The sequence below is a fragment of the Leclercia sp. LTM14 genome (assembly GCF_023736175.1).
Classification (GTDB): Bacteria; Pseudomonadota; Gammaproteobacteria; order Enterobacterales; family Enterobacteriaceae; genus Enterobacter; species Enterobacter barmai.
Window position 1 is genome coordinate 115343 of sequence record NZ_JAIKTT010000010.1, and the last position, 57671, is coordinate 173013.

The 57671-nt window shown below is 57.2% G+C and carries 40 protein-coding genes and 1 pseudogene (1 of these 41 cut by a window edge); 36 read left to right on the forward strand and 5 right to left on the reverse strand.

Features of this window, described 5'->3' with window-relative positions; genetic code table 11:
* Positions 1 to 621: 621 nt before the first annotated feature.
* Positions 622 to 1221: a lysozyme inhibitor LprI family protein gene (locus K5I40_RS18645; protein WP_251931030.1), complete on the reverse strand. Its 600-nt coding sequence runs from the start codon at positions 1219 to 1221 to the stop codon at positions 622 to 624.
* 522 nt (positions 1222 to 1743) lie between these two features.
* On the opposite strand from K5I40_RS18645, the gene K5I40_RS18650 reads away from it, so the two are divergent.
* From K5I40_RS18650 to K5I40_RS18680, 7 genes are all read left to right on the forward strand, one after another.
* Positions 1744 to 16449: an Ig-like domain-containing protein gene (locus tag K5I40_RS18650; RefSeq protein WP_251931031.1), complete on the forward strand. Its 14706-nt coding sequence runs from the start codon at positions 1744 to 1746 to the stop codon at positions 16447 to 16449.
* A gap of 20 nt (positions 16450 to 16469) precedes the next feature.
* Positions 16470 to 18380, forward strand: a complete 1911-nt coding sequence (locus K5I40_RS18655) for a TolC family protein (RefSeq protein WP_223075209.1) — start codon at positions 16470 to 16472, stop codon at positions 18378 to 18380.
* A gap of 20 nt (positions 18381 to 18400) precedes the next feature.
* The gene (locus K5I40_RS18660; RefSeq protein WP_251929770.1) at positions 18401 to 19180 is read left to right on the forward strand and encodes an efflux RND transporter periplasmic adaptor subunit; all 780 of its coding nucleotides are present in this window, start codon (positions 18401 to 18403) and stop codon (positions 19178 to 19180) included.
* Positions 19180 to 20529, forward strand: coding sequence for an efflux RND transporter periplasmic adaptor subunit (locus K5I40_RS18665; RefSeq protein WP_223075211.1), 1350 nt, complete (start codon positions 19180 to 19182; stop codon positions 20527 to 20529). The genes K5I40_RS18660 and K5I40_RS18665 overlap by 1 nt, the downstream gene beginning before the upstream one ends.
* Positions 20529 to 21665 (forward strand): site-2 protease family protein, encoded by a 1137-nt coding sequence (locus K5I40_RS18670; protein WP_251931032.1) that lies wholly within the window; start codon positions 20529 to 20531, stop codon positions 21663 to 21665. Before K5I40_RS18665 ends, K5I40_RS18670 begins: the two co-directional genes overlap by 1 nt.
* A 29-nt stretch (positions 21666 to 21694) precedes the next feature.
* Positions 21695 to 22633 (forward strand): efflux RND transporter periplasmic adaptor subunit, encoded by a 939-nt coding sequence (locus K5I40_RS18675; RefSeq protein WP_251931033.1) that lies wholly within the window; start codon positions 21695 to 21697, stop codon positions 22631 to 22633.
* Positions 22634 to 22855: 222 nt separating this feature from the next.
* Positions 22856 to 24337 carry an APC family permease gene (locus K5I40_RS18680; RefSeq protein WP_223075213.1) on the forward strand — a complete coding sequence of 494 codons (1482 nt, stop codon included), beginning with the start codon at positions 22856 to 22858 and terminating at the stop codon, positions 24335 to 24337.
* Positions 24338 to 24358: 21 nt separating this feature from the next.
* Here K5I40_RS18680 and K5I40_RS18685 read toward each other — a convergent pair whose 3' ends face one another.
* Positions 24359 to 25057, reverse strand: coding sequence for a cache domain-containing protein (locus K5I40_RS18685; protein ID WP_223075214.1), 699 nt, complete (start codon positions 25055 to 25057; stop codon positions 24359 to 24361).
* A gap of 7 nt (positions 25058 to 25064) precedes the next feature.
* Positions 25065 to 25796, reverse strand: coding sequence for a FadR/GntR family transcriptional regulator (locus tag K5I40_RS18690; protein ID WP_223075291.1), 732 nt, complete (start codon positions 25794 to 25796; stop codon positions 25065 to 25067).
* A 311-nt stretch (positions 25797 to 26107) separates the two neighbouring features.
* Between K5I40_RS18690 and K5I40_RS18695 the strand changes: the two genes are divergently transcribed.
* The 12 genes from K5I40_RS18695 to K5I40_RS18750 all read left to right on the forward strand — a co-directional run bounded on the left by K5I40_RS18695 (position 26108) and on the right by K5I40_RS18750 (position 37475).
* Positions 26108 to 27535 (forward strand): gamma-aminobutyraldehyde dehydrogenase, encoded by a 1428-nt coding sequence (locus K5I40_RS18695; protein ID WP_223075215.1) that lies wholly within the window; start codon positions 26108 to 26110, stop codon positions 27533 to 27535.
* A gap of 12 nt (positions 27536 to 27547) precedes the next feature.
* A complete protein-coding gene (locus tag K5I40_RS18700; RefSeq protein WP_223075216.1) occupies positions 27548 to 28024 on the forward strand; it encodes an ester cyclase in 477 nt (158 codons plus the stop codon).
* Between the two features lie 79 nt (positions 28025 to 28103).
* Positions 28104 to 29996 (forward strand): FAD/NAD(P)-binding protein, encoded by a 1893-nt coding sequence (locus K5I40_RS18705; protein WP_223075217.1) that lies wholly within the window; start codon positions 28104 to 28106, stop codon positions 29994 to 29996.
* A 3-nt stretch (positions 29997 to 29999) separates the two neighbouring features.
* Positions 30000 to 31196, forward strand: coding sequence for a cytochrome c (locus K5I40_RS18710; protein WP_223075218.1), 1197 nt, complete (start codon positions 30000 to 30002; stop codon positions 31194 to 31196).
* A 29-nt stretch (positions 31197 to 31225) separates the two neighbouring features.
* A complete protein-coding gene (ccmA, locus tag K5I40_RS18715) occupies positions 31226 to 31852 on the forward strand; it encodes a cytochrome c biogenesis heme-transporting ATPase CcmA (protein ID WP_223075219.1) in 627 nt (208 codons plus the stop codon).
* A complete protein-coding gene (ccmB, locus tag K5I40_RS18720; protein ID WP_223075220.1) occupies positions 31849 to 32511 on the forward strand; it encodes a heme exporter protein CcmB in 663 nt (220 codons plus the stop codon). The genes ccmA and ccmB overlap by 4 nt, the downstream gene beginning before the upstream one ends.
* 32 nt (positions 32512 to 32543) lie before the next feature.
* A complete protein-coding gene (locus tag K5I40_RS18725; protein ID WP_223075221.1) occupies positions 32544 to 33281 on the forward strand; it encodes a heme ABC transporter permease in 738 nt (245 codons plus the stop codon).
* A complete protein-coding gene (gene ccmD / locus K5I40_RS18730) occupies positions 33278 to 33490 on the forward strand; it encodes a heme exporter protein CcmD (protein WP_223075222.1) in 213 nt (70 codons plus the stop codon). The genes K5I40_RS18725 and ccmD overlap by 4 nt, the downstream gene beginning before the upstream one ends.
* On the forward strand, positions 33487 to 33957 hold the full coding sequence (gene ccmE / locus K5I40_RS18735) for a cytochrome c maturation protein CcmE (RefSeq protein ID WP_223075223.1): 471 nt from the start codon (positions 33487 to 33489) through the stop codon (positions 33955 to 33957). Before ccmD ends, ccmE begins: the two co-directional genes overlap by 4 nt.
* Positions 33947 to 35875: a heme lyase CcmF/NrfE family subunit gene (locus K5I40_RS18740; RefSeq protein ID WP_223075224.1), complete on the forward strand. Its 1929-nt coding sequence runs from the start codon at positions 33947 to 33949 to the stop codon at positions 35873 to 35875. Before ccmE ends, K5I40_RS18740 begins: the two co-directional genes overlap by 11 nt.
* The gene (locus K5I40_RS18745; protein ID WP_223075225.1) at positions 35872 to 36429 is read left to right on the forward strand and encodes a DsbE family thiol:disulfide interchange protein; all 558 of its coding nucleotides are present in this window, start codon (positions 35872 to 35874) and stop codon (positions 36427 to 36429) included. Before K5I40_RS18740 ends, K5I40_RS18745 begins: the two co-directional genes overlap by 4 nt.
* The gene (locus K5I40_RS18750) at positions 36426 to 37475 is read left to right on the forward strand and encodes a cytochrome c-type biogenesis protein CcmH (protein ID WP_251929766.1); all 1050 of its coding nucleotides are present in this window, start codon (positions 36426 to 36428) and stop codon (positions 37473 to 37475) included. The genes K5I40_RS18745 and K5I40_RS18750 overlap by 4 nt, the downstream gene beginning before the upstream one ends.
* Here the strand turns inward: K5I40_RS18750 and K5I40_RS18755 are convergent.
* Positions 37472 to 38946, reverse strand: a pseudogene (locus K5I40_RS18755) (PLP-dependent aminotransferase family protein). The gene K5I40_RS18750 and the pseudogene K5I40_RS18755 sit on opposite strands and share 4 nt — an antisense overlap.
* A 107-nt stretch (positions 38947 to 39053) precedes the next feature.
* On the opposite strand from K5I40_RS18755, the gene puuE reads away from it, so the two are divergent.
* Positions 39054 to 40319 carry a 4-aminobutyrate transaminase gene (gene puuE, locus K5I40_RS18760; RefSeq protein ID WP_223075227.1) on the forward strand — a complete coding sequence of 422 codons (1266 nt, stop codon included), beginning with the start codon at positions 39054 to 39056 and terminating at the stop codon, positions 40317 to 40319.
* A gap of 139 nt (positions 40320 to 40458) precedes the next feature.
* Positions 40459 to 41730, forward strand: coding sequence for a Glu/Leu/Phe/Val dehydrogenase (locus tag K5I40_RS18765; RefSeq protein ID WP_223075228.1), 1272 nt, complete (start codon positions 40459 to 40461; stop codon positions 41728 to 41730).
* Between the two features lie 113 nt (positions 41731 to 41843).
* Here K5I40_RS18765 and K5I40_RS24040 read toward each other — a convergent pair whose 3' ends face one another.
* The gene (locus tag K5I40_RS24040) at positions 41844 to 42872 is read right to left on the reverse strand and encodes a helix-turn-helix transcriptional regulator (RefSeq protein WP_223075229.1); all 1029 of its coding nucleotides are present in this window, start codon (positions 42870 to 42872) and stop codon (positions 41844 to 41846) included.
* Positions 42873 to 43127: 255 nt separating this feature from the next.
* Here K5I40_RS24040 and K5I40_RS18775 point away from each other — a divergent pair, with 255 nt between their 5' ends.
* The 15 genes from K5I40_RS18775 to K5I40_RS18845 form a co-directional block, all read left to right on the forward strand.
* A complete protein-coding gene (locus tag K5I40_RS18775; protein ID WP_223075230.1) occupies positions 43128 to 45533 on the forward strand; it encodes a glycoside hydrolase family 3 protein in 2406 nt (801 codons plus the stop codon).
* 48 nt (positions 45534 to 45581) lie between these two features.
* Positions 45582 to 46376, forward strand: coding sequence for a type II secretion system protein GspC (gspC, locus tag K5I40_RS18780; protein WP_223075231.1), 795 nt, complete (start codon positions 45582 to 45584; stop codon positions 46374 to 46376).
* Positions 46377 to 46437: 61 nt separating this feature from the next.
* On the forward strand, positions 46438 to 48333 hold the full coding sequence (gspD, locus tag K5I40_RS18785) for a type II secretion system secretin GspD (protein ID WP_286011610.1): 1896 nt from the start codon (positions 46438 to 46440) through the stop codon (positions 48331 to 48333).
* Positions 48326 to 49807 carry a type II secretion system ATPase GspE gene (gene gspE, locus K5I40_RS18790; RefSeq protein ID WP_223075233.1) on the forward strand — a complete coding sequence of 494 codons (1482 nt, stop codon included), beginning with the start codon at positions 48326 to 48328 and terminating at the stop codon, positions 49805 to 49807. The genes gspD and gspE overlap by 8 nt, the downstream gene beginning before the upstream one ends.
* Positions 49807 to 51024 (forward strand): type II secretion system inner membrane protein GspF, encoded by a 1218-nt coding sequence (gspF, locus tag K5I40_RS18795; RefSeq protein WP_223075292.1) that lies wholly within the window; start codon positions 49807 to 49809, stop codon positions 51022 to 51024. Before gspE ends, gspF begins: the two co-directional genes overlap by 1 nt.
* Positions 51025 to 51036: 12 nt before the next feature.
* Complete coding sequence (gene gspG / locus K5I40_RS18800; RefSeq protein ID WP_223075234.1) at positions 51037 to 51471, forward strand: type II secretion system major pseudopilin GspG; 435 nt, start codon at positions 51037 to 51039, stop codon at positions 51469 to 51471.
* Positions 51468 to 51968 carry a type II secretion system minor pseudopilin GspH gene (gspH, locus tag K5I40_RS18805; protein ID WP_223075235.1) on the forward strand — a complete coding sequence of 167 codons (501 nt, stop codon included), beginning with the start codon at positions 51468 to 51470 and terminating at the stop codon, positions 51966 to 51968. Before gspG ends, gspH begins: the two co-directional genes overlap by 4 nt.
* A complete protein-coding gene (gene gspI, locus K5I40_RS18810; protein ID WP_223075236.1) occupies positions 51965 to 52327 on the forward strand; it encodes a type II secretion system minor pseudopilin GspI in 363 nt (120 codons plus the stop codon). The genes gspH and gspI overlap by 4 nt, the downstream gene beginning before the upstream one ends.
* Before the next feature lie 5 nt (positions 52328 to 52332).
* Positions 52333 to 52929, forward strand: a complete 597-nt coding sequence (gene gspJ, locus K5I40_RS18815) for a type II secretion system minor pseudopilin GspJ (protein ID WP_223075237.1) — start codon at positions 52333 to 52335, stop codon at positions 52927 to 52929.
* Between the two features lie 100 nt (positions 52930 to 53029).
* On the forward strand, positions 53030 to 53899 hold the full coding sequence (gspK, locus tag K5I40_RS18820) for a type II secretion system minor pseudopilin GspK (protein WP_251929762.1): 870 nt from the start codon (positions 53030 to 53032) through the stop codon (positions 53897 to 53899).
* Positions 53900 to 53901: 2 nt separating this feature from the next.
* Positions 53902 to 55302: a type II secretion system protein GspL gene (gene gspL, locus K5I40_RS18825; protein ID WP_223075239.1), complete on the forward strand. Its 1401-nt coding sequence runs from the start codon at positions 53902 to 53904 to the stop codon at positions 55300 to 55302.
* Positions 55299 to 56042, forward strand: coding sequence for a type II secretion system protein N (locus K5I40_RS18830; RefSeq protein WP_223075240.1), 744 nt, complete (start codon positions 55299 to 55301; stop codon positions 56040 to 56042). Before gspL ends, K5I40_RS18830 begins: the two co-directional genes overlap by 4 nt.
* A 24-nt stretch (positions 56043 to 56066) precedes the next feature.
* Complete coding sequence (locus K5I40_RS18835; RefSeq protein ID WP_251929760.1) at positions 56067 to 56882, forward strand: ExeA family protein; 816 nt, start codon at positions 56067 to 56069, stop codon at positions 56880 to 56882.
* On the forward strand, positions 56783 to 57640 hold the full coding sequence (locus K5I40_RS18840; RefSeq protein ID WP_251929758.1) for a peptidoglycan-binding domain-containing protein: 858 nt from the start codon (positions 56783 to 56785) through the stop codon (positions 57638 to 57640). The genes K5I40_RS18835 and K5I40_RS18840 overlap by 100 nt, the downstream gene beginning before the upstream one ends.
* On the forward strand, positions 57637 to 57671 hold the beginning of the coding sequence (locus K5I40_RS18845) for a general secretion pathway protein GspB (RefSeq protein ID WP_223075242.1). 517 nt of this gene lie beyond the right edge of the window; the window shows 35 of its 552 coding nt (coding positions 1–35); its start codon is at positions 57637 to 57639; its stop codon lies off the right edge, out of view. The genes K5I40_RS18840 and K5I40_RS18845 overlap by 4 nt, the downstream gene beginning before the upstream one ends.

Here is a 57671-nt window from a genome sequence, read left to right on the forward strand (position 1 = left end):
ACATCAGAATTCTAATAATAACCATGGTGATTATCTAATATGTGATGTGAAATTTTCACACATCATGTTACATTTACAAATAAAGAATAACCACAAAAATAATAATGATTTTTCGGTATTCTGCAATCCATTCATCTAAAGTCAGAATCTGATTGCGACTGAATGTTGACTACTGAATGCCTCGTTAAAATCTTGTATTTGTATCGATAATGTCGAGTGATTAGTTCTAACTCACTCTCTGCTGGTTAAATTATATGTAGAATAGCCATAAGAATCTGTATGACTATTCTGCTCCGCCTCTTGCGGTATATCGTAACTTTCATTTTTATGATGCTGTCATCGTACTTTCATTTACAGAAAAGTAACGGCATTTGATTTCTGTACTATTTCTTTATGTCTGAAGTCATTGCGAATTATTATTACATGATTATCTTGAGATGTTTAATTGGCTAATTATGAGTCTGCTACTTAAGTAATTGTCCTATAACAGCCTTAGCTACTATTTCTGTGACCGTGGGAAAATGCTGTGGTAGGTGTTCTGACCCAAATGGTCAAGACGCTGTCTTTGATGGCCCGGATTTTAAATCCAGAGTGTAGTTTAGTGCTGCTTCCCCAATCGGATTAGTTCAGGCCAAAAGTTGTTTGCAACTCTCTGAGACGCTGCTGATACTGCGTTTTAATGCAGGCATCATGATCCGTTTCTTTCCAGCATTCATCTCGCCCTTTGATCCAGCCGCGTTGTGTTGCCTTCAGCGTTTTGTCACTGCCAGATTTTTCCAGCGCCGCACTCCAGGTTTTTGCCATCTGGCGATCGAGTGCGGAGAGTTCCGGACTCTTGCAGATGCGCTCTTCCATACTACCTTCACGAATGCCTTTACAGGAGAACGATGGCCCTTGTGCGGGTGCGGTTGACGCCTTCGCCGCTACTGGCGTAAAGCTGCGCTGATCTTCCGGAAAGCACACGCCATTAGCGCTGCCCGGACCGGTAAAGGAGACCGCCGGGTTTCCGTCACTTTGACGGATAATACTTAAAACCACGTCACCCTGTCGGGCTTCCCAATAGTTTTCGTTAATGTTTTTAACTGTTGTCGGTTGCCTGTTCAGCCAGACCCCGCCTTGACCATCGCTATAGGCACCCCCAGCGCTGGTACAGCTAAAGTTAAACGGTTGCGGTGAAGCCGCAAACGCAGAGAACGATAGAAAGATTAGTGTAAACAACATAATTTTTTCATATTAACTCCTGTCTGGTAGATTCCGAAAACACTGCCTATAACTCACCAGGGTAATAACAGAGGCGTCTGAGTTCATATCGTGATGCGGGTCATTGCTCAATTATTTACTGAAATTATGAATTCTACACCAATTTTGAATCTTGCATTAATGTTATGGGTTGACAGGCGCTATTTTTTCTTGCGCATATTTCAGCGCATCTTTTGGCATGTGAATTCACGATCATTACTCCATAGGTATTGCCTATAGCAACCGTGAAATTTACATAAAATTACTTTTTAGGACAGACGATTGCGGACATTATGTAACTACCTGTTTTGATAGGTATCACGGTTAAGATTTATAAACGCATTTCCAGTCCTTTTACATGCTTTTTGGTAGGGTTTTTATAGGTAAACCATAATTTTTAGAGGCTGTGAACGCATTTCTTAATTTGATTTATAAAAAGTGTTACATCTCTATTTATTCATCAGGTTAATATGTTGTAACAGGTTTCGCTTTTGGTGTGGATATATGAAAAAAAATGCCAGCACTGCCTTACATCGTCCCCGTGCACATCGTTTCGCGCTGGAAGCGCGTCAATTATTTGACGGTGCAGCTATTGCAGAGTCAGCGCAACATCATGACACGGGCAGTGATGCCGCCCATAGTCATGCGCAAGATGCCTTTCGCCCTGTTACGGTAGATCACACCGCCTTAGCCCAGCCGAGCCCTGATAAAGAGGTTTTTGTCATCGACAGCCGGATCAAAAACTGGCAGTCGCTGGTAACGCAGTTACCGCAAAACAGCAAAGTGGTGATAATCCAGGAGGGCAGCTCTGGCCTGAGTCAGCTCAACCAGGCGCTGGCAGACGAAAAGCAAATTTCCGCTATCCACATTTATAGCCACGGTGTGAGCGATGAAATCACCCTGGGCAGCGACATCATTACCGCCGGGAACGTTGCAAAGTTGCAGCCGCAGCTTCAGGCGCTGGGAGATAAGCTGAGCGCCGACGGGGATATCCTGCTCTACGGCTGTTCCGTCACCCGTAACGACACCGCGCTGGTTAGCCAGCTCGCGGCCTTTACCCATGCCGATGTGGCGGCATCCGATGATGCCACGGGTAGCCGTGATGCAGGCGGCAACTGGAGGCTGGAAACCTCAGTGGGCACTGTCGAAGCCCACAGCCTGGCCCTTGATTACGCGGGCCTGCTGGAAACCCCGACCCTGAAAAATAGTGCAGGCGATCTTATCGTCAGCGAGCCGTCGGTGCTCAACCCGGGCAAGGAAGTGGGGCAGTTTTCCGGCTGGACCCTGGACCAGAGTAATCCCTCCGGCACGGTCATTCTTAACCTGTATCTGCAGGATGGCACCAAGGGCACGCTGTCGGATGGCGTACAGCCCGCCGACAACTATTTCCTTAGTTTCAGCGGCACGGCGACGGAGGCGCAGGCATGGCTTAATCAGCTCACCTTTACCGCCACCGATCGTGAAACTGGTAACCAAACCGATACCACTGGCGTCGACATCTACGTATTTAACGATTCAGGCGGCGTCGCCTGGATGACGCAGCGCATCATTATTACCCCCGCCAACGACCCGGCCACCATCAATGACAGCAGCCTGCTGGTGCCAGAGCGGAACGGCAGCGGCACGGTGATTGATGCCTCCGTCCTGGCGATCGTTGATCCCGAGCTGGCGATAGGGGCGCAAACCCCGGTTCAGATGGTCTACAGCCTGACGGCCTTGCCGCGCTATGGCTATCTGACCCTGAACGGTCAGCGCATTGGCGTCGGCTCGGTCTTTACCCAGCAGGATGTCATCAATGGCACGGTGAAATATGTTCATACTGCCACCGGTGCCGACCAGAATACGGCCGACAGTTTTTCTGCCAGCCTCAATGACGGTGCCACCCCGTTGAATTTATCGGACAGCGTCACTGTCACCCTCAACATCCAGCCGGAAAACCAGCTTCCGGACGTGAGCGGCAGCGGCATTGTCTTTGAAGGCCAGCCGCAGAATGCCGATCTCACGGGCAACGTCGGTAAGTACATTGAAGCCACTACCGGCGGCGATCCGCAGGACACGCAACTGACCCTGACCATCACCCAAGTGCCCGCTCACGGTGTACTTTATTATAATGGCCAGCCGATCCAGGCCGGTTTCAGTTTCAGCTACGCCGACAAAGACAAACTGACCTACAGCAATGACGGCACCGAGGGCGTGAAACAGGATAGCTTTGGCGTACGCGTCACCGATCAGGGGGGCGGCACCGGCACGCCCGCCAGCAGCGATGGGGTGATCACCCTGACGATCGACAGCGTCAATGATAACCCGATTTTCGATGCCACCAGCAGCCAGTCGGCGGTTGTCGATGCCATCAGTGGCAGCGTGGCCTTAACCCCCTCGATGCTTAACGCGACCGACGTGGACTCCGAGGATAGCCAGGTGAGTTTTGTGGTGGACACGACCAATCTCTCCCACGGCTACCTGACCCTCAACGGCCTGAGGATGCAGAGCGGGGACACCTTCTCGGTGGCGGATATCAAGGCGGGCCGCGTCAGCTATGTGCAGTACCGCAATACCACCTCTAATGAGCAGGACAGCTTTGACTTCCGGGTGATTGATCACGAGTTAAACCTCTACTGGACCAGCTCCGGCCAGACCAGCGTCCGTGAAGGCGGCGTCTATGACGGCGATGCGCCCGGCTATGCTCTCACGGCTTTTCGCTTTAACATCGCCCTGGCCGACACCGTGTCGAACCCGCAACCGGGAAGCGTACCGACCCTCGACCAGCCGGTTACCACAACTTTTTCGCCGGTATTCGGTACCAACGTTAACGACCCAGGGGCACTTACCCACGGCGTCCTGAACGAAGGGGGCACACTGGTGCTGGCGGGAACCGGCAATATCACCGACGCCACGCCAGGTCTGAGTTATACGCTACCTGACGTCGCTCCCACAGAGGTGGTTTATAGCTGGCTTGGGGGGGGAAGCGACTTAGCCTTACAAAAAAATATCAACGGTAGCTGGGTCACGTTGCTGCCGCTGGAGACCTTCACCCAGGCGGATGTGAATAACGGCGCGATCCGTTTTGCTCATAGCGGTGGGGAAAACTTTAGCGCTAACGCCAGCTTTACCGTGACCGCCGGGCGTGTCACCCTGGACGGGAACGGCGAGCCGGTTCCGGTGATCGATCGCGTGAGCGTCAATGTTTTTGCCACACCGGTGAACGATCCCCCGATGGTGAGCGGGTCCGCCAGCAACGTCCTGGCGGAGGGCGAAACCCTGGTCATCACCCGCGATATGCTGACGGTTAGCGATCCGGACGATGCCAATAGCGGCAATCCGTACGAAACCAGCGCGACCCTGAACGGCAATCCCAATTACGCCTTAAATCATGAGGCGACAGGCAGCAATGCCCTGAAGATGATCTTTACCACTCTGCCGACCGGCGGGGTGTTGCAGTATTTTAACGGCAGCAGCTGGACGACTATCACCCCGGCGGATCTTAACAGCTTACAGCTCGATGCCTCGCTGTTGACCCGTGATGCCAGCAGCGGGTTACGCTTCGTCAGCGACGGTTCCGAGATCCGCAATACCAGCTTCTCGGTTGCCGCTGTTGATCGCTGGGGAGCGCAGTCGCTCACCGCTGCGACGGTGGGGCTGGTGATCACCAACGTTAACGACGGCCCGCAAATAGCCGCCACCCCAACCGCCGCCGATCCGGTGGTCAGCAGCGAATCGCCGAACATGGCGGGGGGCGCGCCGGCCAACATCCCCCTTACTGTTACAGAGAGCAGCTTCGCGCAGATTACAAGCGACATGCTGCAGGCTTACGATCCCGACAGTAGCGCGGAGCAGGTGCAGTTTACCGTCACCCAGTCCCCGGCCTTTGGCCGCCTGGCGCGCTCCACCGATGGCGTTAACTTCAACGTGCTGGGGGCGGGCTCCTCCTTTACCCAGCAGGATATCGCGCTGGGGTATCTCTATTACCTTAACGATGGTGTGGATCGCAGCAGTGCGCAGGACGGTTTCAGCTTCCGCCTCTCCGACGGCGACAAAGAGCAGTCCGGGAACCGGTTTGTGATCGACATTACCCCGGCGAACGACGCCCCAACGGTAAGCGATCCGGGTAGCGTGATTAAAGTGGGCGCCGGAGCCACTCCGGTGCCCGGGTTTACGATTGCTGACCCTGACCTGATTGCGGGAGCGACCAACCTCACCGATCGCCTGCAAACCACCGTTCGCCTGCTGCATGCCGATGGCTCGGCGTTTACCCAGGCGGAGTACAGTGACGTGACCTTTGGCATTGCGAGCGTCGCCGGGCTCAGCGTGGTGGGCGGAAACAGCGATCTGCTGGTGCTCACCGGCAGCGTGGCGCAGATCAACAGCGCCCTGGCCGGGCTGACGGTAGCCATGAGCAATGACCGCAACGCAGCGTACCAGATTCAGGTCATCACCGACGACCGCCTGCGGGATGTCAGCGGCAACCTCACCGGCAGCGCCAACGGCGGCCCGGTGAATCAAGTGCCTGCGCCTGCGTTTGGCCTGAAGCCGGGAGCGGTGGACGGCAACGTATATAACTGGTACGCCGACATCGTACCGACCAATGACGGCAATATTGCCGCCGGGACGGCGACGCTGCTGGCGTCGAGCATTAACGATCCCGGCACGCTGACGGGAGACGCGCAAAAAACCGTCCGGGAAGATCAGGTCTCCTTTATTGGCGGCGGCTTCGTGGTGAGCGACGTCGAATCGAACGCCCTCGGCCTGCCGGTTACGGTCACGCTGCGCGTGGCCCAGGGCCAGCTGGGCATCGGGGGGGACGGAGTACAAAGCGCGCTGAACGGCGTTAACATCAGCGGCGATAATAGCGGCACGCTGGTATTAACCGGCCAGGCCAGCGCCATCCAGGGGCTGCTCAACGATCCCGTGTTCGGGTTGACTTACCTTAGCGCCCTGAATGCCAACCAGGATCAAAATAGCGGCGCCGCGGGTGACGTCACTCTGACCGTCAGTCTCGACACCCAGGCGGCGACGGTAGGTACCCTTCAGGGCACCGCTCCCGCCGATCTCAGTATTGCTCTGACTATCGAGCCAGTGAACGACGCCCCAGTGGTCAATGCGGGCAGCGGTGTGATCAATCTGGATAACACCATCGGAAATGGCTTTACCACAGTGCCGGGCTTCTCGGTGGACGATCCGGATCTGACCGACAGTGGTGGGGTTGCGACGGGCGAAACCGATCGTCTGCGGGTCACCGTTCGCCTCACCGAGCCGGACGGCACGCCGTTGCAGATTAGCGACTACCGCGGCACCACCTCTATCTCTATTACCTCCGGAGCCACCGGCACCGGGGTGACAGCGATCGCCACGGGCGCGCCTCCCACCGACGGCGACCGTTCCCCGATTGTCATCGAGGGCACCCGGGCCCAGATCAACGCCTGGCTGGCCCAGCTCCAGGTCAGAATGGTGGGGATCGACACCGACGACGCCGACCGTTTTTACCGGGTGGAGGTGATTGCCGACGATCGCCTGCGTGACGGGAACGGTGCGCTTACCGGCCTCGCCAACGGCGGACTGAACAGCGATGCGAGTAATAACGGCACACTCAATACCCCATTAACAGAAGTAGATCCCTACAGCCTCATTCCACAAGGGTTGGCGCAAAACGTCAGTGCCGCCTCGATTCTGGTGTTCCAGAGTTCCGTCAACGATGCAGCCGAAATCCGGCTGGGGAATACCCCCGCTATTGAGGTTAACGAGGGCAGCAGCAGCATAGTTTTGCCGCCAATCCTGGTGACTGATGCCGATGCGGGAAGCAGTAGTCTGACGGTGAATGTGCAGGTGCCTGACGGCTTTGTTATCAGTCAAATTGGCGGCAGCGGCGGAACGGTGCAGGGGCTCGGTGGCAGTACGGTACGCCTCACCGGTACGCTGGCAGAGATCAACAGTCGACTGGCGGCAGTCACGGTCGCTCTGCCGGATGTGGCAGGAACGGCCAGCGCGGCGGACTGGAACGGCAATTTTGGCGTTATCGTCACGGTGAACGACAATGGTTCAACCGGGAGTCGTCCGGACAGACTCCCGGCCAACATGACCAGCACCACCAGCGATCCGGGCCGGGCGGACTACGCCGACCAGACCTCGGCGGCCATCATTACCACCCGCGAATTCACCTTTACCGTGAAACCGGTCAACGACGCCCCGGTGGCGACGGGCACCCAGGTGACGCTTCCGGCCATCACCGAAGACACCGCCGCGGGTAACGTTAACGGCACCTCGGTGGGGAGCCTGTTCGGGCCGCTGTTTGATGATAGCCGCGATAACGTCGATAACAGCCAGAATGGCGGCGGCGACGGCAGCCGCAGCGATGCCTTCTGGGGCATCGCTATCAGCAGCCTGACGCTGAATCCGCAGCAGGGTGAGTGGCAATACTCCACCGATGGGGGCCAGATCTGGACGGCAGTGGGTGCCCGCAGCGACAGCAACGCCCTGTTCTTAAACGGCGCGGCGCAGCTGCGCTTTGTCCCGGCGGTCAACTTCTTCGGTACCCCGAATCAGCCCGGCGTGCGCCTGGTGGAGAACAACACCAACGGCGACACCTCCAGCACAGCCATACAGCCGATGAACGGCAGCAGCGGCAGCACGCAGGTTAATGGCGCTACTTCGCTGTTCAGCAGCCAGCTGATTCGCCTCAGTCAACCGGTGACTAACGTCAACGACAGCCCACTGATCAACAGCGCCATCTGGACCTTCCCGGAGGATGGCAATGCCCCGACCACGCTCGGTCAGCTGCTGGACAGCAGCTACAGCGACCGCCTGGATAATCAGAGTGGGATAGCGGGTGGCGGCAACGCCAGCCAGCCGTTAACGCTAATTGGGATTTTTGCCGATACCACCGACGTGACCAAAGGGCACTGGGAATATTTAAACAACGGGACCTGGACGCGGCTGCCAGGTGACATGTCGGCCTCAAACGCGCTGATCCTCAGCCGTGATACCCAGATGCGCTTTATCCAGACCGCCGATCACAACGGTCCGGTCACCGGTGGCTTACAGCTGCGCGTCTCTGACACCAGCGATCCGACGCTGGTAGGCGGAGCAGGGGTCTACTCCCGGGTGAACTTCTACGACTATGCGGCGACCTGGACCACCGCGACCAACCACTGGTCGGGTGTCGCGCAGTTAGGGGTAAGCATCACCCCGGTGCAGGATATCGCCAGCGATCGCGTCAGCATTCATGCCGGTCGCACGTTGAATTTGCCTGCTGCTCAGCTGCTTGCCAACGACAGCTTTGAAAACCCGGATAGAACCATTACGGGCTTCGGCCAGCCCGCCCACGGCACGCTGATCTTTGACGGCACCTCTTTTGTTTACAACCCGACACCGGGTTACGTTGGCGCGGACAGCTTTACCTATACTGTCACCAGCGGAGGCGTGTCCGAAACAGCTACCGTCAACATCGATGTCACCAACATCAAGCCGGTGGCGGTGAACGATGCGCGGATTCTGAACGAGGACAGCCCGCAGGTCAGCGGTAATCTGCTGGACAACGACAGGGACGGCGACGGCGATGCCCTTACTCTGCCCCGTTTTACCCTTGATGGCACCTCTTACGCGGCGGGTACAACCGTCACGCTGTCGGGTAACCGCGGTACCTTGCAGGTCTTCGCCGATGGCCGCTATCTCTACATGCCGGTGGCCGACTGGAACGGCAATCTTACCCTCGACTACAGCATTTCTGACGGCAACATGGGCGGCACGGCGCAGGGCCGTTTCACCCTGACGGTGAACCCGGTGGCTGACGTGCAGGACGATGTCTACACCGCCCATGCCGGGCAGAGCATCGTCGCGGATGTGCTCAGCAACGACAGCTTCAGCAATGCTGATAAGCGGGTGACGGGGGTGACGCAGCCCGCGCACGGCATCGTGACCATCACCGCCAACAACACCCTGCTGTACGTGCCGCAAAAAGGCTTCGTCGGCACCGACACCTATACCTACACCGTCACCAGCGGCGGGGTAACAGAGACGGCGATGGTGACGGTTATTATGACCAACACCGCGCCGGGTACCGGTAATTTCTTTGCCACCACCCTGGAAGATACCGATGCCACCGGAAATATCCTCACCACCCTGCGCGATCCGGATGGCGATCCGATTGTGGTTTCCGGGTTCTCCGTCAATAACGTCAACTATAACGTCGGACAGCGGGCCACCATCGCGGGGGCCGGAACCTTTATTATCGATGCGGCGGGCAACTACACCTTTACCCCTGTCAGCGACTGGAACGGCAAGGTTCCGACGATCGAAATTACCTTGAGTGACGGCAACCAGGGTGGAACCAACACGGCGTTGCTGGATATTACCGTCACGTCAGTGGCGGATATCGTCAGCGATACGGCGACCACTCACGCCGGTAAATCCGTCACGATTGATGTGCTGGCAAACGACAGCTTTGAGAACAGCGCCAAAGCCATTACCGCCACCTCCACGCCGCTGCACGGCAGCGTCAGCATCGTCGGCAATCAGCTGGTTTACACCCCGATGGCCGGGTATGTCGGCACGGATACCTTTACCTATACCGTGACCAGCGGGGGCGTCGACGAAATCTCGACCGTGGTTGTGTCGATGACCAACACCGCCCCGGTATCCCGGGATGTCACGCTCTCCACTGCCGAAGACAACGTTCTGACCGACAGGGTAAGCGGGACGGATGCCGACGGCGATGCTCTGCTCCTCACCGGCTTTACGCTTGATGGCATCGGCTACCGCGCCGGGCAGACGGCGGTGGTAGAGGCGGGCTCGCTGACCATGAACGCCGACGGCCGCTGGGTCTTTACCCCGGCTGCCGACTGGAACGGTACAGTTCCGTTGGCAACGTACACCCTGTCCGATGGTAACACCGGCACCACCACCAGCAATTTGCGCATCAGCGTGATCCCGGTGGCTGATACCCGGAACGATCAGGCGGTAACCCACGCCAATAACGGGATTGTCATCCCCGTACTCGACAATGATACCTTCACGAATAAGCAGCAGGTGACAATCGCCGCCGGACGTCCTGTCGCCGGATCGATCCTCTCCGTTTCCGATCAAGGCGGGCAGATCCAGGTGCTGGGGGATAACAGCGTCCGCTATCAGCCTCCGGCCAACTTTGTCGGCACCGACACCTTCACCTATACCGTAACCAGCTATAACGGGGTGGTGGAGACGGCGACGGTCACCATTCTGGTGACGAACAGTCAGCCCGGCGCTATCGACGATCGCCAGACCCTGGCGGAAGACAGCACCCTGAGCGGGCGTTTTAACGTCGTCGATACAGATGGCGACGTGCTAAGGGTGGTCTCCTTTAACGCGGGCGGTCAGACGCTGGTGATGGGGAGTGATGCGGGCAAAACCCTGACCCTTGCGGGAGTGGGTACCCTTGTGGTGAATGCCGATCTGACCTGGCGTTTCACTCCGGTCGCCGACTGGAACGGCATGGTGCCGGAGATCGGCTATACCGTTACTGATGGCAAACCTGGCGGCGATATCAGCGGCAAACTGACGCTGATCGTCACCCCGGTGAGTGATGCCCGTAACGATGCGATGTCCCTGCACGCAGGGCAGAGCAATACCCGCGATCTGCTGGCCAATGATACCTTCACTAACAGCGATCGGCGCGTGACCAGCGTGACCCAGGGCCAGCATGGTTCGGTCAGCATCAACGCCGATGGCACCGTGACCTACACGCCGGTCTCCAGCTACGTCGGCCAGGATACCTATACCTACACGGTGACCAGCGGAGGCGTGACGGAAACCGCAACGGTCATCCTCACTATCACCAATACTCCGCCGGTTATCCCGGCCCTCATCACCCTCAGCGGGCCGGAAGATAGCCTCCTGTCAGGGTCGGTGCTGAGCAATGCGTCGGACGTGGATGCCACGGATGTTCTCCGCGTCGAGAGCTGGAACCTGCCGGGGGAAACGGCGCCGCACAGCGTCGGCACGCCGTACCTGATCCCGGGCCTCGGCACCTTTACCTTACAGGCCGGTGGCCAGTTCACCTTTGTACCGGTGGCGGACTGGAACGGCAGCGTTCCGACCATCACCTTTATAGTCAGCGACGGTCATCAGAACGGCCTGGTGGCCGGGCAGCTGGATCTGGTGGTTACACCGGTGGCGGATATCGCACCGGACAGCGTGGCGGTTCACGCCGGTAAACCGCTGATTATCGATGCGCTGAAAAACGACAGCTTTGAAAACTCCGATCGGCAGATTGTCTCGCTGGGCAACCCGCTCCACGGCCAGGCGTCGATTCAGAACGGGCAGGTGGTCTACCTCCCGGATGCGGGCTATGTTGGCGCGGACAGCTTTACCTATACGGTCATTAGCGGCGGTCGCAGCGAAACGGCCACGATCACCATCGACGTGCGCAATACCCCACCGCAAACCCAGCCGGACTGGGTGGTCACCGCTGAGGATACCGGCGTGTTGGGCAATGTCCTGACCAACGACCAGGATCTGGATGGCGATGCCCTGCGGGTGGTAGGTTTCACCATCCAGGGCACTGACTATCAGCCGGGAATGATTGTCACCCTCGCCGGGCTCGGGGTCTTCACGCTCCAGGCCGACGGCAAATACGCCTTTATGCCGCTGGAGGACTGGAACGGCACGGTGCCGGACATTACCTACCGGGTGACGGATGGCAACAGCAACGGCCAAGCCAGCAACCTGCTGCACATTACGGTGCAGCCAGTTCAGGATGCGATCAACGACAGTGTCACCACCCACGCGGGAGTGTCGGTACTCACCGATGTGCTGGCGAACGATACCTTCAGCAACCCGCAGCGCGCCATTGAATCCTTTACCCAGGGCGCGCACGGCATCGTGACCCTTGAAAACGGCCAGCTGCGTTACACCCCGACAGCCGGATACGTGGGGAGCGATACTTACACCTACACCGTCATCAGCAACGGGGTGCGCGAAAGCGCTACAGTGATGGTGACGATGCTCAACACGCCGCCCACCTCCGCGGACTTCTCCCTGACCACGGCGGAAGATACCCCGGTGAGCGGCAACGTCATGGCGCGCGTCAGCGACGGGGATAACGATCCCCTGACCCTGACGCAGTTTACGGTAGATAACACCACCTGGAGCGCGGGGCAAACCGCCTCGATGGCCGCGGGTACGCTGGTGATGAACAGCGACGGCAGCTGGACCTTTACGCCCGCCGCCGACTGGAACGGGCCAGTGCCAGCTATCCGCTTTACCATTGTCGACGGCAATGACGGCGGCATGACCCAAAGCGTACTGAACATTGGTGTGGTGCCGGTTAGCGATACCTTTAACGATTTTACTATCGTCCATTCGGATAATCCGGTGATCATCCCGGTCCTCGACAATGATACCTTCTCCACCCCGGATGCCAGCCTGACGCTCAGCGCCGGTACACCGGTGGCAGGATCGCTCTTCTCCCGTACCGATCAGGGCGGGCAGGTGCGGGTTCTGAGCGATAACACCGTCCAGTACCTGCCACCGCAGGGCTATACCGGCATCGACACCTTTAGCTACACCGTTACGACGCCAGACGGGCATCAGGAGATCGCTACCGTCACCATCGCGGTGTTGAACGGCACCCCGGCGTCGCAGCAGACCTCGCTCATCACGCCGGAAGACACGCCACAGCTGGTCGGCCAGTTCAACGCCGTGGATCCGGAAGGCGACGTGCTGAGCCTGGTGTCGATCACCGTCAATAACGTTACTACCGCGCTTGAGGGCGCGAATGAGAAGCTGGTGACAATTCCAGGCGTTGGCACGCTGCAGATCTTCGCCAACCGCGACTTTATTTTTTCCCCTGTGGCGGACTGGAACGGCGTGGTGCCGGAGATTAGCTACACCGTTACCGACGGTAATATCAACGGTTCGGTGGACGGGACGCTGTTTATTGTTGTCACCCCGGAGATCGACGCACATAACGATAGCTACAGCCTGCATGCCGGGCAGCCGTCAGTGCAAAGCCCGCTGGATAACGATACCTTCAGCAACGCCGATCGGATCATCAGCGCTGTTACTCAGGGGCAGCATGGTCGGGTGGATATCAGCCCGGACGGACAGCAGATTATTTATACGCCGGACCCGGCCTATGTCGGTCAGGACACTTACTCCTACACAGTAACCAGCGGCGGACGCACCGAAGTAGCCTTTGTCACCGTCACGGTCACCAACACCCGCCCGGTGTTGACGCCACTCGATCCGGTATCGGGCCCGGAAGACAGCGTGCTCGCCGGGAACGTCATTGCCAACGTGCAGGACACCGATCCGAGCGATACCCTGGCCGTGGTGAGCTGGTCCCTGCCGGGCGAAACGGCCGTGCATCTACCGGGCGTCGGGTACCGCATCCCGGGGATGGGCACCTTTACGCTGAACGCCGATGGCGGTTACACCTTCGTGCCCGTGGCGGACTGGAACGGCACGGTGCCGACCATCACCTTTACCGTCAGCGACGGTCATGACGGCGGTCAGGTAACGGGGGTTCTGGATCTGACCGTTACGCCGGTGGCCGATATTCAACCGGACTATCTGTGGGTGCATGCGGGCCAGCCACTGATTATCGATGCGCTCAGCAACGACGGCTTCAGTAACAGCGACAAACAGATCATCGCCACCGGCACGGCGCAGCACGGCCAGGTGCTGATCCAAAACGGGAAAATCACTTATCTCCCGGATGCAGGCTATGTCGGTCTCGATAGCTTCAGCTATACGGTAATGAGCGGCGGGGTGCTTGAGACCTCGACCATCACCATTGAGGTGCGGAACAATGCGCCGCAGCCTCAACCGGATCGCATTGTGGTAGCTGAGGATAACCCGGCCTCCGGCAATGTGCTTACCAACGACCAGGATAATGACAGCGACAGGTTACAGGTGGTCGATTTCCGCGTCGGTACGCTGCCGGGCGTGTTCATGCCGGGCACTACGGTGACGATCCCGGGGGTGGGGGACATTACCCTGCAGGCCAACGGGGAGTACCTGTTCCGCCCGGTAGCGGACTGGAACGGCGATGTGCCGCAAATTATCTACACCGTCTCCGACGGCAACCAGAACGGCCTGGCCTCGCAAACCCTGGACATCAGTGTCAGCCCGGTAGTGGATGCGAATCAGGACGAGGCCACAATTCACGCCAGCTTCCCGGGCACCCTTGATGTGCTGGCCAATGACACCTTTAGCAACCCGGATGCGACGCTTATCGGCGTCAGCACCCCGGCGGAAGGTACCGCCACCATCGTCAATGGCACGCTGGTCTATACACCGCGTCCGGGCTTTGTTGGCTATGACAGCTTCACCTACACCGTGCGCAGCGGCGGCGTGGAAGAGACCGCCACGGTGGTGGTGTGGGTCACCAACCAGGTACCGGTTGCCACCGACGTCACCGTGCGGATGGACGAAGATAGCGGCACCCTGCAAGGCACCCTGACGGTCACCGATGCCGATAACGACGCCCTGCGGGTGACGGGTTTTACCGTTGACGGCGATCCTGCTCGCTACGATGTGCCTGCCAACGGCAGTCGCACGGCGATCGTCCCCGGGATGGGAACCTTAACCCTCACCAGCGATCGCCAGTTCAGCTTCCGTCCGTTTGCCGACTGGAACGGCACCCTCCCGGTTATTACCTGGACAGTCACCGATGGCAACGAAAACGGTGATACCAGCGGTCGCCTGGCCATCATTGTTAATCCGGTGGCGGATGGGGTGGACGATCGCGGCGCGCTGCTGAAGGGTGGAGAACTGATTACGGATGTATTAGCGAACGATACCTTCGAAGACCCGAACCGTCAGATAATCGCGGTCAGCCAGGGACAGCACGGTAGCGTCACCCTGCTGCCTGATGGCCGCATTCGCTACGTCCCGCAACCGGATTACGTCGGGGCGGATCGCTACACCTACACGGTGACCAGCGGCGGCGTGACGGAGACCGTGACCGTACAGGTGCTGGTCAAACCGATACTGGAGCTGACGGTGGCGGAAGAGGGGCTGCGTAACGCCAGTGGCAGCAACATTGCCACCGGCACGCTACAGGTTACCGCCTTCGATCCGGCGCAAACCCTGACCCTCAACGGACGCACCTTTACCCTGGCCCAGTTGCAGCAGCTCTCTGCCCAACAACCGGGGATTGTGGATTTCGGCTTCGGACGTCTGGAGCTGATTAACTATCAAGTCAGTGATGGCACCCACGGCGTGCTGAGCTATCGCTACGTCCAGACCCAGGCGATGGTCCACCAGGACGCAGCGCCGCTGCATGTCACCGTTAGCTTTACGGTGAATGGCGAGATCGGCGGTGAACTCCAGCTGACGATTATCGATGATGCCCCGCAGGCGCAGCCGGATACCGCTGATATCTATCAGGATCGGGCGCAGTACAACCAGAGCGGCAATCTCTTTACTAACGACACGGCGGGCGCTGATGGCCCGGCTGCGAACGGTCCGGTGGTGGGGATTATGTCTGACAATACCGGCCGCTCGGGGCAAATCAACGGTCTCACCGCCGGGGCATACGGCGTGCTGCGCCTTGATGCCAGCGGTAACTGGCACTACGAGGTCAACCGCAGCGATCCGCGGGTCGCCAGTCTGGAAGCCAACGCCGCACTGCGGGAGGTCTTCATCTATATCCTTCAGGATGCAGACGGTAATACGAGCCAGTCGACGCTGACCATTGTGATCCATGGCATGACCGCCATGCCACAGATGACGGACGACGGTTGGCGTGACGATCTGTTTGGCACCCTGGATATGCCGCCATCGTCGCGCCTGAGCTTCACCCCGGGGCTGTTTATCCTGCCGATGATCTATGCGTTTGAGAGTCCGGAGCAGGCTCACGCCGTCAGGGCTAACAGTAAAATGGCGATGCTCGGCTACGGAGTTGAACAGGCCAATGCGCCGGTAATGGAGCAGGCCGTGCTGTTTGGCCGCTGGTACGCCAGCACCCGCGAGCAGCGGGACATTACCCAATCGGGAACCAATAGCCTCGGGCAAAATGCGCTGTGGGATGCGTTCAGCCCCTTCAGCGTGCGTCATACCGATGAACGTGAAACCCTCCAGGTGCCGGTCGTGCATGAGAAGGTCAGTCCGGTGGTAGTGACAAAAGAGACCGTCCACGGGGCGCCGTCGCTGTCGGCGCAGCTTGCCGCGCTACATCGTCCGCAACCAGAAAAAACAATCGTGCTGCCCGCTGCGGTGGTTAAGCAGGCCAAGTGATGAATTATAGGAATGTTGAAATGTTAAATGCTTCTGGGCCAGCGATGGCTCTCTCACCGCGTCGCTTTCCCCTCGCACCTCTGGGTCTACTGGTGGGGGCGCTGTTACTGGTCGGCTGCGGCTCCATCAAACCTACCCCGCTGACACAGGATGAAATTACCGCACGGGTTAATCAGGATCGGGCCGGGATGTATCGCGGCCAGGAGGCGATCTCGGGTGCGCTTACGCTCTCCGATGCGATGGCCCGGGCGCTGAAATATAACCTCGATTACCGCCTGAAGATGATGGAAACCACCCTGGCGCGCTCCCAGCTTGATCTCGCTTCACAGGATATGCTGCCGAAGCTGATGGCGGATGCGGGCTACCGCTGGCGAAACAATGACTCCGGCGGGACCAGCGTCGGCATCGACGATGGTGTGGTCAGTCTGCGGCCCTCCACCTCAGAGGAGCGGGAACACTATCTGGCCGATGCGACCTTCTCCTGGGACGTGCTCGATTTTGGCATGAGCTATTTCCGCGCGCAGCAACAGGCGGACGAAGTCAACATCGCCGAAGAGCGCCGACGCAAGGTGCTGCAAAATATCGTCCAGGAGGTGCGCGACGCCTACTGGCGCGCGCTGGGGGCTCAGCGTCTGCTGAAAGAGACCGAACCGCTGGCGGAACAGATCGCTTCCGCGCTGGCGAAAACCCGCGAAGCTGAACAGGCGGGGATCCTGCCGCCGATTGAGGGGCTGGAGTACCAGCGTGCGCTACTGGATGCGATGACGCAGTTAAACCAGAAGCGTCAGCAGATGGAGATGGCGAAAAGCGAGCTGTTGGCGCTGATGAACGTCCCGCCGGGTACCCAGGTGGTACTGGATGATAAACCGCTGCCGCTCTCTGCCGTACCGCAGGATGTAAACAAGCTGGAGCAGATGGCGCTGGAGCGGCGTCCTGAGCTGCGCGAGGAAGACTACAAGGCCCGTATCGACAGCTATGAAACCAAACGGCAGATTGCCTCCCTGCTGCCGAACCTTAACCTGTTCGCTGGGGTCAACTACGACTCCAATGACTACCTCTATAATGACAGCTGGGTGCAGGGCGGCGTGGGCGTCTCCATGAATCTGTTCAAACTGCTCAGCATTCCGGCGATTAACAATAACAACGATGCGCGCAAACAGACCGACGACGCCCGCCGGATGGCACTCAGCATGGCGGTATTAACCCAGGTGCGCGTGGCGCTGGAGCGCTACAAACTGGCGATCTACGACTTCCAGATTGCCGACCAGTCGGCGCAAGTCGATCAGCGGCTGGCGAGCATCTCCCGCGCCGGATCGGATAACTCCCTGACCAGCGATCTGGAGACACTGCGAACCCAGGCCCGTTCAATTGTCACCCGTTTCCAGATGGCCAGTTCCTATGCCGAAGCCCAGGCCGCCTACGGTCGGGTTCTGAACTCGGTCGGCATCGATCTGCTGCCGGATCAAGTGCAGCAGACCGACGTCGCAAGCCTGTCGCGGGCAATTGCGACCAGCCTGCGCCGTGAGGAGCAGACGGTCTTTGCCAGCACGGCGCTCCAGACCCGGCAGACCCAAAGCCTGCACGTAGAGGTGGGGCGCGTCCCTGGCGGCGTAAGCCGGGCAGCAATTGTCCAGTCGGTGAACCAGGTGCTGGCGGCGAACCAGATTGCGCTGGATGATTCTCCGCAGAGCCTGCGTTTACGGATGCAGTTCAACACCCTCAGCAGTAATACGACGCGCAAAGGCCAGTGGACGCTGGATCTCATCGACCGGGATGACAACGTTCGCCTGTCACGCCAGTATCAAAGTTATTTACCGGATGACACCAGCACCCGTACCCTAAGCGCCCTGGCCCAGGCGGCGGCGCTGTCGGTAACGGATGATATTCAGCGGATCAGCGGGGCGCGAATGGCCCCTCTGGCCCGTCCTTAATGGCTCCACAGGAATTCAGTATGAAGTCGATGTTAATGGTGTTATGCGCCCTGGTGGGTATCGCGGTGTTGCCGTTGCAGGCGGAAGAGGCCCCGACGAATAACAGCCCGGTGCGTTTTCTGGTTCAGGCCAATAAAGAGAGCCCGCTGTCGAGCGTGGTGGCGGGGCGCATCGCCAAAGTGAACGTTCAGCTTGGTGATAGCGTGGCCGCCGGCAAAGTGCTGGCGACGCTCGACTGTGCGGACTTAACGGCCCGGCGTAACGCCGCCCAGGCGGAATATCACGGCGCGCAGCTGCGCTACGAAGCGAAAGCCAAGCTGCAGGGGCTCAACTCTGCGGCCCAGCTGGAGGTTGGCCTGGCTGCGGCTGAGGTCAATCGCACCAAAGGTCAGATGGGGATCTTCAATGCCCAGCTCGCCCAGTGTCGGTTTGTCGCCCCCTTTGATGGCCGGGTGGCGCGGGTGTACGTCAAAGAGGGGCAGGGCGTGTCGGCTGGCGGCGGGGTGATTGACCTGGTGGGCAGTGGCACCCCGAAAGCGCGGCTGAACGTGCCGTCGGGCTGGATTGTCTGGCTGAAGCCGGGGGTCAAACTGGATGCCACCATCGGGGAAACGGGGAAACACTTTCTGCTGACGGTCACCAATATCAGCGCCAGGGTGGATGCCGTCAGCCAGACGGTAGAGATTGAAGCCGCGTTCCCGGATAAAGCCGAGGGCGTTCTGCCGGGCATGAGTGGAAAAGCCGTGCCGCAGTGTGCTGCGGATGATACCACCTGTCCGACGGCGGGAGCCGCCTCGTGATGGCAGGGGTCAATAGCTGGCGTCTGGCTGCCCGGATCGCCCGCATTAAGGACTACAGCGAGCTGGGATTTGTTATCTGCAATGAGACGCGCCAGCTGGTGGAATACCGCCAGGCGGCGCTGATGCGGGTGACGGGGGAAAAACGGGCCCGGCTGGTGGCTCATTCCGGCCTCAACGATGTGGATCGCAACACCCCTTACGCCTTATGGCTTGCCGAAGTCAGCGCGGAGATCGTTCCGCGCTGCCAGAAGCTGGCAGAGGGGGCGCGCTTAATGCCTCTGACCGCCCCGATGCTGAGTGAACCTTTGCAGGCGGCGTGGAGTGAATGGCTGCCGCAGTATGTCTGGGTCTTCCCGCTCACCGGCCCGGAGGGTGAACTCCTCGCCTTGCTGTTTCTCGGACGTGACGACCCCTGGCCTGGAACCTTAACCCCGGATTCGCCCGAGTTTGCGCTTCTGCAACTCTGCGGAATCTACGGCTACGCCTGCTGGGCGCTCACCGCCAGACCCTCGGCGCTACAGCGGATCTGGCGGCGTAGCGGCGGCAAACGCCTGCTGGTTGTGGCGCTGCTGCTGGGGCTAATCTGTTGTATTCCCGTCCGGGAATACACCCTGGTCCCGGCAGAAATAGTATCGCTGGAGAGCGAAGTTATCGCCTCCCCGGTGCAGGGGGTGATCCAGCGGATGGTGGCGCTGCCGAACATGACGGTGAAAAAGGGCGATGTCCTGGCAATGCTGGATGACATTACCCTGCGTAACCGACTGGCAGTCGCAGCCGCCGAGCTGGCGACCGCCAATATCACCCTGCAACAGGCCTCTCAGAAAGCCATAGAAGACCAACAGGCTAAATCGGAGCTGGCTATGGCAGAAGGGCGCTGGCGCGAGAAGCAGGTAGAGGTGGTCTCGCTCCAGCGCGAGCTGGATAAACTGACCATCCGCGCCCCGCGCAACGGGGTGTTTGTCTACTCCGATCCCGATGACTGGGCGGGGCGTCCGGTGCAGACCGGCGAGCGCATCGGTCTGCTCGCCGATCCCGACAAACCGGGCATCAGAGCGTGGGCGCCCGCCAGCGAATCAACAAACCTGAAACCGGGTGCGCCGATGACGGTGTTCCTGAAAGTCGCGCCGCTCAGCCCGTTAAGCGCTACCCTGGACTACGCAGGGTATCAAACCGTGGAAGCCCCGAACGGCGTGGCGAGCTACGTGCTGCGCGGCTCGCTTCAGGGCAGTACCGCCGAGGCGCGCATCGGTTTACAGGGCACCGCGCGTATTTCCGGTGACTGGAAAGCGCTGGGCTATCTGCTGTTACGTCGCCCGCTGGCGACCCTGCGCGCCTGGGTGGGCTGGTAATGGCTGATATTCCCGGCATGAGCCCGGTTTGGCCCTCGCTGCGCGAAGAACTGCACCTGCGGGAAGCGGGCTGCAACCGTGACGGCTCCCCGGCCTGGCATTTGAACGATCCGGTGAGGAATCTCTGGTTTCGGCTGGGCTGGCTGGAGATTGAGATCCTCAAGCGCTGGCCGCTGGGCAACGCAGAGGCCATTGCCGGGGCAATCAACGCCGACACCACGTTGCAGGTCGCGCCCCGGGATGTGGACGACTTTGTCGGTTTTTTGCAGCAGCACCAGCTGTTGAAAATCCCGCGTTACCGGCCTGAGAAGAGTCTCTGGAGCCATCTGCTCCACAGCTATCTGTTCATCCGCATTCCGCTGGTTCACCCCGCGAGGCTGCTGAACAAGCTGCTTCCCTGGGTGAACGTCTTTTTCTCGCGCACCTTTTTACTGCTGACGGCGCTGGCGGGGTTAACCGGACTGCTGTTTGCTGCCCGCCAGTGGGACTCTGTTGAAGCGACGCTGCGCACGGCGGTGAGCTGGCAGGGGGCGCTGGGCTTTATGCTGGCGCTGATCTTCTCGAAATGCTGGCATGAACTGGGCCATGCGTTCATGGCGACACGCTACGGTGTTCGGGTAGGGCATATGGGGGTGGCGCTGCTGGTGATGCTGCCAATGGCCTATACCGACACCGGCGAAAGCTGGAAGCTCAACCGCTCAATGCAGCGCTTGAGGATTGCCAGTGCGGGGATCATGGCCGAACTGGTGCTGGCGGCGTGGGCCACGCTGCTCTGGTCTTTTGCCCCAGAAGGCATGTTTAAAAATGCGTTGTTCTTTCTGGCTACCACCGCCTGGGTGATGACAGTGATGATCAATGCCAGCCCGTTTATGCGCTTCGACGGTTATTTTATCCTCTGCGACTGGCTCGATTTTCCTGGACTGCACGAACGGGCAGGGTTGTGGGCGAAGCGGGCGATGCGCAAGAGATTATTCGGTCTGGAAGATCCGCTTCCGGATAACGTCTCGCCGGGCTTTGCGCGCTTTCTGACGTTGTTTGCCTTCGCTACCTGGATCTACAGGCTGATGCTGTTTATCGGCATCGCCATCGTGGTCTACCACGCCTTCTTCAAGGCGTTGGGCGTTATCCTTTTTTGATTGAGATTATGACCTTTGTGGTGTTACCGATGATCCGAGAAATGAAAGTCTGGTGGCTGCGGCGCGTTGAAATTCGGCCGTTTCAGCGGATGCGTCTGATGTTGGTGCTGGCAACTGCGTTGGCGGTCATTCTGTTGCCCTGGTCGCGAAGCGTCTCCCTGTCGGGGGTGATCGACGCCGCACAGGTGCAGCCCCTGTACACCCCTTTTGCCGCGCAGATGGTCAGGGTAATGGTCAACGATGGCGACGCGGTGAAGAAAGGGCAGTTACTCTTCGAGCTGGCCGCCCCGCAGCCCGAAACCGATGAGCATAAAGCAGTCGCCATGCGCCAGGCCTGGGAGGCAAGCGCCCGAGGTGCGCAGGGGCTGGAAAAAGAGAGTGCGGCAAGGCAGGTGCTGGCCGAGCAGATGGCGCATCAGTTCGCACTGCAACAGCAGGCGGGCACGATGGAGATGCGTCGTCTTCAGCTGGTTTCCGCCATTGACGGTCGTCTTGAAGAACGAAACCAGACCTTCCGGGAGGGAAGCTGGATCTCACCAGGAGAGCGGATCGCCACCGTCATCGATCGCACCCGCTGGCACGTGGATGCCCTGGTCTCGGAGGATGATTTAGGGCGCATCAAACCCGGTGCCGGGGCAAAAGTGTTCCTGCCCGGACAGATAGAGCCGGTAGCCGGCACCGTGCTCTCCGTTGACCAGCACAGTCTGACGAAACTGCCGTCCCTCGCGCTGGCCAAAGCCTCTGGCGGAGAGATTGCCCTCGCCCCGGGCATTCCTGCAAAAGAGCTGAAGCCGGAAAAGGTCTGGTACCGGGTTTCGATTCAGGGCCAGGAAGGGAATGACAAAGTGATCCGGGAGATGCCCGTTCAGGTGACAGTGGAGAGCGACCGCCAAAGCCTGGCGCATCGCTGGATTAACAGTGCGATGCTGATGCTTATTCAGCAAAGCGGGTTGGGGAAAGAGGGGTAACTGGCCGTCTCACGTACCGCTGCAATACCGCCGGATCCGGGTTTTGCCTTACCCGGCGGGTAAACATTTTTCAAGTTCCTCCCTCATTACAAGATAATCTTCGGTCTCTAAATCCACACATAAACTTAACAAAAATGTGACAATAACAATATACATATAACTTATTATCTTTTATAAATTACCGGGTGTACTCTGCGCTTTACCTACAAATGAGAAACCTATATGGAACAGACACCTGCTAAAAAAGCTGAGCATAATCAGCCGGATAACAAAGAGCAATTCACACGATCTATCGGCCTTGTCTCCAATTTTGCATTGGGTTTTACGTACCTTTCACCTCTTACAGCCGTCTACTCGCTGTTTGCCCTGGCCATTACGCTAGCGGGGCCGCCGGCGGTATGGTGGATCCTGATCGTCGCCTGTGGACAGTTGCTGGTCGCGCTGGTTTTCGGTGAAGTCTCTTCACAATATCCCATCACCGGAGGGCTGTACCCCTGGGCCAGACGACTGTGGGGGAAAAAGTATGCATGGATAGCTGCCTGGATCTACCTCTGGGCGCTGGTCGTGACCATCACCTCTATTGCAGAGTACACCGCCACTTTTGTTGAATCCCTGTTCCACTATGGGCAAACACCCATGACGATGCTGCTGACCTCGGCGATTCTGCTGTTACTGATGATGGCTATCAATATGTCGGGTACCAAAAACCTGGCCCGTGTCGCCCGCATTGGTTTCTGGTGCGAAATCGTAAGCGTTATTGCGCTGGGGATCTATTTACTGATTTTCCATCGTGCGCAGCCCTTCTCCGTGGTTTTCGATTCCATGGGCGTGATGGCTCTGGATGGCAGCTACACCACCGCCTTTATGTCCGCCGCGCTGATGGGGCTGTTTATGTTCTTTGGCTTTGAAGCCTGCGGTAATGTGGCGGAAGAGGTGCAAAACCCAGGTAAGAAAATCCCGGTGGCAATGATCCTGAGTATTGTCTTCGGTGCAATTTCGGCAATTATTTCCGTACTAGGGTATCTGCTTTCCTCACCGAATCTGCTTAATATCGTTAACGGTAAAGTGGCAGATCCTATTCCGGCGATTTTAAATGAAGCCCTGGGTGAGACCGGTGCGACGATCTTTATCGTGATCGCCATTATCGCCATGCTCTCCTGCATTCTCTCCCTACAGGCAGCGTTAAGCCGACTTATCTTCTCATTTTCCCGCGACAAGATGTTACCGGGCAGCGAGTGGATGGCTAAAATTTCCAGGAATAATGTGCCGGATAACGCGATGATTGTGAGCTGTCTGCTGCCTGTGATCGTCTGCGTTTGTGTCTATTTCCAGCCTGACAATCTGGCGCGCATTACCGCCTTTGCGGTGATTGGGATTTATATCTCCTTCCAGATGGTGGTGCTGGCAGCGATGCGTCAACGTCTTAAGGGCTGGAAGCCGGCTGGCGAGTGGACTATCGGCGGTTGGGGTATGCTGGTCAACGGACTTGCGCTGGCATATGGCGTGGTCGCCATCTGGCTGCTGGCGCAACCTGCAGAAGGGAGTACCTTCCTCGATCGCTGGACGGTGCTGATTGGACTGGCGATTGTTCTGGGGGCCGGTTTACTCTATATGGCGATTGCCAGACCCTTTGGTCGCTCCAGCGCGCCGGAAAATGATGCTATCGTCTACGCGAATGGACTGAAAGAAAAAGAAAATTATTAAAACTTAAGGGCCTGCGGGCCCTTAATTATCACACTGATAAAGAAAGAAGTAGTCGCTTTGATAAAGCACTGTTGCCGGGGGAATGGTGAGGAGATTGCCCACCCGGTAATGGGGCCAGGTAGAAAAAATAATACGATTTTCGCGGTTTGTCAGCACCACTCTATCGGGATGACGGCAGGTAAGCAGTTCCTCTTCAATCTGACCCACCAGCATATCAATTGCCGCCACGCCAAGAAATTGTTGATCACTGAAGACCGGGACGGCGGAGGTGAGGGTATAGGCGGTGTTGCAGACATAATCGACGTAGGGGCCATGAATAAAGGCCTTACCACTCGATGAAGCGTGTTTAAACCATTCGAAGGTTCTGAAATCCAGGCGCTGCTGTGTGGCCTGGTCCAGATCGAGATTGACCTGCTGCAAACCGTTGGATTTTTTAAACCACCACTCCAACAGCCAGTACTCGCCGGTGGTAGGGCTGCTCTCTATATGGCTGGCAAAACCGGCCCCCGAGCAGTAGCGGTTATGCTTTAGCGTTTCCCGAATATGCTCCTGGATAATGGGCTTAACGGCGGGATCTAATAACGCTTCGGCCGATGCCTTCTGTCCATGTGTAATGCTTTCGCGAATGAGATTGGCCAGCGTGGCAGTGGATTCCACGGTTGAAACGGTAATATCGTCAATCTTATCTATTAAGTCGGTAAGGGATGCGGGCAAGGTCATTTTAGGATCAGCCTTCACTGAGAGTATATTTCATCTTCTGGTCGATTAGATGGAAGATAAACGTATCGATAAGCCGGTTGGCAAGCGTCATGGCATTTAGCTCATCGTGGCTTGCCAGGGCTTCTATTAAAGCCTCATACAAGGTGACCACGTGGGGGAAAACCTCATTCGAGCGGTAGAGCACTGCCACCAGTGAGGCCCATTCCGCCTGAAGTTGAAGCTCCTGATTGGCCAGCCTGGCGGAATGAGAGCTGGCGGCAAGGGCCAGTAGACAGCGCATATCAGACTGGGTTTTTTGCTCCGGCGTGGTAGCGTTTTTAAGAACGAGGACAAACTCCCGTAGCCTGGCAATATCTGCCTCAGTCACACGACGGGAGGCCAGCCTGGCGCTGTGGCTGATTATGGCGGAATGCATTTCTCCCAGGTCCGACAAATAATCCGTACTTATAGACTTAAACGGGTGCATGCCACTGCTTTTAGCACGCACATTTTCGCACACGAAGCTGCCGCCCTTTCTGCCGCGTACGGTATAGATCAGCTCATTGGCCCGGAGCGTATTCAGAGCCTCTCGGATCGTAATGTGCGAAACCCCCATCATTTTCGCCAAATCTGTCTCATTTGGCAGTTGCTCGTTGGGTTCCAGTAATCCGGTAATAATAGCATTGGCAAGGCGCTGGACAATCTGATCGGAACGACTGGCCTGTCCAATAGGCGCAAAGATAACTGCATGAGTAATCATAAACTTTTCTATTATTTTCCCTGAAAGAGCACCTTTCTTAACATAAGCCTGCCAGACAAGAAAGGAGATATTCACGTCAGTCGATGTCAGTATCAGAGACCCATTTCAATTCTGGATAAGGCCAACATAGCGTAATCCCATCATCAGACAACGCAACTCCTCTCGATCCTGAGCCTATAGCTTTGTGATCTAAATGTAATAAATAAGTTAAATTTGAGATGTATATCATGTTGTTGGCTTTGTAAGTTTGTATCAATCGCTCAATAAATATAATACATAAGATTCTTTATGTATTATTGCTGGAGTCATGCATGATTACGCTGAAGCATTTTATTAACGGACAGTACCGGTCCTCTCACTCGGATGATCTCTTTGAACTGGTTAGCCCGGTTGACGGGGAATGCTACGCTCTGAGCCCGAACGGCGGCAAAGTTGAAGTCGATCAGGCCTACGCCGCGGCAAAAGCCGCTTTCGGCATATGGAAAAAATCGACTCCGGCGCAGCGCCAGAAGGCGCTGCTGAACCTTGCGGATGCGATTGAGAGCAATGCCACGCGTCTGGCTGAAATTCAGAGTCAGGAGACAGGGCAGTTACGGCATTTTATCGAAAAAGAGGAGATTGCCTCCTCCTGTGATGCCATCCGCTTTTTCGCCGGGGCCGCACGTTGCCTTGAAGGGAAGGCCAGTGGGGAGTACGCCGAAGGATTTACCTCCACCATTCGCCGTGAGCCGCTGGGGATCGTGGGGCAGGTCACCCCGTGGAACTACCCTTTCATGATGGCGGTATGGAAAATTGCCCCGGCGCTGGCGGCAGGCAATACTGTGGTGTTGAAGCCCAGCGACACGACGCCCATCAGTACTCTGATGCTGGCAGAGCTAGCGGCACCGTTTTTCCCGGCAGGTGCCTTTAATGTGGTGCTGGGCAAGGCCTGTACCGGCTCTCTGGTCGTTTCAAACCCGACGGCCTCGCTGGTTTCTATTACCGGCTCTGTTCGTGCTGGTCTGCAGGTGGCAGCGTCTGCGGCCGCCAACCTCACCAAAGCGCACCTCGAGCTGGGCGGCAAAGCTCCGGTAGTGGTGTTTGCGGATGCCGATCTTGATAAAGCTGTGGATACCATCCTGACCGCCGGTTTCTTTAATGCCGGCCAGGATTGCACCGCAGCCACGCGCCTGCTGGTAGAGCAGTCGATCTATGACATTTTCCTGCAAAAACTGCTCTTGAAAGGGGAATCCATTCATTTTGGTCAACCTGACGACAAGTCCGCTCTTTACGGCGCCCTGAACAGTAAAAATCAATTGCAACAGGTGAAAGGCTTTATTGAGCGCCTTCCTTCACACGCCAGAATTGAGATGGGGGGGAATGCAGGGCCGGGGCCGGGTTTCTACTTCGAGCCAACTTTGATCTCTGGTCTGCACCAGCAGGATGAGGCGATCCAGCATGAAGTTTTCGGCCCGGTGATGACCATCCAACCCTTTTCCAGCGAAGAGGAGGCGCTGCACAAGGCCAACGATGTGGAGTATGGTCTGGCGGCCAGCGTCTGGACTGGCAATCATGGCCGTGCGCAGCGTTTCAGTATTGAGCTGGATTTCGGCACGGTCTGGATCAACAACCATATCCCTCTCTGCGCCGAAATGCCCCACGGCGGATTTAAAAAGTCCGGTTATGGCAAGGACCTCTCTTCATATTCACTCGATGAATACACAAGAGTGAAACACATCATGTGCGATATCAATGAGTAAAAAGGAAAAAAGATGAAAACCCTTAAAGTAGCCCTCTTTTCTGCCGTGCTGTTTTCCGGGCTGGCGCAGGCCAACAGCACCTCTCTGGAGGTCGTCAAAGCCTATATGGCGGCATGGAATGAACATAACGCGAGCAAGGCGGCTGCCTTGCTCGCCAGCGATGTCACCTATTACGACGCAGCAGCGGGTGAGCCTGTCACGGGCAGGAATAACGCGGAAAAAGAGGTGATCGGTGCCTTTATCAAGGCCGTTCCCAATTTGAAATGGACCATGACCGACAAGCCGGTTTACGACGATGACACCGTTGCCTTCCGTTGGGAATTTGCCGGTAAAAACAGTGGGGAGTGGGGCGGTAGTCCGGCCACTCACAATGCCATCAAATTTGAAGGGGTGAGCTATATCCGCGTGAAGGACGGAAAAATTACCTGGCAGGGAGATTATTACGACTCCAAAAAGCTGGATGAAGAGCTGGAACCCGAGAAGAAATAACCGCCACCCCCTTATAAAAAGGGGGGACGTTAACCTGGTATCCGCAACAGGATGTCAGTCATAAAAGACAGGATTATCAATGGCAATCACCAGACGTGATTTTCTTAACGGCGTGGCTATTACTGTTGCCGCAGGGCTGACCCCACTGGATTGGGCACGCGCAGCAGGCAAAGAGAACGAGCTTATCCATGGCGAAGCCTATCCTCCGGCGCTCACTGGGCTGCGCGGTAACCATCCAGGCTCGTTTGAGATGGCCCATGCTCTGGGACGTGAACATGAAAAGTTTGATTTTAGCAGGCTCTCATTTGAAGAAGAGTATGACCTGATTATTGTTGGCGGCGGGATCAGCGGGCTTGCCGCCGCCTGCTTCTGGCGCGAGAAGATGGGGCCTGACAGCAAGGTTTTGATACTCGATAACCACGACGATTTTGGCGGCCACGCCAAGCGAAATGAGTTCACCGTGGGTAAGAAAATGCTCATCGGCTATGGCGGCAGCGAGGCATTTCAGTCACCCACCCATAATTTTAGTGCGGAAGTGAATAACTTAATGCAGACCCTGGGGGTGAGCGTCACGCGCATGAAAGAGAGTTTCGACGTGAATTTTTATCCGGATCAACAGCTCAGCCGCGGCGTCTTTTTTGATAAGAAAAATTTTGGTGTGACGAAAATTGTCAGTGGCGATCCAGGGCGCGCGGTGGCGGATGATATTCCACCGGACAGACTGAATGGTCGTAGTATGGAGGATTTTATTCATGATTTTCCTCTTGAGGAGAGCGACAAAAAAGCGCTTCTCGATCTCTACCTGTATCCCCGGGACTATCTGCCCGGTATGAGCCAGGAGGAGAAAATTGCCTGGATGGACACCCACAGCTACAGCCAGTTTCTGAGTGAAAAGGTAGGACTGAGTAAGATGGCGCGCCTCTACTTTCAGCAGCGTTCCAACGATTTCTTCGCCATCGGTATCGAAGGCATTTCCGCCACCGATGCCCGGGCCTGTGCTCTACCGGGGATGGAGGCACTTGGGCTGCCACCGTTAGATGGCGAAACGCTGGCGGATCTGGAAGAGCCCTATGTTTATCACTTCCCGGATGGCAATGCCGGTCTCGCCCGTCTTATGGTGCGCTATCTTTTGCCCGAAGCGCTACCGGGCAGCACGATGGAAGATTCTGTTACCGCCAGACTGGCTTACGACAAGCTCGATCTGCAAAAAAACAGTACTCGTCTGCGGTTGAGCAGCATCGTGATCAACGCCGCTAACGTACAGGATGGGGTCAGCATCACTTATCTCAACGGCGGTAAAATCCATCGCGTACGGGGTCGTAACGCGGTGATGGCAGGCTACAACATGATGATCCCGTATCTGGTGCCCGAAATGCCAGAGGAACAAAAGGCCGACCTGCGGTTGAACGTGAAAGCACCGCTGATCTACACCAACGTCGCGGTTAAAAACTGGCAGGCATTTAAAACTTTGGGCGTACATGAGTTTTACTCCCCGGCAGCCCCCTATAGCCGGGTAAAACTTGATTATCCGGTGAGCATGGGCGGGTATGAGCACTCTCACTCTCCGGATGAGCCGATAGTGCTGCATATGGTCTCAGTGCCCACCTATCCCGGCAGCAATATGAGCGCGAGAGAACAATTCCGCAAAGGCCGGGCTTGGCTGCTTGGCTCCTCCTTCGCTGCGCACGAACAAATAATTCGCGATCAGCTTCAGGAGATGTTTGGTGCTACCGGTTTTGACCATCAACGGGATATCGCCGGGATCACCGTTAACCGTTGGGCACATGGCTACGCCTATTATGCCTGCACCCTGTTTGATGATATGGACAAAATTCCTGACATCATTACCCGGGCGAGAAAACCCATCGGGCGCATCACTATCGCCAACTCAGATGCAGACTGGAGCGCCTACGCCCATGCGGCGATTGACCAGGCCTGGCGCGCCGTCAATGAACTTATGGATATGGGGTAAACTATGCGCATCATTGCCATGTTGTTCACCTGGTTACTCACTGCCAGCGCCTCTGCGGTGCCGATGGCAGGAGAATACATCGCACGGGTGGCTGATTGTATGGCCTGCCACACCTCAGAAGGCGGCTCACCTCTTGCGGGAGGGAAGAAATTTCCCACTCCAGTCGGGGATATTTATTCCACCAACATCACCCCGGATAAAACTTACGGCATCGGCAATTACACCTATGCCGATTTTGAAAAAGCCGTGCGTCAGGGTATCGCCAGAGACGGTCATCCACTTTATCCGGCTATGCCTTACCCCTCATATGCCCGGATGAGCGATGAGGATATCCACGCCCTCTACGACTACTTTATGCAGGGCGTTGCTCCCTCGCCGAAGGTCAATCAGGAGAGTGATATCCCCTGGTTGTTCTCTGCCCGTTGGCCGCTGCACGTCTGGAACTGGCTTTTTCTGGACGATCCGGTGGCGAAGAATCCTCTGCTGACCGATCCCCAGCTTCAGCGGGGCGCTTATCTGGTTGAAGGGGCCGGACACTGCGGGGCGTGCCACACACCTCGAGGGATGGCCATGAATGAAAAGGCCTACAACAGTAGCGATGATACGTTCCTTAGCGGAGCCATGATTGACGGCTGGTATGCGCCATCGCTGCGTATGCTTACGTTACCAGAAAAGGAGTTAACATCACTGATCGTCACGGGAAGAAGCAAACATGCAGCCGTATCGGGCTCTATGTCTGAAGTGGTAAGCCAGAGCACTCAGTACCTGACGAATGACGATGCCACCGCCATTGCGCGTTATCTCCTGAGCCTTAATGGCAAGACGCCACCCGCGGTGCCCACTAATCATGTTGCTACTACTGCGTCTGTGTCTCTGGCAGCGGGTAAAACCCTTTATGGTCGGTTTTGCTCTACCTGTCACGGTACCGAGGGGAAGGGAACCGATGACAACGTCCCCTCGCTGGTGAATAACCCCATCGTCAGCACCAAAGAGGCAACGCCGCTTCTGCGCGTCGTAGCGTCAGGCGCAGAAACGCCCACTACCGTGGGCAATGTCTCGTTCAGAATGCCCGGCTATGCGGATGTGATGTCTGACGAAGAGATGCGAGACCTTGTGAATTATGTCCGAAAAAGCTGGGGAAACGGCGCGGGCGATGTCACCACCCACGATGTGGCTAAGGTGAAACAGTCTCACCCTTAAGGTAACGCTGGGTCAGCATAAGGCAGAGCATGGAAAACAAATTAGAAGCAGTAGGGCTGTACTGCGAGCGGGACGATCGGCATTTATTTCGCGATCTTTCATTTGTCGTGGCACCCGGGGAGTGGGTGCAGATCGCGGGCGGCAATGGTGCGGGGAAAACCACGCTACTGAGGATGTTGACGGGAATAATACGACCAGACCGTGGAGAGGTGCGCTGGCAGACGCAGCCCTTAAGTCGTAGCCGCGAGCGGTTACATACCGATTTATTATGGATCGGTCATCAGCCAGGCATCAAAACCAGCCTGACGGCGTTACAGAACCTGGCTTTTTTCCATCCTGACTCGACGGTTTCTCAGCGACTGGCGGCTCTGGGTCAGGTGGGGCTTGCCGGGTTTGAAGAGGTACCCGTGGTAACCCTCTCTGCCGGACAGCAGCGTAATGTGGCTATGGCACGGCTCTGGTTAACCTGCGCCGCGCTATGGATCCTTGATGAACCTTTTACCGCCATTGACGTTGTAGGTGTCGCCCGGCTGACACACAGAATGGCGCAGCATGTCACTGCGGGCGGGCGGATTGTAATGACCACGCACCAGCCGCTATTGGATCTGACCTTGCCCGTGCGCATGGTCTCGCTGACGGGAGGAGAGCAGAAATGATGTGGGCGCTTTTCACGCTTGAACTGCGGGTCGCCTTCAGGCGTCGAGCCGAGCTCGTCAACCCGCTGTGGTTTTTTTTCGTTATCCTCACACTTTTTCCCCTCGCCCTTGGCCCGGACAGTAAACAGCTGGCGCATATCGCACCCGGAGCAATCTGGATCGCTGCGCTGCTGGCCTCTCTGCTGGCGCAGGAACGGCTGTTACGCGAAGACTATCAGGACGGCACTCTCGAACAGCTCATGTTGCTGCCCGTACCGCTGCCCGCAGTAGTGCTGAACAAAATTGTCGCGCACTGGTGCGTGACGGGGTTACCGCTGCTGCTCTTCTCGCCGCTGGCTGCTTTATTAATGGGGCTAGATTTCGAGGTCTGGAAAGTGATGACGCTGACGTTATTGATGGGTACGCCGACCCTCAGTTTACTGGCCGCACCTGGCACAGGCTTGACGGTGGGGCTGCCCCGGGGCGGTGTACTGCTCAGTCTTCTGGTGCTGCCCTTCACCTTGCCACTGCTGATATTTGCTACCGCAGCGATTAATGCGGCAGCAGCCGGTCTGCCCGTGTCCGGTTATATGGCCATTCTGGCAGCACTATTAACCAGTAGCGCCATGCTCTGCCCCTTTGCCACTGCGGCAGCCTTACGTGTCAGCCTTCAGGGTTAGATCTCATTTCAATCATAATAAGAGTACGCGCTATGTGGAAAACACTGCATCAACTCGCCATCCCGGAACGCTTCTATTACCTGAGCGGCCGGGCTATCTCCTGGCTTGCTCTGGGGGCAATGGTCACGCTGGCGCTGGGCTGGATCTGGGGATTCGGCTTCGCCCCAGCTGATTATCAGCAGGGCGAGGGATATCGCATCATCTATCTCCATGTCCCCGCGGCAATGTGGTCGATGGGTATTTATGGCGCAATGGCGGTCGCGGCCTTCACTGGTCTCGTCTGGCAGATCAAGCTGGCGTCCCTGACGATCGCGGCGATGGCCCCGATTGGCGCAGTCTATACCTTTATTGCCCTGACCACCGGCGCGTTGTGGGGAAAACCGATGTGGGGCACCTGGTGGGTATGGGATGCCCGACTGACCTCTGAGTTGATCCTGTTGTTCCTTTATATGGGCATCATTGCACTCTGGAATGCTTACGATAGTCGCCGCATGGCGGGTCGGGCGGTGAGCATTCTGGTATTAATCGGGGTGGTTAATCTTCCGGTGATTCACTACTCCGTGGTCTGGTGGAACACCCTGCATCAGGGTTCAACCGGGCTGCAACAAAGTATCGACCCCGCGATGCGTCTGCCGCTGCGGCTGATCATTGCCGGTTTCCTGCTGCTGTTTATGACCCTGACGTTGATGCGTTTACGTAATCTGATCCTGCTTCAGGAGCGTCTTCGCCCGTGGGTACGAGATATCGCTTGCAAAGGAGAACAGCCATGACGCCAGCCTTTACCCACTGGAACGAATTCTTCGCAATGGGAGGATATGGCCTCTATATCTGGCTGGCTGTTGCTCTGGCATGGCTTCCGCTGGCGGTGCTCATTTTGCATACCCGCTGGCAGCAGCGCGCCATTCTGCTGACCATCCGCCGCCGTCACGCCAGGGGCCAACGGATGCGCAACGCGCCCGGACGTGAGGCTACCCTATGAATACACGCCGTAAAAATCGCCTCCTGGTAGCCTGTCTTCTGGTCAGTGGACTGGTCGTGACCGTGGGACTGATCCTTTACGCCCTGCGCGCCAATATCGATCTCTTTTACACTCCGGGGGAGGTTTTATATGGCAAAGGAGAAAACCGGGAGATACCGGTAGCCAGACAGCGGTTGCGGGTAGGGGGGCTGGTGCTGCCAGGGAGTATAAAACGCTCGGCTACCTCTATGCAGGTGAACTTTACACTCTATGACGACCGCGGCAGGGTGCAGGTAACGTTTGACGGACTCCTTCCGGATCTCTTTCGTGAAGGTCAGGGTATTGTGGTTCAGGGGGAGTTGGCTTCTGGCAACCATATTATCGCCCGGGAGGTGCTGGCGAAACATGATGAAAACTACACGCCACCGGGCGTGAAAAAGGGAGTGACATTCTCTTCTACCACAAGGACCCGCCGTAATGATGCCTGAACTCGGGAATCTGTTGCTCTGCCTGGCGCTGGGAACGGCATGCCTGCTTTCCAGCTTGCCGCTGTATGGCTCATGGCGGGGGCAGCGTCTTCTGATTGCCGCCGCGCCTGTGTTGGCCATGATGTTATTTGCCTGCCTTGCCGGCGCGTTCCTGATCCTGACGCAGGCGTTTATCAATAATGATTTCACCGTTGCTTATGTGGCGGCCAACTCCAATACGCAACTCCCGGTTATCTACAGAATGGCAGCCACCTGGGGTGCCCATGAGGGCTCAATGCTGCTGTGGGTGCTGATTATGAGTGGCTGGACGCTGGCGACGGCCTTAAGCCGGGCCATCCCGCTCTCTCTGCGCGCTCAGGTCCTTGCGGTAATGGGGATCATAAGCCTTGGATTTCTGCTGTTTATCATTTTTACCTCCAATCCTTTTGTCCGCACCTTGCCCGATTTTCCCGTTGAGGGGCGGGACCTGAATCCTATGCTGCAGGATCCAGGGCTGATATTTCACCCCCCGGCACTCTATATGGGTTATGTGGGTTTCTCCGTCGCTTTTGCCTTTGCTATCTCGGCGCTGCTGAATGGTTGTATGGACCGGGATTTCGCGCGGCTGGTGCGTCCCTGGACGCTGATGGCGTGGATCTTTTTAACCCTGGGAATTGTAATAGGTTCCCTGTGGGCTTACTACGAACTGGGCTGGGGAGGATGGTGGTTTTGGGATCCTGTGGAAAATGCCTCCCTTATGCCCTGGCTGGCTGGCACCGCACTACTGCATTCTCTTGCCGTCACCGGGGAGCGGGACACCTTCAGGGTCTGGAGCGTGCTGCTGGCTATCGCTGCCTTTTCCCTTTGCCTGCTTGGCACTTTTCTGGTGCGTTCTGGCGTACTGGTCTCGGTTCATGCCTTCGCCTCGGATCCAACACGAGGGATGTTTATTTTGATCTTTATGGCTCTGGTAGTGGGAGGATCGCTGCTGCTCTTTGCTTTACGTGGTCACCACATCCGCTCCCGCGTCAATAATGCCCTCTGGTCCAGAGAGTCATTGTTGCTGGGCAATAATGTCCTGCTGATGACCGCCATGCTGGTGGTACTGCTCGGCACATTGCTGCCGCTGGTACATAAAGCGCTTGGCCTGGGCGCCATTTCCATTGGTGAGCCCTTCTTCAACAGTATGTTCGTGGTTCTGATGGTGCCTATAGCGCTGCTGATGGGGTTGGCACCACTGGTACGGTGGGGGCGCGACCGTCCGGGTAAGCACCAGCGGTTTATCGTTGCAGCGCTGATCGTCACGCCTGTACTGGCTCTACTGTTGCCGTGGCTGTTACAGGATAAGATCGCTGCCCTGACGGTACTGGGGCTCAGCATGGCACTGTGGATTATGCTGCTTCACCTGACGGAAATTCTATTACGTCTGCGGCGTAGGGAGCCTGTGACTCGCCGTTTTTGCGGCATGATTATTGCGCATCTGGGTGTAGCGGTGACGCTAACAGGGATTGCCTTCCATCAAAATCACAATATCGAACGCGACGTGCGGATCGGCGTCGGCGATAGCATCCATCTCAGACAGTATCTTTTTACTTTCCGCGAAATGCGCAAAAGCCTCGGACCCAACTATCAGGCCCTGACGGCCGTGATCGATGTGCATACTCCTGGCAGTAAGACAGCGACGCTGTTTGCCGAGAAACGCTATTACAACGCCAGCCGGGCCATCATGACCGAAGCGGCGATCCAGGTGGGTGTTACCCGCGATCTCTATGCCGCGCTGGGGGAGCAGTTTCCCGACGGAACATGGGGCATGCGGCTCTACTATAAGCCCTTTATCCGCTGGATTTGGGCTGGAGGCATCCTGATGGCGCTGGGGGGTGGGATGTGTTTCCGCTCACGACGAATACCTGCGGTTAACGTTCAAAAGGAGACAGCATGACACGTAACACATATCTACTGCCACTGGCGATATTTGCCCTGCTGGCGGGCCTGCTTCTCTGGCAACTGGTGCGTATCGAACGGGGGGAGGATCCACACCAGCAGGCTTCGGCCCTTATCGGTCGTGCCTTGCCTGCGCTTGGTGTTACCACGCTGATACAACCCGAGGAAAAAAAGGATATCCGGGCGGTGATAAAGGGTCAGCCATTTTTGCTGAATGTCTGGGCTACCTGGTGCCCCACCTGTCGAGCTGAACACCGGTTTCTGACGACGCTGGCCGGACAAGGCATCGCCATCGCGGGCCTGAACTACAAAGACGATCGTCAGAAGGCGTTACGCTGGCTGAAGGATTTTGGCGATCCTTATCGTGAAAACCTGCGGGATGCGAATGGGATGGCCGGCATTGAACTGGGCGTATTTGGCGCACCGGAAACCTTCCTGATTGATGGGCAAGGGATCGTACGCTACCGACACACGGGGGAGCTGAACGCTGACGTGTGGCACAAAGAGATTGCGCCCATATGGGAAAAATACCGCAAAGAGGCCGGAGTATGACAAAAGGATTGCTGGCTCTGCTGGTGCTGATAATGAGTTTTACCGTCCAGGCAGTACCGGAGGTTATGACCTTTCAAAGTGAGGCACAGGAACAGCAGTATCGCCAGCTGACGGCCGAGCTACGCTGCCCCAAATGCCAGAACAACAGTATTGCCGACTCCGGATCGTTAATTGCGGCCGATCTGCGTCAGAAAGTCTATCAGCTTACTCAGCAGGGCAAGACGCGTCAGCAGATTGTCGATTTTATGGTGGCGCGCTACGGCACATTTATTACGTATGACCCGCCGCTTACCCCAGTAACACTACTGCTCTGGATGCTGCCGCTGCTGGCGATAACAGCAGGCGGGTATGCTATTTACGCCTGTAGCCGGGCGAGGGTGCAGGTCGCCGCGGCGACATCCGTTATACATTCCCCCCTTTCCAGCGAGACAAGTTCCAGGGGACTGGTGGCAGCTATCATCATGGCGCTGATGGTCAGCGGTGCGGCGTTTTACGCCACCAGTGGCTACCGTCAGGTGCTCGACTGGCGGCAGGCCACAAGACAGTTACCGGAGCTAATAAACCGGGCGATCGATCCCCGGGCCAGGCCGCTGAATGAGACAGAGCTGCAAGCTCTGGCGTTGGGCTTACGCACCCATTTAAGTCATGATGCCAACAGCCCGGAAGGGTGGTCGTTGCTGGGGCGCGTGGGAATAATGCTCAATAATGCCACGCTGGCAACACAGGCTTATGGCCGCGCCCATGCCATTGCGCCGGACGATCTTCCTGCGGCTTCGGGCTACGCTGATGTTCTGACCCGTACCGGCGAGCCTGAGATGCTTCAACAGGCCGCCGGGATACTGAATCATCTGCTGAATCTCCATCCGGATAATCTTCGCATCTTGCAGCTGGCGGCGATCAACGCTTATCAACTGGAGCGGTACGATCTGGCCATCGCCCGCTGGGATAAAATGCTGTCGCTGAAAGAGGGAAGCTCGCGCTGGCGCGCAGACATCGAACAGAAAATTGCGCTCGCTCGTCAACATCTGTCAGCCAAGGTGCATTAGGGGAGAAACTGTTTAACGATCTCTGCAAGACGGGTAAATGCTGGCTTCATCGCCTCTTCATCTATACTCGCAAACCCCAGCAGCAGACCGCTGCGCTTCGGCTCGCAGGCGAAATAGCGGGACAGGGGGCGCACCAGTAACGCCTGCTGGTTGGCCTGCAGGGCAATGGCGATATCATCTACCTCATCAGGAAACTGTAAAATCAGATGTAACCCGGCGTTACTGTTGAACTCTCCCAGATAGTGCCCCCCCAGTTGACGGGTAATTAACGCGACAAGGGCGAGGCGGCGGCGGCTATAAAGCTGGCGCATCTTGCGGATATGGGCTGCGTAGTAGCCCTCACGAATAAATTCTGCCAACGCGGCCTGCACCAGCAGATGACCACCCCGGTAGAGGTCGCTATGGACTTTCTTTAACGCCGCGGCCAGGGGAACCGGTAATACCATGTAGCCGAGCCGAAGAGCCGGATAAAGCGTTTTACTGAAGGTCCCGATGTAAATCACCGGGCTTGCCTCCTCAAGTCCTTGAAGGGAAGGGATGGGCTGCCCGGCAAAGCGGAACTCGCTGTCGTAATCATCTTCCACAATCCAGCTTTGCGTTTGACGCGCCAGCGCCAGCAATTGCTGGCGGCGACTCAGGCTCATCACCGAACCTAACGGATATTGATGTGAGGGTGTTACGAAAATCATCCTCGGCGAAACACCATATTCATGCGGGGGAGCCAGCCCCTCTTCATCCACCGCGATGGCGGAGAAATCGACCCCGTTCATGCGAAGTATATTTTTTATTCCCCAGTAACCGGGCTCTTCCACCCAGGCATGGTCTCCCGGATTGCATAAGGTTCGCGTCACCAGGTCGAGTGCCTGGTGAATCCCCTCAGTGATCAGAATTTGATCCGGGGAGCATCGCACACCCCGTGCGGTACGAAGGTAATCGGTAAGCGATGCTTTCAACTCATCGACGCCGCCGGAGACATCATAAGTGAGGTATTCCGGGTGCGGTTGACGGGCAAGGCGGTCCTGGATTTTTTTAGTGTGCGATGGGGAAAGAGGGCAACATCGGGTACACCCGGAACAAATGCTCCCCACTGGCGCGGACTGGCGCTGGCATGTCCGAGCAGTTCTTTGCCGCGCTCTGACAATGTGGCGATGATTTCCTGCTGCGGTGGCACAAAAGGATATGTTTTTCGCTGACCAAGGTTGTCCAGCACGCTTTCGCTGACAAAGGTGCCGCTGCTGGTACGGGCCGAAATATAGCCTTCCGCCTGCAACTGATCGTAAACACGCAGCACAGTATTGCGGGATAACGCGAGCTCACCGGCCAGATCGCGTGAGGGCGGCATCCGAATGGCAGGTTTCAGACTCCCTTCCAGAATACAGTTGCAAATTGCTGCATAAAGGCGTCGATGCAATTTCTCATCGAACTGTTGCGAAAAGGCTTGCGCGATCACATCTACAGCAAGAGAACGCATTTGGATCCTTAAAATAAAATGTTTTGGCTCTCGATTAGAGTACCAGATGGTGAATAAATGGAGGGGTCATGTATTCACAAATTGATAAAAAAGGATAAGGCGCAACTATGAACAATAAAAACCTGCATCAACGCCGTCTGGCTGCAACTCCACGTGGCGTGGGCGTGATGTGCGATTTCTTCGCCCATTCGGCGGAAAACAGCACACTGACGGACGTAGAAGGACGCCAGTATATTGATTTTGCTGCCGGGATCGCGGTACTTAACACGGGGCATCGTCATCCTAGGATGGTGCAGGCCGTCGAGGCGCAGCTCCAGGCCTTTACCCATACCGCCTATCAGATTGTGCCTTACGAAAGTTATGTCACCCTTGCTGAGAAGATCAATGCGGTGGCTCCCGTCGGGGGAGAAGCGAAAACAGCGTTCTTTACTACCGGTGCCGAAGCGGTAGAAAATGCAATAAAAATTGCCCGCGCCCACACTGGCCGCCCCGGAATCATCGCCTTTGGCGGCGGATTCCATGGACGGACCTATATGACCATGGCTCTGACGGGCAAAGTGGCACCTTACAAAAAAGGATTTGGTCCTTTCCCGGGCTCGGTATTCCACGCTCCTTATCCCTCTGCGCTTCACGGGATCACTACTGAGGACGCAGTAAAAGCCATTGAACGCCTGTTTAAATCGGACATTGATGCTGAGCAGGTGGCGGCAATTATTTTCGAGCCGGTTCAGGGAGAAGGGGGCTTCGTCGTCGCTCCGCCAGATTTTGTCGCAGCCATTCGCCGCATTTGCGATAAACACGGTATCGTGATGATTGCCGACGAAGTGCAAAGTGGCTTCGCCCGCACCGGTAAGCTTTTCGCCATGGATCATTATGCGGATAAACCGGATCTCATGACCGTGGCGAAAAGCCTTGCGGGTGGTATGCCCCTTTCAGGCGTCGTGGGAAAAGCTGAAATTATGGATGCGCCAGCGCCCGGCGGGCTTGGTGGCACCTATGCGGGCAATCCGCTGTCGGTGGCGGCGGCGCTGGCGGTCCTGGATATCATCGCGGACGAGAAGTTGTGCCAGCGCGCCGATGCTTTAGGCGAGCGCTTGCGGATCACCCTCAACGATGCCCGCGAAAATGCGCCAGGTCTGGCGGACGTACGCGGAGTGGGCTCGATGATTGCCGCTGAATTTAACGATCCCGTAAGCAGAGAGCCTTCTGCTGTACTCGCCCAGCGTGTGCAGCAAAAAGCGCTGGAACAAGGGTTGCTGCTGCTCACCTGTGGGCAGTATGGCAACGTGATTCGCTTCCTCTATCCATTAACCATCCCGGAAAACCAGTTCAGTCAGGCACTGAATATCATTAAAAATGCCCTGCAGAGCTAACGACCAGTAAATACCCTCATTTCTGCACATGGCGCACATCTTTAGTGCCGTAGTACTTTGCTCATCACGAGCGCCGACGATAGTGATCCCTGTCGTCGGTTTTTTTTATTAATAACTCTCTGTCCCTTTGAGGTAAATGATGAAAACGCTGTCATTTCTGAATGAAAATCCCGATTCTGCATGGAATATTTTTATTGCTCAGGTTGAAAGAGTTCTGCCTTTTTTAGGTGAACTGGAGTGTTGGGTCGAGACGCTGATACGACCTAAACGCGCGCTCATTGTCGATATTCCGCTGGAAATGGAGGATGGTACGGTGCGCCATTTTGAAGGCTATCGCGTGCAGCATAATCTCTCCCGCGGGCCAGGTAAGGGCGGAGTACGCTTCCATCCGGACGTCACATTAGAAGAGGTAATGGCGTTATCCGCATGGATGACCATCAAATGCGCGGCGCTTAATTTGCCTTTCGGCGGCGCAAAAGGCGGGATCCGCGTCGACCCCAGCGTGTTAAGTACCAAAGAGCTGGAACGCCTGACCCGCCGTTATACCAGCGAAATTGGTCTTATTATCGGGCCGCAGCAGGATATTCCGGCCCCGGACATTGGCACCAATGCGCAGGTCATGGCCTGGATGATGGATACTTATTCTATGAACGTCGGATCCACGACGACCGGCGTCGTGACCGGCAAACCCATTCACCTGGGGGGCTCCCTTGGGCGCGTTAAGGCAACCGGGAGAGGGGTCTTCGTTACCGGGATGGCTGCGGCAAAACACATTAATCTCGACATCGCCGGGGCGCGTATTGGCGTGCAGGGATTTGGTAATGTGGGCAGCGTGGCCGCGCAGCTATTTGCCAGTGAGGGGGCAAAAATTGTCTCTGTGCAGGATCACTCTGCAACGCTTTATGATCCAGCAGGAATGGATATCGAGGCGCTTATCGCGTGGCAAACCGTGCATGGGAAGATAAAGGGTTTCCCCTGCGCAGATGAAGTCAGCCCTGAAGCCTTCTGGCAGTTTGACTATGAGATTGTGATCCCGGCAGCGCTGGAGGGCCAAATTACGGCGCAACGCGCAGAACGTCTATCCTGCCGCCTGGTGCTTGAAGGGGCCAATGGCCCAACGGTACCGAAGGCGGATGACATCCTGCGCGAACGGGGCATTACCGTCTTACCTGACGTAATTTGTAACGCTGGCGGCGTGACGGTGAGCTATTTTGAGTGGGTTCAGGATTTTTCCAGTTTTTACTGGTCGGAAGACGAGATCTATCAGAAGCTGGATGACATCATCCTCAATGCTTTTGACGATGTCTGGATTAAATCGCAGCAGCTGGACATCTCCCTGAGAACGGCGGCCTATGCGATTGCCTGCGAGCGTATTCTTACTGCACGAAAGGAGCGCGGGATTTATCCATAATTTGCACCCGTAAACCACGCGGTATTGGCCCGATTGCGTTTCGCTTTTTGGGCCTTATGCAGCCAGAGTCTGAAGAGTAGTTATTGTTCTGCAGGATCTGGCATATTTAAACCTTAATCCATCGGACCACCACCCCGATCCCGATATTGCATTGGCGTGATCCTGGTATGCTGTTTAAAAAACCGTGAATAAACCGAGTGTGATGAAAATCCAAGGCGCTCGCTTATTTCCTGAATAGATAATCTGGATTGACGCAGCAAGCGCATCGATATTGCAAGCTGCTTCTGTGCCAGCAATTGCGAGAAAGTAACGGATTCTCCCTGTAAACGTCGATTCAATGTCCAGCGACTGATGCGAAGATTTTGACAAATCTCCTCCATAATTATTCCGGCGCTCAACTCCTTACCTGCTCTATAACACTGCTCAATCAGTGCGTTAACTGAGGCGGTCAGCGGAGGCTCACTGAATAGTTTATTTTTTAGCGCATCAATGTGATTTATTTGCAGACGGTTCAATAGGGCGTTGAATTTCTCATTCTCAATCGTAAGATAATGGTTTTCGATGATGATAGCGTTGTTTTCCTGTTGCAACTGACAGCAGCTATTAAAGAGATCGCTCAATAATGAATGGTGCTGTATTACGGAATCGGTAAGCTGCATTTGCATCCTGATAGCAGGGCAGTAACTTTTTATAATGCCGCCAATCAAGATCAGGTTAAACATGGCAGAAGGATTATTAATTTTTCGCGGCGCATTATTATGGTATTTAATGCGCGTGTGCGATGTACCCGTTTCAATAATGAGATCGTCACAGTTTCCCATTAAAAAACGGCTTTCAGCAAAACGCTGTAGCGCCGCTTCCGGCGTTGTTTCATTGAGGCACAGACCAATAAACTCTGGAAACATCGAGTGAGAAAGCTCAACGCTGTTAAGGTAAACATCCTCCGGAATGGTACTGCCAAACACGACCTTATTTACGTCACTCACCTTTTCCATTAATTGATAATGAAACTGCTCCGTAATACGTCCGTGAGGATTTTTCATTTCATAGGTAGAAAGGCCAATGCTAGATAATAAATTACAGGTATTAATTCCATTTGAATGTAAATTATCAAGACTTTTCCTATAGATTAAAGTCGACACGCTTCTAGTAAGCATCTGAAACCTTGCGCAATTTTGACGTTAGCTTTGTTTTTGTATTGTTACTGTATTGTAGCATTTCGTTTCATTTTGAGATAGATATCACAAAAAACAGTTCTGCTCCCGAAAGCACAGAATTAGCTTTTCAATGCAAAGTGATTGCTAAAATTTCGCGTTATTATCCCGCTGTTACTGATTTTTTAATTTTTCAGGATGGATTTACCCGATTGATACCTTACACAAACAAGGAAAATAACAATGCAACCCATAGTCATTAAAAGAAAAATGAATACCCTGACGATCTGCCTGACGCTGGCGCTGGCGGGAATGGTTTCTGGTTGTAATGACGACGATGACGATGTAGAAAATACTTCAATAAGTGAAGTGAAAGACGCCGATTATTATCAAAAGAAAGCCAAAGAAATTGCCGCCAAAATGAGCGTAGATGAGAAGATGAATATGCTCATGGGCCCGGGTATGGATATGGGTAATGGCGTCCCGCAAGTTATTAATTTAAAAAACGACGTATCGGGTGTTTCCGGTTACATCAACGGGGTTAAAAACGATAAGCTGGATATTCCGGCCACAAAATTAGCCGATGGTCCGGCAGGATTACGAATTAACAGTACCCGTGACGGCGATTCGGGTACCTATTATGCCACCGCGTGGCCGATTGGCTCGCTGCTGGCCTCCTCATGGGATACCCGTCTGGTGGCTGAAGTGGGTAAAGCCATGGGGGAAGAGATTAAAGAGTACGGCGTCGATATGATCCTGGCGCCGGGAATGAACATTCAGCGTAACCCCCTTAACGGTCGTAACTTTGAATATTATTCTGAGGATCCGCTGCTGAGCGGAAGAATTGCTGCGGCAATGGTGGACGGCGTCGAATCGAACCAGGTCGGCACCACTATTAAACACTACGTTGCCAACAACTCGGAAACCAACCGCAATTCCATCGACACCATCATCTCAGCGCGCGCCATGCGTGAGATCTATCTGCGTGGTTTCCAGATTGCAGTGGACGAATCCCAGCCCTGGGCGGTTATGTCGTCCTATAACAAAATTAACGGTACCTATGTCAATGAGCGTCGCGATCTGCTGACCGATATCCTGCGCAACGAGTGGGATTTCAAAGGGGTAGTGATGTCCGACTGGTTTGCCGGTACCCCGGAATCAACCGCCTGGAAGCAGTATAAAGCGGGTAACGATTTGATTGAGCCGGGTGGCCAGATTGAGTTCCTTAAGGCCTCATACAGCAAAGGCGAGATCACCGAGGCGGAGATGACCGTCAACGTCGAACACATCCTCGCCCAGGTCTTCCAGTCGCCTTCGTATAATAACTATGCTGCGTCCAACAAACCGGATCTCGTGCAGCACCGCGCCCTTGCGCGCCAGGCTGCAGCTGAAAGTATGGTGCTGTTGAAAAATGACAATCAGGCCCTGCCGTTAGCCCCGAGCCTGAAGCTGGCCAGCTTTGGCGTCAGCCAGATTGAAACCATCAAGGGCGGAACAGGGAGCGGTCAGGTTAATAACGAATCTACCACCATGCTCGCCGAAGGGTTGCAGCAACAATACAGCGTGGACGAATCACTGACCGCCTTCTATCGCGATTACTATGCCAACAATAAGGTGGAACATCCGGGGTTTGTCGCTGCCATCGGCACTTACTTTACCTGTGACGATCCGCTGCTTGATGCCAGCGTCATCGAAAGCGCCGCGCAAAATAACGATGCCGCGCTGATCACCATCGGCCGTATTGCCGGTGAAGGTTTTGATCGTACCAACACCCGCGGGGATTACCTGCTGACCGAAAATGAGCTCGGGATGATCCAGTCCACGGCGGATGCCTTCCATGCCGTGGGCAAGAAAGTGGTCGTGGTGCTGAACGTCTCCGCCATCGTTGATACCACCGAATGGGCGGATAAAGTGGATGCGATCCTGCTCTCTTATCTGCCGGGTCAGGAGGCGGGCCACGCCATTACCGACGTGCTTTCCGGTGCGGTCAACCCGGCCGGGAAACTCGCCCAGACCATCCCGCAATACTATGCTGATGTTCCTTCCGCCGACACCTTCCCGGGTAAAGATCTTAACGGCGATGGCCAGCCGGATGAGATCGCCTACAACGACGATATCTACGTGGGCTACCGCTACTACAGCACCTTCAGTAAACCGGTGGCCTGGCCATTTGGCTACGGACTCTCCTATACCACCTTTAATTATGACAGCCCGCGCGTTGAATCTTCTACCCTGGATCAGGGGGCAAAAGGCGCGGTAACGCTGAGCGTCTCCGTCACCAACACCGGTAGCGTGGCGGGTAAAGAAGCCGCTCAGGTCTATATCAGCGCACCAGAAGTGAAGCTGAAAAAGCCAACCTTTGAGCTGAAATCCTTCGATAAAACCGGGGAACTGCAGCCTGGCGGCAGTCAGAAACTGACCTTTACCGTCCCGGCTAAAATCCTCGCCAGCTTCGACCCGCAGAAAAACCAGTGGATTGTCGAGCCCGGCACGTACAAAGCCTGGGTTGCCCCCTCCTCAGACCTGAACGGACGCGAACCGGTCACCTTTAACGTCAGTCAGGAAATTGTCGTCAGCAATACCACCCCGGGCGCACTCGCGCTGCCAGCGGGGGTGAATAGCACCGACTTTATCACCGTCAGTCAGTAAGTAACCCGGGGCGAGTCTCTTCTCGCCCCGTTCATAAGGTCATCGCGGGTGATAAGTCAACGTATCGTCGGGCTTCGGGTAAACCAGCCATTCATAGCGCAGATAACCACCATGCTGCTGCTTGGCGGCCTGGGCTGCCAGCTTGGGGTGATGACCTGGCGTGTCGGTGAAATGGTGTTCCCCCCCGCACCGCCACGGGAACACAACGTCCGTCCGGCGTCGGCACCGCCTGCGCGGGTACTCAGCACGCTCTTCGTGCCGCGGCAGCAAGCGGAGCGCAGCGCAGTGACGCTCTCGTCGCTTAACGTGCGGCTGGCGGCGGTGATTGCCAGCAGCCAGCCGGAGAACGCACTGATCGTTCTCGAACAGGGCGGCCAGCAGACCAGCTATGGCATTAACGAGATGATTAGCGGCACGCAGGCGAGGGTGCAGGCGATTTATGCCGACCGGGTGGAGCTGAGCAACGGGGGGCATGTTGAGGCGCTCAGGCTGGATGACAATGCCGATGCCCGGCAGCCACAAGAACCTGCCGCCACTCGCGCTGAATTAGCAAAAAATCCCGCCAGGCTGCTGGATTTTGTTTCGGTATCGCCGGTGAACAAGGCCGGTACGCTTCAGGGCTACCGACTTAATCCCGGTAAAGAGGCCGCAATTTTTCAACAGAGCGGCCTGCAGCCTAATGACCTGGCGATTGCCATCAACGGCTTTGATCTGCGTATTCCCGAGCAGGCGGCAAAGTTTATGGCGCAGGCAGGCGACCTCACGCAGCTCAGCGTTACCGTCCTGCGCGATGATGCAGAGAAAAACATTTTTGTAGATCTATCAGTAAAAACAACGGAGTAGGGTGGGTATGTCATTATTTATAAGAAGAATTGCCCATGGACTCATACTCCTGGCGGGGCTGATGCCAGCCGCATGGGGAGCCAGCTACAGCGCCAGTTTCAAAAGTACGGATGTTCAGGAGTTCATCAACATCGTCAGTAAAAACCTGCACAAAACGATCATCATCGATCCCGCGGTGCGTGGAGTGGTCAATGTTCGCAGCTACGATGCCCTGAACGACGAGCAATATTTTCAGTTCTTCCTTAGCGTGCTGGACGTGTATGGTTTCGCCGTCGTGCCTGGCGCAAACGGCGTCCTGAAGGTGGTGAAATCCGCCGCCGCCAAAACGGGGGCCATTGCGCTGGCCGATGATTACCACGCCGGGACGGGGGATGAGGTGGTGACGCGGGTGATCTCCGTTGCCAACGTCGATGTGAAAGAGCTTGCCCCGCTGTTACGCCAGCTAAACGATAACGCCGGTGCCGGCAATGTGGTGCATTACGAATCGGCCAACGTCCTGCTGGTGACCGGACGAGCGGGCGTGGTTAACCGGCTGGCGGAAATTGTCCGTCGGGTCGACCGCGCCGGCAATCAGCAGTCCGATATCATCAAATTAAAATACGCTTCATCGCCTGAAATGGCGTCGATTCTCAACGGATTAAGCAAAAACGACCGCAGCGGAAAAGGGGCCAGCCTGGTGCCCGGCGTCGTGGCAGATCAGCGAACCAACAGCCTGGTGATCTCAGGCAGTGCGCAGGGGCGTCAGCGGCTAATCGCCATTGCCCGCCAGCTTGACCGGGAGGAGCAGAATCAGGGCAATACCCGCGTGTTTTACCTCAAGTTTGCTCAGGCCAAAAATCTGGTCTCGGTGCTGACCGGGGCAAATTCTTCCGTTCCTTCAAAGCCCGGCGGCGAAAAATCCTCAACGGCGCCAGGCGCCAGCAGCATGACCTTTAGTGGCAAAGAGGTCAGCATCGTGGCGGATGAACAGACTAACTCGCTGGTGATTACCACCCAACTGGACACCATGCAGGCGCTGGAACAAATTATCAACCGGCTCGATATCCGCCGGGCTCAGGTGCTCATTGAGGCGGTGATAGTTGAGATGCAGGACGGTGACGCGCTGAACTTTGGCGTGCAGTGGTTCAATAAAAACGGCGGCACCACGCAGTTCACCGGCACCGGGCTGCCAGTCAGCTCCGTGGTGGCGGCGGACGGCCAGCGCAACGCGGCGTCCTTACTCAGTAGTTTTAACGGCATCGCCGCCGGGTTTTATAGCGGTGACTGGGCCGGGCTGGTCACCGCCCTGGCGAACAACTCCCGCAGCAATATTCTGGCCACGCCAAGTATCGTCACCCTCGACAACAAAGAGGCTGCCATTAACGTCGGCCAGGAAGTGCCGGTGATCACCGGCAGCCAGGCCAGCTCCACGGGCAGCGTCTACAACACGGTCGAGCGCAAAACCGTCGGCACCCGGCTGAAGGTGGTCCCGCAGATTAACGACGGCGAAAGCGTGCTGCTCAACATTGAGCAGGAGGTCTCTAGCGTAGCCTCCGCCAGCTCGGCGGAGTCCTCTTCCGCGGGCAGCAACCTTGGCGCCACTTTCAACACCCGCACCATCAATAACGCGGTGATTGTCAGAAGTGGTGAAACGGTGGTGCTGGGTGGCCTGCTGAATAACCAGACCACCGAGAGCGTCAGCAAGGTGCCGATCCTTGGGGACATCCCCCTGCTCGGGTATCTGTTTCGCTACAACAGCACCTCCACAAGCAAGCAGAACCTGATGGTCTTTATCCATCCGGTGATCCTGCGTGATGGCGACAGCTATCGCGGTATCTCGAATGAAAAGTATCACCAGTTCCGGGACGAACAGCGAAGCGACCGACTCAGCCATGACCCGCTGGCGCTGCCCACCCCTGACCTGACGCTACCGGCCACGCCTGGCACCCGCCCACGGGGAGGTTTCTTTAATGACTGACGCGACCTTATCGCACAAGCTCCCCTTCAGTTTTGCCCGCGATCGCCGCGTGCTGGTGCAGTGGCAGGATGCCTCGCCGGTGGTGATCCATCATGGCGAGCTTGAACCTCATACCCTGCTGGAGATCCGCCGCGTGCTGCGTCAGCCGTTCAAAGTCTGCGCGGTAGATGAAGCGCGCTTCGGGCAGCACCTGCACAATGAATATCAGCGCGATGCCAGCGAGGCGCGCCAGCTGATGGAAGATCTGGGTAACGAGATGAGCCTCAGCGATCTGGCCGGACACCTGCCGGGCCAGCAGGATCTGCTGGACATGGAGGACGATGCGCCGATCATCCGTTTGATCAACGCCATGCTGGGGGAGGCTATCAAGCTCGGCGCCTCGGATATCCATATCGAAACCTATGAAACGCGCTTCACGATCCGTTTTCGCATCGACGGCATTCTGCGTGAGATCCTCCAGCCGCAGCGCCAGCTGGCAGCTGTCTTTATCTCGCGCATCAAGATCATGGCCCAACTGGATATCGCCGAAAAACGCATTCCGCAGGATGGCCGCATCAGCCTGCGCATAGGGGGCCGGGCGGTGGATGTTCGTGTTTCCACGCTGCCCTCCAGCCATGGCGAAAGAGTGGTGTTGCGCCTGCTGGATAAAAACACCGTGCGTCTGGCACTGTCCCATCTTGGGATGACTGATGCGCTGCAGGCCGCGATGGCTGAACTGGTGCGTAAGCCCTGGGGCATTATTCTGGTTACGGGCCCCACCGGTTCAGGAAAATCCACCACCCTGTACGCCGCGCTATCGGAAATCAACAGTCACGAGCGCAACATTCTTACGGTGGAAGATCCCGTTGAGTACGATCTGGACGGCATCGGCCAGACGCAGGTGAATACCAAAGTGGATATGACCTTTGCCCGCGGGCTGCGCGCCATTCTGCGCCAGGATCCGGACGTGGTGATGATCGGCGAAATCCGCGATACTGAGACGGCAAAAATCGCTGTTCAGGCCTCCCTCACGGGCCATCTGGTCTTTTCCACCCTGCACACCAACACCTCGATAGGTGCCATTGCGCGCCTGCGGGATATGGGCGTGGAGCCCTTTTTACTCGCCTCGTCGCTCACGGCGGTGCTGGCGCAGCGTCTGGTGCGTACCCTCTGTCCGCAGTGCAAAACCTGCCAGCCGCTGGATGATGCTCGGCGCCAGCGCTACGGTTTTGGACCAAAGACGACGCAGCTGTGGCAGGCCGCAGGGTGCGAACACTGTAATCACACGGGCTACCGGGGGCGCACGGCGCTACACGAGCTGGTAGTCGTGGATGAGGCGGTGCGAAAAGCCCTCAATAATGGTGCCAGCGAAGATGAACTGGAAACCCTGATCCGCTCCACCACCCCGGCCTTACGCGACGACGGTCTGGCAAAAGTCCTGCAGGGGATCACCACCCTTGAAGAAGTCATAAACGTCAGCCGGGAAGGGGCATGATGGCGAATTTCCGCTGGCAGGCGCTGGACAGCAAGGGGAGAGCCCGGCAAGGCCAAATCGAGGCGGACTCCCTGCGCCATGCCCGGCAGCAACTGCGCGAGAGGCACTTGCTGCCGGTCATGCTCCGTGAAGGCGGAACAACAGGGAGCGTATTCGCCTGGGCCCACCGCCGTTCGCCGGGGATGGGCAGCGGCGACTTAACCTTGTTTACCCGCCAGCTTGCGACGCTGCTTGCTTCGGGTATTCCGCTGGAAGAGGCGCTCAACGTGGTGGCGCAGCAGACGGAAAAAGCGCGGGTGCGAACGGCGATCGACGGGGTGCGACAACGTGTTCTCGAAGGACAGACTCTGGCAAAAAGCCTGGCGCAAAACCCGGCGGCGTTCAATGACCTGTACTGTGCGATGGTGGCGGCGGGGGAAAAGTCATCCCATCTCGATGACGTGTTGATGCGCCTGGCAGACTACACCGAACAGCGCCAGCAGATGAAGCAAAAAATCCGCCAGGCGATGGTCTACCCCTGCGTGCTCACGCTGGTGGCCATTGGGGTGATCGCCATTCTGCTGGTCACCGTGGTGCCCAACGTGGTGGAGCAGTTTGTGTCGATGAAACAGACCTTACCCCTCAGCACCCGGATCCTGATGGGATGCAGCGCCCTGCTGCAGCAGTATGGCGTGGCTATGATCGCCCTGATTGCCCTTGGTGGCTTGAGCGGACGGCGATGGTTAACAAAGCCGGCCAATCGTCTGCGCTATCACCGTCTGGTGCTGCGTCTGCCGGTGTCTGGCCGCGTGAGCCGGGCCACCCATACCGCACGCTTCGCCAGCACGCTGAGTATTCTCAATGCCAGCGCTGTCCCGCTGCTGGAGGCCATCCAAATCAGTGGCGACGTGCTGCAAAACACCGAGGCCCGCAGGCTGATCGCTCTCGCCCGGCAGTATGTTCGGGAGGGCAGCACCCTGCGCGCTGCGCTGGCGCAGACGCAGCTCTTCCCGCCGATGATGCTGCATATGATTGCCTCCGGTGAGCGCAGCGGCCAGCTCGACAGCATGTTGTCCCGCGCGGCTGACAATCAGGAGAGCGCGCTCCAGCAGGAGATATCCCTCGCCCTGAGCCTTTTTGAGCCGCTGCTGGTGGTCAGTATGGCCAGCGTAGTGCTGTTTATCGTGCTGGCGATCCTCCAGCCGATCCTGCAATTGAATAACATGATAAGTCATTGAAAAGGAGTGGTTATGTCTGGATCACAACAGCGAGGATTTACCCTGCTGGAGATCATGGTGGTGATTGTCATCCTCGGGATCCTGGCCAGTATCGTGGTGCCGAATCTGATGGGAAATAAAAAGCAGGCCGACCGCCAAAAAGCGGTAACCGACATTGTGGCGCTTGAAAACGCGCTGGATATGTACAGCCTCGATAACAGCCGCTACCCCACCACAGAGCAGGGGTTAGATGCGTTAATCAGCAAACCTGACGCGGAACCGGTGCCGGGAAACTACCGGCAGGACGGCTATATCAAGCGCCTGCCCGCCGATCCGTGGCAAAACGCCTACCAGCTGGTCTCTCCCGGCGAACACGGTTCTGTGGATGTCTTCTCGCCAGGTCCGGACGGACAGGCCGGTAATGATGACGATATTGGCAACTGGGACCTGGAGGGAAGCCAGGGATGAGCCGCACTTCCTGCCGCCAGCGGGGCTTTACCCTCATCGAAATGATGCTGGTGGTGGCGATTGTCGGCATCACCGCCAGCGTGGTGCTGATGGCGTTACCTGATATCTCCCCCCAACAACAGGGCCGGGAAGTGCTGGCTCGTCTGGCAGATACGCTTCCCGGACAGCGAAGGGAGGCTATGGCGCAGGGAAGAACGTTCGGCTTACTTATCCGTCCTCACGGCTATCAGTTTATGGTCCAGCAGGGCGCGGGTTGGCAGAAACTGCCTGCCGCGGAGGTGCGACTGATGAAGGAAATCGTCCTGACACTGAATCAACAGGATTTACCGATGGAGGAGGTCGCGCCCGGTGAAGATGACAACAGCCCGCAGGTGAGGATCTACCCGGGTGGCGAAGTGACTCCTTTTACCCTCAGCGCCTTTATCGGTAAGCAACTGGCTACAACCCTCAGCGTCAATGAAGCCGGTGAAACCGCTCTGCTGGAGCCCGCGCCATGAAGCAGCAGGGCATGACCTTACTGGAAGTGATGGTGGCGCTGGTGATTTTTGCCGGGGCAAGCCTGGCCCTGATGAACAGCGTGACCAGTCAGGTGAGGGCGCTGCAATCCATGGAGGAGAGCCTGTTTGCCAGCTGGGTAGCGAAAAACCAGATGGTGGCGCTGCGGCTGGCCGGAGGATGGCCCGCGCTTGACGCCACCTCCGGGCAGGCGCAGCTTGCCGGGCGAAGCTGGTACTGGCAGCAGCAGGGGGAAACCACGCGTGATCCGCTGCTGCGCGCCGCTGAAGTGCAGGTGAGAAGCGCCCCCGGCGATGACCCGCGCGTTCAGCTGCGCAGCTACTTTTTCCATCAACCATGAAGCGCATGCAGCGCGGCTTTACGCTGCTGGAGGTGCTGGTTGCGCTGGTCATTTTTGCCCTGCTGAGCCTGGCCGCGCAGGGCATTTTTCAGGGCGTGATGCGTAACAACACGGTGATGAAAACCAAAATGACCCGCCTGAACGAACTGAGCTTCGCCATGCAACGGCTGGAAGACGATTTTAGCCACGCCCTGGCGCGCGCGCCTCGCGAAAACGGCGACAGCCACCCGGCCCCCTTCACCGGTGGCGACGGCGTGCTGGCCAGCAGTGAGGATGGCGTGACGTTCACCCGCAGCGGCTGGATCAATCCCGATGCGCGGCTGCGACGTAGCGAACTGCAGCGCATGGGCTGGCGTTTGCAGGGCGCCGAGCTGGAAAGGCTCACGTGGCTCTATCCGGACAGCCTGCCGGGTACCCAGCCGCAACAGACGGTGCTCCTCAAAACAGTGCGGCACTTTCGCGTGCGTTACTACGGTGACGGGAAGTGGCACCCACGCTGGAAGGTGGAAAAGCAGATCCCGCAGGCCGTTGAGGTCACTCTCGAACTGGCTGATTACGGGACGATCACGCGCCGCTTTTTACTGCCCGGAGAGCGCCAGTGATGATCAAACAACAGCGCGGCATGGCGTTGCTGGTGGTACTGCTTTTACTGGCGGCGATGACGCTTGTGGCTTCACAGATGCTGGGTCGCTACCGGCAAACGTGGCAGCACAGCCATACGCTGCTCCGACAGGCGCAGCTGCGGGAATATTTTCTCGGCGGAGAAGCGTTTGTTGCCCGGGTGCTATATCAGGATCAGCTCGACAGCCCGCAAAAACCTCTCTGGCCCAGTACTGGGCCTCGCAGGGGAATGTCTGGCCGATCGGCGAAATCGAGTTGCAGGCTGAGGTCCGTGATGAGCAGGCCTGTTTTAATCTCAACAGTCTGCAAAACCATGACGAACGCGAGCCGGATAACCTCGCCCGCTATCGGGAGGGCGTGTTTATCGCCCTGCTGGAGGGGCTGGAGGTGGAGGGGATACGTGCGCGTCAGCTGGCGGCCAGGCTTGAAGACTGGCTGGACAGCAACCGGGACCCCCAGTTGCAGGGGGCGGAAGATAACGACTACATGGCGCTCATTCCCGCCTATTTACCGGCAAATCAGCCGATGCTTAACCGCAGCGAACTTCGCGCCGTGACAGGATTTGACCGGGCGCTGTATCAGGCCCTTGGCCCGTTTATCTGCGTCCTGCCGGAGCGGGATCTGGCGATAAATATCAATACCCTGCGCGACGATCAGGCTCCGCTGCTGGCGGCGCTTTTTCTGAACACCCTTCCCTTAAAGGATGCTCAGGCGCTGATTCAGCGTCGTCCTAAGGAGGGCTGGGACAGCGTCGATGCGTTTTTAACCCTTGTGCCTGGCGAGAGAGACCGGGCCGCCAGCCCGGAAATCGCCCGTTCTCTGACGGTGAAGAGTGACTATTTTGTCGCCACGTTCAGCGTCGACAATCAACCCGGAGCGCGGATGACAAGCCATTTTTATCGCACCAGCGATCGAAAAGTGATTGTCCGCGACAACAGGTTCGGAGAGTAACCATGCGTGAAACCCTGTTAATCCGGCTGGCCAGCCACGCCCACCAGACCCTGTACTGGTGGCGTTTTACCGCTGACAACCAGCTCAGCACCTCCGGCGAAATTCCCGATGCGGCAGGCCTGGCGGATTGGCCGTTCTGTGCGAGCGACACCCAGATTATTGCCCTGGTCCCGGCGTGTGATGTGCTGCTGCGGACGGTGACGATCCCCGGTCGGCTAAACCGAAAAACACGAAAGGCTCTGCCCTTTTTGCTCGAAGACGAGGCGGTGGACGAGGTGGAAAAGCTGCACATCACGGTGCTGGCTGCTGAATCCCCGCTTGTCCATCTGGCGGCGGTCGATCGGACGTTGATGCAGATGTGGCAGGCGTGGCTCGACAGCGCCGGCCTAAGCCCGGTGCAGATGCTGCCGGACGTTTTCGCCCTGCCGCGGGTGGAGGGCGGGTGTTACTGGCGCCTGGGAGAACAGCAGCTGATCCGTGAATCCCACTGGCAGGGGATGGTGCTGGAGGCCGGGCTACTGGCGGCGTTTCCCCCTGAGCGTGTGGCGCGCTGGCAGGCCTGTACCGCCGCCGTGCCGCTTAGCGTAACGCATCTGCCTGCGGCCAGCCTGTTACAGGGCGACGGCCAGCTGCCCCGGCAGCAAGCGCGCGGCCTGTGGCGCACCCCCGGCTACCTGCTGTCGCTCTGGCTGGTGCTGGCGCTTATCACCTGGGGCCTGGAGGGCTATCGCCAGTACCGCGAGGACGCAAAGGCCAATGCCCGCATGCAGGTGCTGTATCAAAAGGCTTTTCCTGGCAGTAAACCTGCGCAAGATCCGTGGCGAGAGTTCAACCGGAAAACGTCGCGCTACAGCGGGGCGTTTCTCCCCCTGCTGCGCGCGCTGGATGGGGCTCTGCCCGCAGCGGCTGCGGTAAAGGCGCTGGCGTTTGACATCGCCACACCAGGGCTGAAGGTGGAGCTGGCCGGAACCTCCCTGATGGCGATCAATTCGCTTAAACAACGGCTTCCACCCGGGTTCAGACTGAGCCAGACCGAGTCTGGCGAAGTGACCCTGATGGCTCCCCGTAAAGTGCCGGAGCCCCCCTTGTCCGTGGCGCAGCAGCTCCGGCAGATGACCCAGCAGGTCGCACAAAAACCGGCAGTTGAGGCGCGAACCGGCGATCCCGCGGCGCTACTGACCCGAACCGGGCAGTCGGCACAGCTTCCCGTCCTGACGGTTGCAGCACAGCGTGAAGCGCTGGCGGTTAATTTCGCTGGGGTCGTGCGTTTTACGCGCCTGGCCGAGTGGCTGCAGACGCTTGAATACCAGTTCGGGATCGTTGTGCAGCAGCTACGGCTGGCTGACAAAGGGCAGGGAGAGGTCGAGGTGAAACAGCTGACGCTCAGCTCAGGCGGCTTATGAAAAAGACCCTGATTCTGCTTCTTCCGCTGCTGCTGGGCTATTTCATCACCCTGCTGTTGATGTTACCGGCCCGCTTTGCGCTGGGCTGGCTGTCACTGCCCGCCGCCCTGCAGCTGGAAGAGATTGACGGCACGCTCTGGCAGGGGGAGGTGCAAAACGTTGTCTGGAACAAACGTCAGACGGGCCCGTTGAGCTGGTCGTGGCGCAGTAGTGCCCTGTTGAGGGGCGATATTGCCGCCGACATCGGGATTGCCGATCCCCGGGGCATTCGCGGGAGCGGCGTTGTCGCCTGGAACGGCGACTGGAATATAGATGATGCCCGTTTGCATCTGCCAGCGGCCCTGTCCGGCGAACTGCTGGGACTGGCGGTCGGCCTGGGCGGTGATGTCAACGCGACCCTGACGCAGCTGCGCTTTACTGCCCGAGGCTGCATTGCCGCCAGAGCAGATCTGACCTGGACGCAAGGCAGCGTGGAGACGCTCGCTGGCCGGTTAAACACCGGCGACACGCAGGTGCGGCTCAAATGTATCAACCAACAGTGGCGGGCTGACATCACTCAGCGCTCTCCACAGGTCAACAGCAAGGGGCAGTTCACCCTGACGGGCGGCGGGGACTATCGCTGGCAAAGTGAAGTCACCCCTGGGGCAGATTTCCCGTCGGCTCTGCTGAACCTGCTCAACCCTGGCGCCCGTCATCAGACGAACGGGCAGTTTACCGTCGACACAGCCGGGCGCTTGTAGCCACCGGCAAAAGGAACTCTGATCATGTATCAAGATTTTTTCTCCCTTAATGCGGCGCCGTTTACGCTGTCACCCGATCCGGGCTACCTCTATCTGAGCCCGGCGCATCGCGAAGCCCTGAATCAGATGCACAGCACCCTGGCGTCAGGCGGATTAATGACCCTGCTTGGCACACCGGGAACCGGCAAAACGACGCTGGGACGTCACGTCTGTCTGCACGCGGGCGTGGAGACAGAGATCGCCTGGTTAATTGCGCCGCTTAGTGAAAAACATACCCTTGCTGAGCAGGTGTGTCGGGCCTTTCATCTGCCGGATAACGCACGGCTGGACGCGTTTTTAATCCACACCTGGCAGGAGCGAAAGCAGGCAGTGTTGATTATCGACGAGGCGCAGCATCTTAGCGTGGCGCAGCTCGAGGCGCTGTGTGCCCTGACCAACATTGAAACCGATGACCGCAAGCTGCTGGCGATTATTCTGCTGGGCCAGCCCGCCCTTGACGACACGCTGCGTCACCAGAGCCTGGCGCAGGTCAGACAGCGTATTACCGCGCGCTATTATCTGAGGCCGCTGGCCGTTGAGGACGTGGATGCCGCCGTGCGGTTCCGCCTGCAAAAAGCCGGTTGCCTGCATCCCATCTTTAGCCGGAGCGCTATCGCGGCGATCGCCCGGATCAGCAGAGGGGTGCCGCGCGTGATCAACCAGCTTTGCGATCGCATGCTGTCGGAGGCCGCGCTGCAACGATGCTGGAAATCACCGCCTCCCACGCCAGGGCCGCCGGGCATCAGGTGTGCGGACGCGTCGATACCGGAGGCGTATTCGCGATCCTCTTTTTTGTCCTGATCTGCACCATGCTGGCTGCTGCGAGCGGACTGGCCTGGCATAAATGGGGATGGCTTCCAACGCCTGAGGTGAAAACCGTCACGGTGCCCGTTTTTGTGGCACCTGACAAAAAGGTGGAAGCGCAGTTTACTGCCGCAGTGAACAATGCCCGCGGCCAGCAGGCGGCTTTCGCTCTGTTGCTTGCCGCCTGGGGATATGAGTCTGCTGAAGACGACGCGCCCTGCGACGCCGTTCAGTCAGCCGGGCTGAAGTGCTATCGCTCGTTTGCCGATCTTGATCGGCTCGTAGGGCTGAATTACCCCGCCGTGGTGCAACTCAAAGATCACGCTATCGGAAGCTGGTTTGCCGTCCTCAGCCACGTCGGCAGCGGTAAGGCTTCACTGCTGTTCGATAACCAGGAGTGGGAGGTTTCTCTCGACTGGCTGAGGCCGCGCCTGCAAAAAGACGCCACGCTGCTGTGGCGGCTGCCGGACAGCGGGGTGCAGCGAGTGACTGCGGGTAGCCCTGAAGAAGATATTCAGTGGATCGCCCCCCGGCTGACGACAGCGTTAAAAATGCCGGTGCCAGCAAAACGGGCAAAGATTGACGTCGCTATCCGGGCTTATCAGGCGCAGCAGCATCTACCGGTTGATGGCATTGCCGGGGAGCAGACCCTGATCCGCCTGAGCAATCAGCCTGACCAGTCTCTCCCCACTCTCGATGGCACCATCCCGGCTCGTGAATCTGAAGCCGATCGCGCGCAGGAGGTGGCCCCATGAGTTTTACCTTGTCACTCCCTCTCAGACCGCA

Bases quoted from the DNA above. Each gene is read 5' to 3' on its own strand.
- K5I40_RS18705 (WP_223075217.1), top strand. From the start codon at position 28,104: ATGGCAATCACCAGACGTGATTTTCTTAACGGCGTGGCTATTACTGTT.
- K5I40_RS18680 (WP_223075213.1), top strand. From the start codon at position 22,856: ATGGAACAGACACCTGCTAAAAAAGCTGAGCATAATCAGCCGGATAAC.
- K5I40_RS18700 (WP_223075216.1), top strand. From the start codon at position 27,548: ATGAAAACCCTTAAAGTAGCCCTCTTTTCTGCCGTGCTGTTTTCCGGG.
- gspF (WP_223075292.1), top strand. From the start codon at position 49,807: ATGGCGAATTTCCGCTGGCAGGCGCTGGACAGCAAGGGGAGAGCCCGG.
- gspJ (WP_223075237.1), top strand. From the start codon at position 52,333: ATGCAGCGCGGCTTTACGCTGCTGGAGGTGCTGGTTGCGCTGGTCATT.
- puuE (WP_223075227.1), top strand. From the start codon at position 39,054: ATGAACAATAAAAACCTGCATCAACGCCGTCTGGCTGCAACTCCACGT.
- K5I40_RS18690 (WP_223075291.1), bottom strand. From the start codon at position 25,796: ATGATTACTCATGCAGTTATCTTTGCGCCTATTGGACAGGCCAGTCGT.
- gspH (WP_223075235.1), top strand. From the start codon at position 51,468: ATGAGCCGCACTTCCTGCCGCCAGCGGGGCTTTACCCTCATCGAAATG.
- ccmD (WP_223075222.1), top strand. From the start codon at position 33,278: ATGACGCCAGCCTTTACCCACTGGAACGAATTCTTCGCAATGGGAGGA.
- K5I40_RS18650 (WP_251931031.1), top strand. From the start codon at position 1,744: ATGAAAAAAAATGCCAGCACTGCCTTACATCGTCCCCGTGCACATCGT.
- K5I40_RS18775 (WP_223075230.1), top strand. From the start codon at position 43,128: ATGCAACCCATAGTCATTAAAAGAAAAATGAATACCCTGACGATCTGC.
- K5I40_RS18740 (WP_223075224.1), top strand. From the start codon at position 33,947: ATGATGCCTGAACTCGGGAATCTGTTGCTCTGCCTGGCGCTGGGAACG.
- K5I40_RS18835 (WP_251929760.1), top strand. From the start codon at position 56,067: ATGTATCAAGATTTTTTCTCCCTTAATGCGGCGCCGTTTACGCTGTCA.
- gspE (WP_223075233.1), top strand. From the start codon at position 48,326: ATGACTGACGCGACCTTATCGCACAAGCTCCCCTTCAGTTTTGCCCGC.
- K5I40_RS18710 (WP_223075218.1), top strand. From the start codon at position 30,000: ATGCGCATCATTGCCATGTTGTTCACCTGGTTACTCACTGCCAGCGCC.
- K5I40_RS18665 (WP_223075211.1), top strand. From the start codon at position 19,180: ATGGCAGGGGTCAATAGCTGGCGTCTGGCTGCCCGGATCGCCCGCATT.
- K5I40_RS18660 (WP_251929770.1), top strand. From the start codon at position 18,401: ATGAAGTCGATGTTAATGGTGTTATGCGCCCTGGTGGGTATCGCGGTG.
- K5I40_RS18745 (WP_223075225.1), top strand. From the start codon at position 35,872: ATGACACGTAACACATATCTACTGCCACTGGCGATATTTGCCCTGCTG.
- gspL (WP_223075239.1), top strand. From the start codon at position 53,902: ATGCGTGAAACCCTGTTAATCCGGCTGGCCAGCCACGCCCACCAGACC.
- K5I40_RS18765 (WP_223075228.1), top strand. From the start codon at position 40,459: ATGAAAACGCTGTCATTTCTGAATGAAAATCCCGATTCTGCATGGAAT.
- K5I40_RS18645 (WP_251931030.1), bottom strand. From the start codon at position 1,221: ATGTTGTTTACACTAATCTTTCTATCGTTCTCTGCGTTTGCGGCTTCA.
- gspD (WP_286011610.1), top strand. From the start codon at position 46,438: ATGCCAGCCGCATGGGGAGCCAGCTACAGCGCCAGTTTCAAAAGTACG.
- K5I40_RS18685 (WP_223075214.1), bottom strand. From the start codon at position 25,057: ATGACCTTGCCCGCATCCCTTACCGACTTAATAGATAAGATTGACGAT.
- ccmE (WP_223075223.1), top strand. From the start codon at position 33,487: ATGAATACACGCCGTAAAAATCGCCTCCTGGTAGCCTGTCTTCTGGTC.
- K5I40_RS18830 (WP_223075240.1), top strand. From the start codon at position 55,299: ATGAAAAAGACCCTGATTCTGCTTCTTCCGCTGCTGCTGGGCTATTTC.
- K5I40_RS18675 (WP_251931033.1), top strand. From the start codon at position 21,695: ATGATCCGAGAAATGAAAGTCTGGTGGCTGCGGCGCGTTGAAATTCGG.
- gspG (WP_223075234.1), top strand. From the start codon at position 51,037: ATGTCTGGATCACAACAGCGAGGATTTACCCTGCTGGAGATCATGGTG.
- K5I40_RS18725 (WP_223075221.1), top strand. From the start codon at position 32,544: ATGTGGAAAACACTGCATCAACTCGCCATCCCGGAACGCTTCTATTAC.
- K5I40_RS18670 (WP_251931032.1), top strand. From the start codon at position 20,529: ATGGCTGATATTCCCGGCATGAGCCCGGTTTGGCCCTCGCTGCGCGAA.
- gspI (WP_223075236.1), top strand. From the start codon at position 51,965: ATGAAGCAGCAGGGCATGACCTTACTGGAAGTGATGGTGGCGCTGGTG.
- K5I40_RS18655 (WP_223075209.1), top strand. From the start codon at position 16,470: ATGTTAAATGCTTCTGGGCCAGCGATGGCTCTCTCACCGCGTCGCTTT.
- K5I40_RS18840 (WP_251929758.1), top strand. From the start codon at position 56,783: ATGCTGGAAATCACCGCCTCCCACGCCAGGGCCGCCGGGCATCAGGTG.
- ccmA (WP_223075219.1), top strand. From the start codon at position 31,226: ATGGAAAACAAATTAGAAGCAGTAGGGCTGTACTGCGAGCGGGACGAT.
- K5I40_RS18695 (WP_223075215.1), top strand. From the start codon at position 26,108: ATGATTACGCTGAAGCATTTTATTAACGGACAGTACCGGTCCTCTCAC.
- K5I40_RS18750 (WP_251929766.1), top strand. From the start codon at position 36,426: ATGACAAAAGGATTGCTGGCTCTGCTGGTGCTGATAATGAGTTTTACC.
- ccmB (WP_223075220.1), top strand. From the start codon at position 31,849: ATGATGTGGGCGCTTTTCACGCTTGAACTGCGGGTCGCCTTCAGGCGT.